Source organism: Azotobacter tropicalis (assembly GCF_059739045.1).
The window spans coordinates 3,352,886-3,407,440 of the sequence record NZ_AP046059.1; the positions used below are offsets into that span (position 1 = coordinate 3,352,886).

Here is a 54,555-nt window from a genome sequence, read left to right on the forward strand (position 1 = left end):
AGCCGCCATGTCCCAGACTCCCCGTCTCGCCCAACTCCAGCAGCCCGACGCCTTCCTGCAGCGCCACCTCGGTCCCGACGAGGCCGAACAGCGCACCATGCTCGCCAGCCTCGGCCTGGCCAGCCGCGACCAGCTGATCGAGCAGACGGTACCGCCGGCGATCCGCCTGAACCGCGCCCTGGAGTTGCCGGCGGCGCTGGACGAGCAGGGCGCCCTGGCCAGGCTCAAAGGCTATGCCGAACGCAACGAGCTGTGGACCAGCCTGATCGGCATGGGCTACCACGGCACCGTCACCCCGCCGGTGATCCTGCGCAACGTGCTGGAGAATCCCGGCTGGTACACCGCCTACACCCCCTACCAGCCGGAGATCGCCCAGGGCCGGCTGGAGGCGCTGCTGAACTTCCAGCAGCTGACCATCGACCTCACCGGCCTCGACCTGGCCAGCGCCTCGCTGCTCGACGAGGCCACCGCTGCCGCCGAAGCCATGGCCATGGCCCGCCGCGTGGCCAAGAGCAAGAGCAACCGCTTCTTCGTCGACGAGAACTGCCACCCGCAGACCATCTCGGTGGTGCGCACCCGCGCCGAGGGCTTCGGCTTCGAGGTGGTGGTGGCTGCCGTGGAAAACCTCTCCGAGCATGCGGTGTTCGGCGCGCTGCTGCAGTATCCGGACACCCACGGCGAGATCCGCGATCTCGAGCCGCTGATCGAGCAACTGCACGTGCAGCAGGCGCTGGCCTGCGTCGCCGCCGACCTGCTCGCCCTGCTGGTGCTGACCCCGCCCGGCGAACTGGGTGCCGACGTGGTGCTCGGTTCGGCGCAGCGCTTCGGCGTGCCGATGGGCTACGGCGGCCCGCACGCGGCCTACTTCGCCAGCCGCGACGAGTTCAAGCGCGCCATGCCCGGACGGATCATCGGCGTGTCCAGGGATGCCCGCGGCAACACCGCCCTGCGCATGGCCCTGCAGACCCGCGAGCAGCACATCCGCCGCGAGAAGGCCAACTCGAACATCTGCACCTCCCAGGTGCTGCTGGCCAACATGGCCGGCTTCTACGCCGTCTACCACGGCCCCGAGGGGCTCAAACGCATCGCCGAGCGCGTCCACCGGCTGACCGCGATCCTCGCCGAGGGCCTGGCGCAGCGCGGGATCGAGCGCCTCAACCGGCACTTCTTCGACACCCTGACCCTGGAGGTCGGCGGCGCCCAGACGGCGATCATCGAGAGCGCCCAGGAGGCGCGCATCAACCTGCGCATCCTCGGCCGCGGCCGGCTCGGCGTCAGCCTGGACGAGACCTGTACTAGCGAGACCGTCGAGCGGCTGCTGGCGATCTTCCTCGGCGCCGACCACGGCCTCGACCTCGCCGTGCTGGACGATGCCGCCGCCGCGGGCATCCCCGATGCGCTGCAGCGCACCTCGCCCTACCTGCAGCATCCGGTGTTCAACAGCCACCACAGCGAGACCGAGATGCTGCGCTATCTCAAGCAGTTGGAAAACAAGGACTTGGCACTCAACCAGGCGATGATCCCGCTCGGCTCCTGCACCATGAAGCTCAACGCCACCAGTCAGATGATGCCCGTCACTTGGCCGGAGTTCGCCAACCTGCATCCTTTCGTCCCGCGCGAGCAGGCCGAGGGCTACCGGCTGATGATCGAGGAGCTGGAAGCCTGGCTGTGCACCATCACGGGCTTCGACGCCATCTGCATGCAGCCCAACTCCGGCGCCCAAGGCGAGTACGCCGGCCTCCTGGCGATCCGCAGCTACCACCTGAGCCGCGGCGAGGGACAGCGCAACGTCTGCCTGATCCCGTCCTCGGCCCACGGCACCAACCCGGCCTCGGCGCAGATGGTCGGCATGCAGGTGCGCATCGTCGACTGCGACCGGTCCGGTAACGTCGACCTCGCCGACCTCCGGCGCAAGGCCGAGGAGGCCGGCGACACGCTGTCCTGCCTGATGCTCACCTATCCCTCGACCCACGGCGTCTACGAGGAGGGCGTGCGGGAGATCTGCGAGGTGATCCACGGCCACGGCGGCCAGGTCTACATGGACGGCGCCAACCTCAACGCCCAGGTCGGTCTGGCGCGGCCGGCGGACATCGGTGCCGACGTCTCGCACATGAACCTGCACAAGACCTTCTGCATCCCCCACGGCGGCGGCGGCCCGGGCATGGGGCCGATCGGCGTCAGGGCGCACCTGGCGCCCTTCGTCGCCAACCACCCGGTGGTGCCGCTGGACGGTCCCAATCCGGACAACGGCGCGGTCAGCGCGGCGCCCTGGGGCAGCGCGAGCATCCTGCCGATCAGTTGGATGTACATCGCCATGATGGGTCCGCAGCTGAAGGATGCTACCGAGGTGGCCATCCTCAACGCCAACTACCTGGCGCACCGTCTGGGCGGCGCCTTCCCGGTGCTGTACAGCGGCCGCAACGGGAGGGTCGCCCACGAGTGCATCCTCGACCTGCGCCCGCTCAAGGCGGAAACCGGCATCAGCGAGGAGGACGTCGCCAAGCGCCTGATGGACTACGGCTTCCACGCGCCGACCATGTCCTTCCCGGTGCCCGGCACGCTGATGATCGAGCCCACCGAGAGCGAGTCCCTGCACGAGCTGGACCGCTTCGTCGAGGCCATGCTGAGCATCCGCGCGGAGATCGCCAAGGTCCAGGCCGGCGACTGGCCGGCCGAGGACAACCCGCTCAAGCACGCCCCGCACACCCTGGCCGACGTGCTCGGCGAGTGGCAGCGCCCCTACGGCCGCGAGGAGGCGGTGACGCCGACCGCCCACACCCGCGCCCACAAGTACTGGCCGACGGTGAACCGGGTGGACAACGTCTATGGCGACCGCAACCTGTTCTGTGCCTGCGTGCCGCTGGACGACTACCGCGAGTGAGAGCGATGGGACCGGCGGTGCTCAGCCGCCGGCCGGCTCCTCGAAGCCATGGAAGGTGGTGAATTCCGTCACCGACACCCGTTCGGTGACCAGGCCGTTTTCCGGCGCGTCCGGGTCCTCGTAGCCGAGGGCCACGGCGCAGAGCAGGATCTCTTCCTCGCCGAGCAGCCCCAGCTCGCGCACCACCTGGTGATAGTCGGCGAAGGCCCCCTGGGGACAGCTGTGCAGCCCTTCGCCGCGGGCCGCCAGCATCAGGTTCTGGATGAACATGCCCATATCGAGGAAGCTGCCGGTGTTCATCCGCCGGTCCATGGAGATCAGCAGGCCGACCGGCGCGTCGAAGAACTGGAAGTTGCGCAGCGCCTGGCGCTCCCGCGCCGCCCGGTCGCCGCGGGCGATGCCGAGCGCGTCGTAGAGGCTGAAGCCCATGGTCCGCCGGCGCTCCAGATAGGGCTCGAACCAGGGGTCGGGGTAGTAGCCGTACTCGGCGTGATGCCGCTGCGGCTCCTGCTCGGCTGCCGCGCTCACCGCCCGGCACAGCGCGTCGCGGGCTGCGCCGGCCAGCGCGCGGACCTTCCACGGCTGGGTGTTGGCGCCGCTCGGCGCCTGCGAGGCCAGTTCCAGGATGCGCTCGACCTGGGCGCGGGGAACGGGATCGGGACGGAAGCGGCGAACCGATTTGCGCGAATGGATGGCGTCTGCGACCTGCATGGACAAGCTCCTTGAATTGGGCAGGAACGCGCAGGTATACCCCAGGCGCCGGGGCTTTTCATCCATGGAGATCCTGTGGGTTCAGCGGCACTTCCCGCTCCGCTGCCGGCCAGCGCTCCGTGGAAGCGCGGACGGGCGCCGGGCCGGACCGGGGCATCCTGCCCCCGGCTCGCGCGGCTATCCGCTCAGTCGTCCTGATGATCCTTCAGCACCTGACCGTTGGCGGCGTCCAGGTGCACGTCCCACTTCACGCCCTGGGTGTCGCGCAGTTCGACCTGGTAGATGTAGCGGCCGTATTCCTCCTCCAGCTCGGTTTCGCGGATGGTCGAACCCGGATGCTTGGCCTGCGCCGCGGCGTTGAGCGTCTCGAACGGCTGGATGGTACCGGCCTTGAGCAGCTTCACGGCTTCGTCCGGGCCGAGGTCGTTGGCTTGGGCCAGGCCGGCGCTGGCGGCGAGCAGGGTGGTGGCGAACAGGGTGGTGAGGGTTTTCATCGTGGCTCTCCTCGGAGTCGTCGGCTTTCGATGGCTTCACCCTAGTCCGCTTGGCTTAAACCAGCCTGAATCGGCCGGCGCGGCGGGGAACGGTTGCAGGCGGGGAGGCGATGGCCGACCATAGAGGGCGCCAGCGATCCCCTATCCCATTGCGGGGATCGTGTCCGCGCGAGACGTCACAGAAATGCTGCTGCACGGCTCGCGCGCCCACGGACCGTCCTCCTGCCCGCCGTCCGTTCGGCCCTCGCGCCGCCAGGCGGGCAGCGTCCGCATCCCGAGTCGAGAGGTTTCCCCCGATGAAAGCGTCCCCCTCCATTGCCCTGATCGCCCTGCTGGGGCTGGCGAGCGTCCCGGCCTTCGCCTTCGACCTGAACGCCGCCGCCCAGGCGGTCTCCGCCCTCAAGGGCGGGCAGGCCGACGAGGCCGCCGACGACAAGGCGGCGCCGGTGCTCGGGCTGGTCCAGGCCATGAGCGCGCTGCCGGTCACCCCGCTGCAGATGCTGGGCGGCACCGGTGCCCTGCTGGGACTGGCGCAGAACCAGCTCAAGAGCAGCGACTATGCCCAACTGACCGAGTCGGTTCCCGGCATCGAGCACCTCACCGGCGACAATGCCCTCGACCAGCTCGGTGCCCTCGGCGGCCTGGGGGCGCTGGGCGGTAGCCTCGGCGGACTCGGCGGCCTGCTCGGCAAGTCCGCCGTGCCCTCTGCCGAACAGTCCGAGCAACTGGAGGAAACCGGCGAACTGCTGGGCAACGTGCAGAGCATGCAGGACGTCAACCAGGCCTTCTCCTCCCTGGGCATGGACGCTGGCCTGGCCGGCCAGTTCGCGCCGATCCTGCTGCAGTTCCTCGGCAACCAGGGCGTGGCTGGTCCGCTGATGCAGAACCTGGCCGGCGTCTGGGGGGTGAGCGGTTCCGGCTTCGCGCCCGGCAGCGGTGCCGCCACTGGCACTGGCGTCGGCAGCGTCCCGGCCGGCAGCGCTGCCGGCTCCTGATCCGCCGGGTCAAGGGGGGCCGGGAGCGCGCGAAGGACGCCGGCGCATCCGTTCCCGAGGCGCCGGTGGGCCTGCCGGCAACCCCCGGCAGAGGCGGGCCGGCGGCCGCCCGACGCCGGCTTCGAGCGGCCGGGCACCAGGCCGTCTCGCGCCCGTCGCCTGCCGGCCGTCAGGTCGTGGTGAGGGCCCCTGGCTGGCCTGTTGTGGTGCAGGCAGGCAGCTTCTAGAATCGGCTTCGTCTGGCTGTCTCCTCCCATACCTATAACAATTCCTCTCGCTGCGCAGCGATGCTGCTGCGCCCCGGCTTCGCGCCGTGGGCGGCGGGCTTCGGTGTGTCCGCTTCCGGGTGTGGGTGCGTGTCCCTATTTTGCGAACAGGCGCTTGGCGTGCGTTTTCCCATGCCCGGCGGATGGCCCCTGTCGCCTCCCTCTTGAAGGTGCACGTCTTAAATGAACACCCCCCCGAATGCTCCTGTCGGCAGCTGGCTGAGCGTGCTTGCGCTGGCCCTGGCCGGCTTCATTTTCAACACGACCGAGTTCGTTCCCGTCGCCCTGCTGAGCGCCATCGGCGGCAGCTTCGGGCTGTCTACCGACAAGGTCGGCCTGATGCTGACGATCTACGCCTGGGTGGTCACCCTCGCGTCGCTGCCGATGATGCTGCTGACGCGCAACATCGACCGGCGCAAGCTGCTGATGTTCGTGTTCGCCCTGTTCGTCGCCAGCCACGTCCTGTCGGCGCTGGCTTCCAGCTTCGCCGTCCTGTTGCTGAGCCGGATCGGCGTTGCCCTGGCGCACGCCGTGTTCTGGGCGATCACCGCCTCCCTGGTGGTGCGGGTGGCGCCGCCGGGCAAGCAGACGCAGGCCCTCGGCCTGCTGGCGACCGGTACCTCCCTGGCCATGGTGCTGGGCATCCCGCTGGGCCGCGTGGTGGGCGAGATGCTCGGCTGGCGCACGACCTTCGCGGCGATCGGGGTGATCGCCACGCTGGTCCTGGTCTGTCTGGCCCGGACGCTGCCGTCGCTGCCCAGCCAGAACTCGGGTTCGCTGCGCAGCCTCCCAGTGCTGTTCAGGCGCCCGGCGCTGGTGGCCTGCTATGCGCTGACCGCCCTGGCGATCACCGCGCATTTCACCGCCTACAGCTATATCGAGCCGTTCGCCGAGGCCGTCGGGCAACTGACCGGCAAGGCGACGACCATCCTCCTGCTGCTCTTCGGCGGCGCCGGCATCATCGGCTCCCTGGTGTTCGGCTGTTGCTACAACCGGACCCCGAACGGCCTGCTGGTCGCGGCACTCGCGGCCATGGCGCTGTGCATGCTGCTGCTGGCGCCGTTGGCCCGGGATGCCTGGATGCTCGGCACGCTGAGCCTGGCCTGGGGCGTCGCCATCATGTGCTTCGGGATGGCCCAGCAGTCCAGGGTCATGGCCCTGGCCCCGGACGCCACCGACGTGGCGATGGCGCTGCATTCGGGCATCTACAACATCGGCATCGGCGGCGGCGCCCTGCTGGGCGGCGCGGTGAGCAGCCAACTGGGGCTGGCGAGCGTCGGCACCGTGGGCGGCGTGCTGGCGGTGGCTGGATTGCTGGTGTGCGGCGCAACGATCCAGCGCTTCGGCAAACCGCTGCCCACCATGCCCGTGCCGCTGGACGGCAGGGCGTGCGAGGTTTGAGGGCCGGCCGGGGCCGGTGCCCGTCATCCCGCAGGTCGTGACCCGGCCTGCGGGATGGCATGACGCCGCCCGCGGATACCCCTTCAGAACCCCATCGACGTCTGCAGATACAGCGTGCGCGGCTGGCCGAGGTTCTTGCCCTTGTTGTTGTCGTCGTAGGAGCGGGTGAAGTACTCGGTGTCGAACAGGTTCTTCACCCCCAGCGCCACCTGGAGGTCGGCAGCCCGGGGGCCGAAGTCGTAGGCCGCGCGGGCGTTCCAGATGACGTGGCCGGGAATCCGCCCGGTGCTGCCGTCGAGGCTTTCCTCGACGGTGTTGGCGTTGTCGGCGTACTGGCTGGACTGGAAGGTGCTGTCCAGGTCCAGGCGCAGCCCGTTGCGCGAATAGCCCAGGCCGAAGGTGCCCTTGTGCTTGGACGAGAAGGGCACGCGGTTGCCCTGGTTGGGCCCGGACTCGCGGATGGTCGCATCGACGTAGGCATAGGTGGCGTAGACGTCGAAGCCGGCGAGCGCCGGATGCAGGCCTGCCATCTCGTAGGCCAGGCTGCCCTCGAAGCCGGTGTGGCGGGTTTTCCCGCGGGCGATGATGTTGTCGTTGGTCTGGTTGCTGTCGTACTGGTTGTCGAAGTCGATCAGGAAGGCGCCCAGCTCGGCCTTCAGCGCGCCGTCGTCGTAGCGGGCGCCGGCCTCCCAGGTGCGGGCCTTTTCCGGTTCGATCTCGTTGACCTGGGCGCGGTTGGGCATCTGGCTGTACTGGATCGAGCCGAAGGACTCCTCGGTGTTGAAGTACAGGTTGAGGCTGTCGGTCAGGCGATACAGCACGTTCAGCGCCGGCAGCGAGGTGTTGTAGTCCGCATCGTATTTCTCCCCGGTGAGCTTGTTGGTCTGCTCCGAGCGGATGCGCTCCAGGCGCAGGCCGGGGGTGATGGTCCAGCGGCCGATGTCGATGCGGTCGTCGATGAAGAAGGCGTTGGCGTGGGTGTAGCCGCGGGTGTCGCGGTCGTTGCGGCTGCCGGTGTCGGGCAGGCCGTTGCCCTGTGCCTCCCGGTAGCGCAGCTCGTGGGAGGCTTCGCTGATGAAGCGGTGGCCGATGCCGACCTCATGCCAGCTCTCGCCCAGGGCGAAGCCCTGGGTGAAGCGGGTTTCCAGGCCGCGCACCCAGTAGTTGCGCGGCGACAGGGACACGAAGCTGCCCTGGTCCAGGTAGCCGCTGCGCAGGGTCCGGGTGAAGAAGCCGTTCACCGAGAACTTGCGGGCGTCTCCCGTGTAGTCGTAGCCCAGCCCCACCAGGGTGCGCCGGCCCCAGAACTCGTCGAGCGGACGGGTGGACTGGTAGGGATCGTCGTCGAAGTCGGCCTTGCTCAGGCCGCCGGGCATCTGCGCCTCGCCGTCGTAGTACTGGACGATGCCGTGCAGGCTGTGAGCGCCGTTCGGCTGGTAGCGCGCCTTGAGGATCATGTCGTCGATGCGGGTATCGCTGTGTTCCCGGTAGTCGCTGCCGCGCACCCCGGAGTAGAGCAGCACGCCGCCCAGCCCGTTGTCGCCGGTGCCGCCGAGCAGCAGGTTGCCGGTGCGCTTCCAGGCGTCCTGGCTGGAGTCGGGGCTGACCTCGGTCTGGATGCCGCCCTTGAGACTGAAGTCCTCGGGGATCGCCCGGGTCACGAAGTTGACGATGCCGCCCACGTTCTGCGGCCCGTAGCGGACCGCGCCGCCGCCGCGCACCACGTCCACCGCATCCATGTTGCCCATGGACACGGCCGCCATCGACAGCTGCGGCTGACCGTAGGGCGCGAAGGGCACCGGGATGCCGTCCATCAGCACCGTGGAGCGGGTCGCCAGACGCGGGTTGAGGCCGCGGATGCCGAAGTTCAGCGCCATGTCGTGGCTGCCGGTGCCGTTGTTCTCCGGCGCGTTGACCCCCGGAATGCGGTTCAGCACCTCCCGCGTGCTGCTGGCGCCGAAGCGTTCGAACTGTTCGCGGCGGATCACGTCGCGCGCGCCGGGATGGTTGAAGACGTCCTCTTCGTCGCCCTCGCCGAGCCAGTCGCCGACCACCGTGTCGGTGTTCAGTTCGAGGGAGCCCGTGCCGGTGGCGGCCGAGGGTTCCGCCAACTGCAGGCTGAAGCCCTCGCCTTGGGCGAGGGCCTGCAGGCCGCTGCCGGCGAGCAGCTGTTCGAGGCCCTTGCGCGGCGCATATTCGCCCTGCAGGCCCGGGCTCCGGCGGCCTTCGGTCTGCTCCGGGGTGAAGACGATCAGCAGCCCGGCCTGCTCGCCGAACCGGTTCAGCGCCTCGGCCAGCGGGCCGGCCGGAATGGCGAAGGACTGGCGGGCCGCGACGGTCGGCGTCTCGGTTGCAGGCTGGGCCAGGGCGGGCAGGGCGGCGCAGGCGATGGCGCCGCCCAGCAGCAGGGCGGGGGTGAGGATCGGCGAGCGGAGGCGCGAAACGACGGACATCGGGCATTCCTGAAAAGGTGGTCTCTACCTCCCTTGTCACGCGAGACGGCGAAACGGCTCAGCCCGGACGAAAAATTTTTCCGGGCTCAGCCGTGGCGGGGCTGCACGCTGATCCACCAGCGGGTGCGCTGGCTGATCCGCACCGGCAGGGCGACTTCGAGCATGGCGAGGATCGCCAGGCTGTCGCGCAGCGGATAGGTGCCGGACAGGCGCAGGTCGGCGACGCGCGGATCGCAGCCCAGCCAGCCCCGCTGGTAGCGGCCGAGTTCGTCGAGAAAGTCCGCCAGGCGCATGTCGCGGGCCACCAGCATGCCGCTGCGCCAGGCGGCGACGGCGGCATCCAGGGGCTGCGGCGTACCGAGGTGCTGGCTGTCGAAGCGCAGCTGCTGGCCGGCCGTGACTACCGCCAGCCGCTCCGGGTGCTCGGCGCAGCGCACCTGCACCGCGCCTTCCAGTACGCCGAGCCGGCAGTGGTCGGCGTACTGGCGCAGGTTGAAGCGGGCCTGCTCGGTCAGTAGCGAGCCCTGGGCGGTGGCGACGCGGAACGGCGATGCGCCGGAAGCGACCTCGAGCTGGATCTCGCCGCGCAGCAATTCGAGTCCGCGCGAGGCGGCGTTCACCGCAGTGTCGGTGTTCAGGCTCAGCCGGCTGCCGTCGGCCAGGTCGATATCGCGGCGCTCGCCCACCGCCGTGCGGTAGTCGGCCAGCCAGGCCGGCGTCTGGCGACCGGCCAGCCAGACGGCCGGCACGGCGACCGCGGCCAGGCCGAGCATTCCCAGCACCTGGCGGCGGCCGTGCAGCGGCGCGCCCTCCACGGCGGCCCGCGCCGCCGCGGGCGGCAGGCCGCGCAGGCGCCGGTTGACGCTCTCGATGCGCTGCCAGGCGCGCTCGTGCTCGGGGTCGGCCTCACGCCAACGCTGCCAGTCGCGGTGCAACTGCTCGTCGGCGCCCTCCTGCAGCTCGACCAGCCAGCGCACCGCCTCCTCGGCGACCCGTTCGGAAACCGGCGCCTTCATTCGTACAGCTCGGCGAAGTAGCAGCGCTGCGCCGCCTTGGCGATGTAGCGCTTGACCGTGGCGAGGGAGATGCCGAGGCGCTCGGCGATCTCGGCATAGGGCAGGCCGTCGAGCTGGGCGTAGAGGAACGCCTGGCGGACCGGCAGCGGCAGGTCCTCCAGCAGCCGCGCCAGCTCCAGCAGAGTCTCCATGGCGATGGCGCGGACTTCCTCGCTCGGCTGCTCCGCGGCGGGCAGCGCCGCCAGGGCCTCGAGGTAGGCACGCTCGATGTCCTGGCGGCGGTAGTGGTTGAACAGCAGCCGCTTGGCGACGGTGGTCAGGAAGGCCCGCGGCTGTTCGAGGCGCAGCAGGTCGCGGGAGCCCATGGCCTGCACGAAGGCGTCCTGGGTCAGGTCCTCGGCGCTGTGCGGACAGCTCAGCCGGCGCCTGAGCCAGCCGTTGAGCCAGGAGTGGTGATCCAGATAGAGGCTGTGCAGCACGCTGTGACGGTCGAGGTTGCCTGTGTCCACGGCGGGGGGATCCGGCTTTGATGTTAGTGATAATAATTATTATTATGTTGGAAGCGTGCCGGCGCGTCATTTCCCTGCCGATCAAATGCACGCAGTAGCGGACCTATGGGCTGATTTTCTGTCCCGAACGGGGCGGATTTCTGCAGTTCATTTGACGCCGAGGCGTCTTGTCCCGAGACAGATTTCTGTACGCTTTTCTCGAAGCCAGACCTTCCGACGCCGGGAGGCGTGAAGACTCATCCCTGCAGGCCGTTCCGAATGAGTGAAAGTCCTCAAGCATTGCTGCATGTACCCGTGCCCGACCGCGCCGCCCTGAGTTTCTGCGCGGCGAGTCCCTGGGCGCTGCAGCGCTGGATTGCCGAGTTGCCCAAGGCCAACCTGGGAGGCTGCGCGCAACGTCTCTATCTCGGCCTGCTCGAGATCGTGCGCTTGCAGACGCCTGCGGAGAATCGCCTGCAACTGCTCGAGCTGCTGCGGCCGGAGATCCATTTCGTCTGCACGCACCTGGAACCGCACTTTCTCCTGGCTAACCGCGCCTCCGAGGAGCGGGCGCACAAGGTGGCCAATCTCTGCCAGGCGCTGCAGCGCCTGCTGGCCAGCGGCTACGAACAGCTCGTCGCCCTGGAGACGCCGGCCGTGCCGGAGCAGGAAGCGTGCCGCCAGCGCGCCGCCACGGCCGTGCAGCGCGCGCTCTATGCCCTGAATGCCACCCTGGTACGCTCCAAGCAGCTCTACAGCCCTGTGCACGAGGGCCTGTGGCGGGAGATGCACAGCCTGTACCGGATCGCCCGGGATCGCGACCTGCTGCGTTTGCCGGTCCCCGATGGATTGCTCCCGGGCCATGCGGCGTCGACCGTGCAGCGCACCTATACGGCGAGCCTGATGCTCGGCAGCGCGCGCTGCAACCAGCTGGGAGCGAAGGATATCGCCCGCCTGGCCCGGGCCCTGGAGTCCTGGAGCGCCCTGGTGCGGTTGCAGGAACAAGCCGACAGCTGCCCGCTGCAGGTCGACCTGACCCGGGACGGTCCGCCGCGCTATCGACGCCTGTGCGAGCCCGTCACGGACGGCGACCTGCTCGGCATCGATCCCGCCGCGCTGCTGGGCGTTCTGGACGCCTGGCGGCATCCGGATGCGGCATCCCCGGATAGCCTGCCGCCGCTTCCGGGCGGCCTCGGTTTCGAGCTTCTCGATCACCTGCAGCAGGCCTGGGGCGATCTGGCCCAGCGCGCCTGTCCGCGCGAACCGGGGCAGGGCCGGCTCGGCGTGGTCCTCGGCATGCAGTCCCTGCACTATCACCTGGCGGGCCGGCAGACGTTCGGCGAGCTGCTGCGACGTCAGGACGATGCGTGCCGTGCCCGTTTCCAGCCGAACCGGGGCGACTTGGAGGACGTCTGGAACCAGGCGTTCGATGTCGGCTCGCTGGACCGGCGGAAAGGGCCGGCCGCCGAGGCGATCCCGTTTCGCCGGGAGGCGGACGGGCAGGCGCTGTTGGCCGGCGACTTCGGAGTGGAGCGGCATCCGGTCTTCGCGCTGCCCGTCGTCGACCGGAGTCAGGGCGGCTACGGGCTGTTCTGGCCGGGCCTGCCGGCCAGCCGGCTGCGGGTCGGCGAGTTGCTGGGCATCCAGCCGGCGTCCCGGCAGGACTGGGCCGTCGGCGTGATCCGCTGGATCCGCCAGGTCGCCGACGGCGCGCGCCTGGGGGTCGAGCTGATCGCCGAGCGCGCCGAGCCCTGCGGGCTGCGTTTGGTCGATGCGGCGCAGCCGCAAGACCATTACCTGCGCGCCCTGCAGCTGCCGGAAGGGGGCGACGATGACGCTCCGGCCAGCCTGGTCACCGCCAGCCTGCCGTTCCGGGAGGACTGCACGGTGCAGATCAACCGGCATGGCGAGGAACAGCTCGCCGTGCTCAGGCGTCGGCTCGCCAGCCTGGGCCGCTTCAGCCGCTTCGAATACCGGCTGTTCGGCTATGGGGGCGTCGAGGACTTCTCTTCGCTGTGGACGCTCCTCTGATGCCGGGCCAGGCGGGCGCCCGGGGAGGGCGTCAGCCCTCGCTCTGCTGTGGCGCCGTTGGCTGCGCGAAGCGCCAGTTCTCGAAGGTCTTGGGAAACAGCATGCCGGCGTCGCCGCGCGGGCCGCTGAACACCTGGCGCAGGCGCGGCGCGCCCAGCTTGCCGCTGGGGTCCAGCTCCTCCACCTTGTCCAGCGCCTCCAGGGATTCGGCCTCGCGGCCCAGGCGCGCGAGGTTGTAGGCGTAGGCGGTGAGCGACTGCAGCCAGAGGCGGGTGAAGGCATGCCAGTGGACGAAGTCGGCCATCTCCGCACGGACCGCGCGCCAGTCGGCCGGCAGGCCGAGGCGCCGGGACAGCCACTCGATGCAGGCCAGCGCCCAGTGCGCGGCCTCCAGCGAGCGCCGCCGGTAGAAGTAGAAGCGGTAGGCGACGATGCGCACGCCCAGGGTGTCCGGGGCCTGGTCGATGATTTCCCGGACCAGCGTCTCGGCTTTCTCCGCCTCGTTCCAGTGGGCGAAGATCTCCTTCAGCCGGTCGCGGGTCTCCGGCGGCAGCTGGTGGCTGAAGTGATAGGGCTCGAAACGGTAGATGCGGGCGCTGGCGGGTTGCGACTGGCTGGATTCGGACATGGCGGGGCTCCTGGGGCAGGTGACGGAGCGCCCCTCGCAAGATCGGCGCCAGTGCCGGCGGAGCCTTCCGGTCAGCCGCCGCCGTGCGGCGCCCGGCGGGCGTTCGGCGTCGTGGCCGGGCCTGCCCGGCGCTGCCGTTGCCGGCGTGCGGCCGGGGCCGGGATGTACCGGTGCGTGCGCGACTGGCCGATCTTTCGTTCGTATTCGTACGTTTATGCCGGCGATTGGCGGAATTGGCGGGGCTGGACGCGTGGAACGGAGCTTGCTGTATCTCCTGCGGATGCCGCCTTGGCGGCGCGACCCATGCCCGGAGACACTCTTCTGCCAGCCATGAATGCCCCTAGATACGAACTGCTGCCCGGCGAATCCCGGGCAGTGCTGGAGCGACTCGCGCAACCCCTGCGGTTCCGCCGCGGATCGTCGTCCTCCTGGAACCGGTATCCCCGGACCGGGAGGCGCCCATGAGCCGGCCGGTATCGTCCGGACGGGAGCTGCCGGTGCAGGACAAGCCCTGCGAATGGGACATGGGCGAGTGCCGCACCGAGCTGCTGCCGCTGCTCGGCGAACTGGGGCGCATCGCCAGCGAGGGCGGCGACCTGGCCGGCATCCTGCGCGTTTTGCTGGAACTGATGCAGCGCCATCTGAAGGTGACGCGCGGCATGGTCAACCTGCGCGAGCCGGAGTCGGGGCGGATCTTCATCCAGCAGGGCTGCGGCCTGACCGAGGAGGAAGAGGCGTCGGGCTGCCTGGCCCGCGGCGAAGGTATCGTCGCCCAGGTAGTGGAGAGCGGCCGGGCAGAGGTGCTGCCCGGCGAGGCGGGCCGCCAGTCCTTCCTCTGCGTGCCGATCCGCCGCGACCGCAAGGTGCTGGGCGCCATCGTCGCCGAGCGCCACTACGCCAACCGGCAGATGCTCGAACTGGACGCGGAGATCCTCGCCATCCTCGCCGCCACCACCGCCCAGGCGGTGGAGCTGCACCTGCAGGAGCATGTGCGCAAGGCGGCCCTGGAGGACGAGAACCGCCGCCTGCGCTCGGCCCTGCAGAGCCGTTTCAAGCCCAGCAACATCATCGGCAGTTCGCGGCCGCTGCAGGAGGTCTACGCGCTGATCGAGAAGGTCACCCGCTCGCGGACCACGGTGCTGATCCTCGGCGAGAACGGCGTGGGCAAGGAGCTGGTGGCCAGCGCCATCCACTACAACAGCAGCAACGCCGACGGCCCCTTCATCAAGTTCAACTGCGCCGCCCTGCCGGAGAGCGTGATCGAGAGCGAGCTGTTCGGCCACGAGCGCGGCGCCTTCACCGGGGCGGCGAACCAGCGGCGCGGGCGCTTCGAAGCGGCCGACGGCGGCACCATCTTCCTCGACGAGGTCGGCGAGCTGTCCCTGGCCATGCAGGCCAAGCTGCTGCGGGTGCTGCAGGAGAAGAGCTTCGAGCGGGTCGGCGGCAACCTCACCCACCAGGTCGACCTGCGCATCCTCGCCGCCACCAACCGCGACCTTAGGGCCATGGTGGAGCAGGGGCGCTTTCGCGAGGACCTCTACTACCGGCTCAACGTCTTCCCCATCACCGTGCCGCCGCTGCGCGAGCGCGGTGCCGACATCGCCACCCTGGCCGAGCACTTCATGGCGCGCTTCTCCGGCGAAATGGGCATCGCCGTGGAGCGCATCGCCGCGCCGGCCCTGAGCATGCTGATGTGCTACCACTGGCCGGGCAACGTGCGCGAACTGGAGAACGTCCTCGAGCGGGCGGTGATCCTTTCCGAGGGCGGCGTCATCGAGGCGCACCACCTGCCGCCCTCCCTGCAGATCCCGGCGGTCTGCGAGACCCCGGCCGCCGGCGGCATCCTCGACGTGCGCCTGGGGCAGGCCGAGCACGAGCTGATCGTCGAGGCGCTCAAGCGCCACAAGGGCAACATGACCGAGGCCGCCGCCCATCTGGGCCTGACCCGGCGGATCCTCGGCCTGCGCATGGCCCGGCACAACCTGAACTACAAGGACTTTCGCTGAGGTCCGGCTGCCCGGAGGCGATACGCGCTAATCCGCCAGCCAGGCGGTGAGCGCGATGACCAGCAGGGCCACGAGCGCCACGGCGACGGCGAGCAGCAGGCCGACGGTCCCGGAGGCGAGGCCCAGGGCCTCGTCCCGGGCCTGGTCGGCAAAGCGGCCGGCGGTGCGGTGCAGCCCCTCGACCGGTGCGAACAGGTTGTCCGCACGCTCCGGTGTCTCGTGCTCCGCGGTCTGTTGTCCTGCGTAGGCCCTCTTCGCCAGCAGGCGGTCGAGCAGGCCGGGCATGAGCATGGTGCCGACGATGGCCTGCAGGGTGGCGCGCCCGAGCCAGAGTTCGCGCGGCGCCTCGCCGGCTGCCCGCAGGATGGCGCGCGCGGCCACCTCCGGGCGGTAGATCGGCGGCACCGGCTGCGGACGCTTGTCCATCCTGTTGCGCGCCCAGTCGAACTGGGGGGTGTTGTGGGCCGGCAGCTGGACCATGGTCAGGCGTATCCGGCTGCCGTCGTGGATCAGCTCGCAGCGCAGGGCGTCGGTGAAGCCGCGGATGGCGAACTTCGCCGCGCAGTAGGCCGACTGCAGCGGGATGGCCCGGTAGGCCAGGGCCGAGCCGACCTGGACGATGGTGCCGCGGTCGCGCGGGGTCATGTGGCGCAGGGCCGCCAGGGTGCCGTGCACGAAGCCGAGGTAGGTCACCTCGGTGACGCGGCGGATCTCCGCCGCGCTCAGGCGGCTGACCGGGCTGAAGACGGTGGCCATCGCCGAGTTGACCCACACCTCGATCGGCCCCAGCTCGGCTTCCACCCGGACGGCCGCCCGGTCGATGGCCGCGGCGTCGGCGACGTCGGCGGCGATCGCCAGGACCCGGGCGCCGCTCGCCTGCAGTTCGGCCCGGGTGTCGGACAGGCCCTGCTCGCTGCGGGCGATCAGCGCGACCTGGTAGCCCGCCCGGGCGAAGGCCTGGGCGGTGGCGCGGCCGACCCCGGCGCTGGCGCCGCAGATCACCACGGTGGGAGGGGTATCGGCCATGGCGGTCTCCTTGTGCGGGGGCGGCGGGGCGCCTGCATCGCCCGGAGCGGCAAGTCCCCGGCGGCCTCGAAGTACCGACCGGCTTTCGGCCCGGCGAGTTCCGGGACCGCGGCCATTGGCGGCGGCGCCCCAGGCGCGTCCTTTCCGGCGGGACCGAGACCGGCGCGTTCCTACCACTGGGCATTTTTCCTGAACTATTCGCGGCGGGCGTCGCTCTACCCCCCTGAACGGTGGCGTTCGTGCCACTCGCTTCGACGAAACCCCAAGATACCGGGAGCAATGGAACAGGAGATTGCGACCAACCGTGTGAGGAGGATTTATGTTTGTCCACAACAAGCGTCTTCAATACACCGTCCGGGTTGCGGCACCGAATCCTGGTCTGGCGAATCTGCTGCTGGAGCAGTTTGGCGGGCCACAAGGCGAACTCGCGGCAGCGATGCGCTACTTCACCCAGGGCCTGGCCGAAGACGATGCCGGCCGCAAGGACCTGCTGATGGACATCGCGACCGAGGAGCTCAGCCACCTGGAGATCATCGGCTCGATCGTCGGCATGCTGAACAAGGGCGCGAAAGGGCAGCTGGCCGAGGGCGTCGAGCAGGAGGCCGAGCTGTACCGCTCGCTGACCGGTGGCGGCAACGACTCCCACATCACCTCCCTGCTGTACGGCGGCGGACCGGCCCTGACCAACTCGGGCGGGGTGCCCTGGAATGCGGCCTACATCGACACCATCGGCGAGCCCACGGCCGATCTGCGCTCGAACATCGCGGCCGAGGCCCGCGCCAAGATCATCTACGAGCGGCTGATCAACGTCACCGACGATCCCGGCATCCAGGAGGCGCTCAAGTTCCTGATGACCCGCGAGCTGGCCCACCAGAAGTCGTTCGAGAAGGCGCTGCACTCGATGCAGCCCAACTTTCCGCAAGGGAAGCTGGCGGGCATGCCCGAGTACACCAACACCTACTTCAACATGTCCCAGGGCGCGGACGACGTGCGCGGGCCGTGGAACCAGGGCGCCGAATGGCAGTTCGTCGAGACGCCGCAACCGGCGGTCGACGGCGGCGACGGCATGGCCACCGTGACCCTTCCCGACAAGGACGTGCAGGTCTGGAAGCAGATGGCGTCGCGCACCATGTCCAACCCCTCCGCCGACCCGCTCACCGGTGCCGACCTCGGCTCCGGCAAGACCCATCACTGAGGGGACCGACCGAGGCCGTGCCCTCGGTCCGGCGCATGCCGGGCCCGGGGCCGGCCCCGGACCGGATGACTTCCCGCCGCCTCCCGGCACCCACGACCGCTTCGGCGTCGGTGCCGGAGCGGCGTTCTTCGGCGTTTCCTGCGGAGGGCGAGCATGGAAGACATCGGCAAGCTGGTGACCTTTCTCGAGGAGCGCCAGCTGAAGCTGAGCACCGCCGAGTCCTGCACCTGCGGACTCATGGCCTCGCTTCTGGCGAACGAGCCCGGTTGCGGCCAGGTGCTGGACTGCGGCTTCATCGTCTATTCGCCGCAGTCCAAGCACGGGCTGCTCGGCGTCGATTTCGCCACCATCGAACGCTTCGGCCTGACCAGCGAGGAAGTCGCCACGGAAATGGCGATCGGTGCACTCAAGGCCAGCCGTGCCGATCTGGCGGTGGCCAATACCGGGGTGGCCGACGATTCCGAGGAGGACCCGGGCGGCACCCAGTGCTATGCCTATGCCCTGATGCGGGGCGAGCAGCTGGCCGTGGTCAGCGAGACGGTGCGCTTCGACGGCGACCGGGTCGAGATCCGCAAGCAGGCGGCCCGCCATGGCCTGAGCCGGATTCCGGAAAAGCTCGAAGAGCTGCTGAAAAAGCTCGCTTGACCAGACTGCTCCGCCCGGCGCCGGGCTAATCCGCTCAGCGGGCCGGGGTAACCCGCCACACGACATTTCCCACATCGTCGGCCACCAGCAGCGCGCCCGCCTTGTCGACCGTCACGCCGACCGGCCGCCCATGGGCTTCGTCCTTCTCCTCGTCGACGAAGCCGGTGAGGATGTCCTGCGGCGGCCCGGCGGGGCGTCCCTGCTCGTCGAAGGGCACGAAGATCACCTTGTAGCCGCTGCGCGGCTTGCGGTTCCAGGAGCCGTGCTGGCCGACGAAGGCGCCGTTGCGGTAGCGCGGCGGCAGCAGCTCGCCCTGGTAGAAGGTCAGCCCCAGGGAGGCGGTGTGCGCGCCGAGGGCGTAGTCCGGCACCAGGGCCTTGGCCACCAGATCCGGGCGCGGCGGCTTGACGCGCTCGTCGATGTGTTGGCCGTAGTAGCTGTAGGGCCAGCCGTAGAAGCCGCCGTCGCGGACCGAGGTCATGTAGTCCGGCACCAGGTCGCCGCCGATCTCGTCGCGCTCGTTGACCGCCACCCAGAGCGCGCCGCTGTGCGGCTGCCAGGCCAGGCCGTTGGGGTTGCGCAGGCCGGAGGCGAACAACCGGGTGGCGCCGCTGGCCGGATCGACCTCGAGGATGGCGGCGCGGTTTTCTTCCGCCTCGATACCGTTTTCGGCGACGTTGCTGTTGGAGCCCACGGTGACGTAGAGCTTGCTACCGTCGCGGCTGGCGATCAGGTCCTTGGTCCAGTGGTGATTGCGCGGCCCGGCCGGCAGGTCGGCCACCTTCGTGCCGGGCGCGTCGATCCGGGTTTCGCCTGCCCGGTAGGGAAAACGGACGACGGCGTCGGTGTTGGCGACGTAGAGCTGGTCGCCGACCAGCGCCATGCCGAACGGCGAGTTGAGGTTCTCCAGCAGCGTCGTGCGGATTTCCGCGACCCCGTCGCCGTCCCCGTCGCGCAGCAGGCTGATGCGGTTGGCGCTGGGCACGCCGGCGCCGGCGCGGGCCATCGCCTTCTTCATCACCCAGCCGCGGATGCCCTTGTTGTCGTCGGGCTTGGGCGGCGCGTTGGTTTCGGCGACCAGCACGTCGCCGTTGGGCAGGGTCAGCAGCGTGCGCGGATGATTCAGGCCGCTGGCGAAAGCCTTCACCTGCAGGCCCGCAGCGGCTGTAGGCTGCTTGCCTGGCGGCCAGCCGACCGCCTTGGCGATGTTCACCGTGGGGATCAGGCTCGACGTGGGGGCGGGCAGTTTCGGCTGCGGGCCGTAGCCCTCGCTGACCGGCAGCCTGGCGGTATCGCCACAGCTGCCGAGCAGAAGCAGGAGAGGGGTACCGATGAGCAAGGGAGCGAGGCGCAGCATGGTCGGTCTCCGCGTGGGGCATTGCTGGTTTGACTCGCGCCGTGCGGAAAGTGCGCCTGTTCCGTTCACTTCGCCTTCCTGCCCGGGGGACAGGCCGGCAGACCGCTGCGTGCCGGCCTACGACAGGATCACCAGCCGATTGGGCAGCTCGTTGCGTTCCTGGGTGGCGGGCAAGTGTTCCTTGAGCAGCGCACCGCAGGCCTCAATGCAAGAGAGGAAGCCCTGCAGCGTCTCGCCACGCCCCACCCGGGCGGTGAAGGCTTCGACGATCGCCTGCCAAGTGGCGTCGTCCAGGTGCCTGGAGATGCCCCGGTCGACCAGGATCTCGACATAGCGCTCGGCCTCGGCGACGAAGATCAGCATGCCGCTTTCCGCCGCGGTGTGGTGCAGGCCGAGCTCGATGAACTGCCGCCGCGCCAGGTTGCTGGCACGCCAGTGGCGCACCGGGCGCGGCACCAGCCGGGTGGTGAGGGCGGGAAGGCGGAACACCAGGCTAGCCAGGATGAAGGTCGCCCATTGCGCTAGCAGCAACTGCCCCGCGCTCAGCCAGCCGCCGATCAGGTTCAGCGTGCCGGGCAGCAGCAGGGCGAGCAGCCCGGCCCAGAGCAGGGAGATATAGGTGTAGTCGTCGGCCCGGGTCGCCAGCACGGTGACCAGTTCGGCGTCCGTCTCCCGCTCGATCCGCTCGATCGCCGCAGCGACCTGCCGCTGTTCGCTTTCGGTCAGCAATTTCATCGGTTGTCCATATCCCTACCAGCCACCGGAAGCGCCGCCGCCGCCGAAGCCGCCGCCGCGCCCGCCAAAGCCGCCACCCCCGCCGCCTCCGCCATGCCGCAGGCTGCCGAGCAGGGCGCCGGCGATCAGCGCGCCACGGCCGTGTCCGCCGCGGAACAGCATCAGCATGATCACCAGCAGCACGACCAGCAGGATCGGCGACGGCTCGTCCGCCTTCCGGCTGTCGGAGATCGCTCCCTGTTCGTCTTGCAGGGGTTTGCCGCCCAGCACCCCGAGCATCGCCGTCACACCCTCGCTGACGCCGCGGGCAAAGTCGCCCTGGCGGAAGGCCGGGACGATGAGGTTGTGGATGATCAGCGCGGACTGGGCGTCGGTCAGGCGATCCTCCAGGCCGTAGCCGACCTCGATGCGGACCTGGCGCTCGTCGCGCGCGACGATCAGCAGCGCGCCGTTGTCCCTGCCCTTCTGGCCGATGCCCCAGCGGCGGCCCAGTTCGACGCCGAACTCCTCGATGCTGCGCCCCTGCAGGTCCGGCACGGTGACCACCACCAGCTGATCGCCGGTGGCCTGCTCGTGGGCGGCGAGCATCTGCGTCAGGCGCGTCTCGGTTGCCGCATCGAGCAGTTCGGCGCGATCCACCACCCGTCCGCTCAGGACCGGGAAGCCGGCCTCCTGCGCCAGGACGGCGAGGGCGAAGGCGCAGAGCAGCAGGCCCGGAAGGAGCCTGGTCGCCCGTTTCATCGGAACTTCACTTGCGGTGCCTGTTCTGCGCCCTGGGTCGTGGCCTGGAAGCTCTCGCGGACCGGCAGGTCGCGGTAGAGCACGCTGTGCCAGAGGCGTCCGGGGAAGGTGCGGATCTCGGTGTTGTAACGCTCCACCGCGGCGATGAAGTCGCGGCGCGCCACCGCGATGCGGTTTTCCGTGCCCTCCAGCTGGGACTGCAGGGCGAGGAAATTCTGGTTAGCCTTCAGCTCGGGGTAGCGCTCGGAGACCACCATCAGCCGGCTCAGCGCGCCGCTCAACTGGTCCTGGGCCTGCTGGTACTGCTGCAGCTTCTGCGGATCGTCCAGCGTGCCGGCATCCACCTGGATGGAGGTGGCCTTGGCCCGCGCCTCGATTACCGCCGTCAGGGTCTCCCGCTCGTGCTGGGCGTAAGCCCTGACCGTTTCCACCAGATTGGGGATCAGGTCGGCGCGCCGCTGGTACTGGTTCTCCACCTGCCCCCAGGTCGCCTTCACCTGCTCGTCGTAGGTGGGAATGTCGTTGATGCCGCAGCCCGCCAGAAGCCAGGTCGCGAGCAGGAGCGTGGCCAGTCGCCACTGAAGCCAAAAGCCTTGTCTGGAAAGGGTCATCCGCGTGTCCCGCCTTGCCGAGTGACTGGGTGCCTGCCGGTTGTGCCGGCCGGTCATTGGTAGTCTAGAGGCTGGTGGGCGGTGTGTTTGGAAAGGCGGGTATCGGAGGGCCGCAGTTATCCATGTATCCGGCCTTGGCGAGGAGCGGGATAGGCTCGACGAGCGATCGGGATCGGCGCTGGGGAAAGCTGGTCTGGGAAGGCAGGGGTTTGATCTTGCCCAGCCTCAGTGGACACCCCGTTAAGCGATACACTGCAACGAGGTGATCCATGGCAAGGCAAGCAAGCCCGATGAAACCAACCCGTATCCGCCACTCCCAAGCCTACAAGGACGAAGCGCTGGCCTTGGCCGAACGGATTGGCGTCAGCAAAGCGGCCGAACAGCTTGGGCTGCACCCCTCCCAGCTCTATGGCTGGCGGAGCAGGAAACAGCAGGCCCAGACCAGCAGCGAGCGCGAGCAATTGTTGGCCGACGAAAACGCCCGCCTCAAACGGCTGTTGGCCGAACAGTCCGAGGAGTTGGCCATCGTAAAAAAAGCCGCCGCGTACTTTGCCGGGAGCCTCAAGTGAAGTACGCCTTCATGCAAGCCCATACTCGGCAGTTTCCACTGAAGGTCATGTGCCGTGTGCTGGGCATTGCCCGCAGCGGCTACTACGCCTGGTGTTCGCGCAAGCTCTCGAAGCGCCGCCAGCAACAGACCCAACTGGACCGCCTGGTAGCTCAGGCCGACCACAAGCGGAAGGGGCGCAGCGGGGCTCCGCGGTTATGCCTCGACCTGAAGGCGTCGGGCCTGCCCTGCAATCGCAAGACCGTGGCTGCTTCGATGCGGCGCCAGGGACTGCGGGCCAGGGCTGCCAGGAAGTTCAAGGCCACCACGAATTCCAGGCACTCACTACCGGTGGCGGACAACCTGCTCCGGCAGGACTTCACGACAGCGGCGCCAAACCGGAAGTGGGTGGGCGACATGACTTACCGGCACACGGAAGAAGGCTGGTTGTATCTGGCGGTGATTATCGACCTGTACTCGCGCAGGGTGATCGGCTGGGCTATGGGCGAGCGCATGACGGCCGAGCTGGTCTGCGATGCCCTGCGCATGGCCCTGTGGCGGCGCAAGCAGCCTCAAGGCGTGATCGTGCATACGGATCGAGGCAGCCAGTACTGTTCGGCGGCCTATCGGGAGCTACTCCATGCCCATCGGCTGCGCGGCAGCATGAGCGCGAAGGGCAATGGCTACGACAACGCCTGTGCCGAAAGCTTCTTTCACAGTCTGAAGGTCGAGTGCATCCATGGGGAACGCTTCGGTACGCATGCCCAGATGCGTCAAACCGTGTTCGAGTACATCGAAACCGACTACAACCGCCAGCGTCGTCATAGCACACTGGGATACATCAGTCCGGAAGCCTTCGAGGCCTGGATGAGTGCTTAAACCTGTGTCCACTAGGGCTGGGCAAGATCATCCCAAAGGTTATGTGGCGCGTTGTCGGCTGCTCACCGTGCTAGTTGATGGCGACCCGCTGTGCTCCCAACCGCGCTGTAGGTTGTGGGGCTCATGGCGTGGCTGGCAGAGCTGGCGTTTGCCTAATCGGCGTCTGGATCAGGTGTGCGGGCCTCTAGTTGCGGGCAGGCCCAGTCGACAAAGGTTCTGACGCGTGGTGCGAGTTGCAGACTGTGTGGATAAACCAACTGGATGGGTAGATTCTCCGGTTCGTAGGGGCGCAGGACTCTCAGCAGACGCCCGTCAGCCAGCTCTGCAGCAACCTGATAATGCATCACTCGCGCAATGCCTACACCTTCAACACAGGCCAGGATGGCTGCGCGGATTTGACTGCACATCAGGCGCGGAGTGATTTCTTCTGCCCATTCTTTTTCCCCGGCGCGGAAGTACCAGTGCCGGCCCTGTGACGGAGTGCTGATACAAAAGTGATCACGTAAGGCGCTGGGATGCGCGAGAGCGGGATGGCGTTCGAGGTAGAGCGGGCTGGCACAGGTGACAAGGCGAGTGCTGCTGACTTTGCGAGCGACCAGCCCGGAGTTCGGCAAATGGCCGATGCGTACGGCAAGGTCGATGCGTTCATCTAGTAGCGGGATGATCTGGTCATTGAGGTTCAGCTCAATGCGCAGCGCCTCATGGGCATGAAGAAAGTCATTGACCAGCGGCGCCACGTAGCGATAGCCAAATTCCACCGGTGCTGTGATCCGCAGTTGACCGCGCACGTTCCCGTCCCGCGCTTCTAGGCGCTGCTCCATATCGTCAAATTCAGCCAGGATGCGCCGACTCCAGGTCAGATAGGCTTCGCCCTCATCAGTCAGGGCCATGCGACGGGTACTACGGTTGAGCAGGCGCACACCCAGGTGTTTTTCCAGGGCGGCGAGGGAGCGCACCAGTGACGCCACCGACTGGCCGGAAACGTCGGCAGCAGCACTCAGGCTGCCGCTGTCGACGATGCGCACGAAATTGGCCATGGCCTTCAGCCTGTCCATATCCCTCTCTCATTAGTGCGTTTGTTGCACAGGTGTTATCAGCTCCGCGGCATAGGTCGAACGCGGCTCGCGGGAGACACTCTCCGGGCGTTACCGCAACAGAGAGCTATGCCATGGATACCCCGCAAAATCCCGCCAGAATTTATGCCTATGACCACATTGGCATTCGTGTCAGTGACAAGCGTCGGGCGCTGTCTTTTTACCAGAGCCTGGGCTTTGTGCAGAGCGCGGAATTTTCGCTGTATGAGGCCAACGAAATGCTCACCCCGGACGGGGTACGCATCAACCTGATCTTTAACGGCGCACGCCAGCCCGACGCGCACAACGCGCTGCTGGATGAGCCGATCAAGCTGCCCGGCATCACCCACCCGGCATTCATCGTGGACGACTTGCAAGCCTTGCAACGCTGGTTGGAGGCACGCGGGATCGTCATCACCGAAGGGCCGCATCCGATCGGGCCCAGAAGAATTGCCCTGTTCATCCGCGATCCGGACGGCAACGTCTTGGAGTTCAACCAACTCACCAACGGTGGTCACCTATGAAACTGTACGACCTGCACCCATCAGGGAACTGCTACAAAGTTCGCCTGTTTGCGGCCCTGGCCAATATCAACCTGGAAATAGTGGCGGTGGACTTTCTCAATGGCGAACACAAACGCCCGCCCTTGCTGGAACTGAACCCGCTCGGAGAGCTGCCGGTTCTGGTGGATGGCAAACAGGTCATACGCGACTCCCAGGCCATTCTGGTTTACCTCGCCGGTGCCTATGGCGGACTGGCCTGGTGGCCGGCGCATCCGCAGGGACAGGCAGAAATCGTTCAGTGGCTGTCATTTGCGGCCAACGAAATCCAACACAGCGTCTGTGCCGCACGGCTGGTCGAGAAGTTTGGTTATGCGCTGGATCACGCAGCGGCGGTAGAAAAGTCAGCCAGAGTGTTGGCGCTGCTCGACCAGCACTTGCAGCAGCATGAATGGCTTGCCATTGGCCGCCCCTCAATCGCCGATTGCGCGGTATATCCCTATGTCGCACTGGCCCATGAAGGCGGTGTGGATATTTCGCCATACCGCCACATCGCCCAGTGGATCGAACGCATCGAAGCGCTGCCGGGTTATTTGCCGAAACCATGATCCGCAAGACTCTGAGCGCAATACCAACGAATGCCGCTGCATTCGTTTAATCAATGGCCGAAAACAGCGCGATCGTTCTAGTTGCAGACTGCTGTACGGGGCTCCTGCCAATCATGGTGGCGAGAACCAAGTGTCAGTTCGACTGCTTTGCGCTCCGCTGTTTTCCGGCCCTGCGCATCGAGATGGTATCCAGCTCCTTCACCAGATCCTCGGCGCGCAGGTGCGTGTAGCGACGCAACATTTGCATCGACTTATGGCCGCTGATGGCTGCCACATGCTGGTCGCTCAGGCCGCTTTCTACCAGTCGAATGACTGCCTCATGGCGCAGATCGTGGAAGCGCAGATCGGGCATGCCGAGTTTCTTCTTCAGCAGTCCCCAGGTCTTGGTGAAGGCATAGGGGCGGCGTTTTCCATCCTTTCCTGGTTCGCCAAAGAACACCAGATTGCAATCCTCAGGGCGCAGAGGATTCTCCAGGGCGGCCTTGAAGGCCTCGGTGGCCGACTTGGTGAGGGGAACGGTGCGGGCGCTGTCGTTCTTGGTGTCTGCGAGGCGTACCACGCGCTTTTTCAGGTCGACCTGATGGCAGCGCAGGCCGGTGATTTCCGATGAGCGCATGCCCGTTTCCAATGCGATGCGGACGATCCAGCCCAGCATGGGGTTGCTGTGATTGTTCACGGCGGCCAGCAGGCGCCTTTCCTCGTCAGGGGAAAGGCGGCGGTCACGACCGTCCCCCGGGCTGGGCTTGCGGATGTTCAACACCGGGTTGAAGATCAGGCCCAGTCCCCACTCCTGAATGGCGACGGTGAAGAGGTGGCTGAGCAGGGCCAGTTCGAGTCGCACGGTGTTGTTGCTGGTGGGCCTGCCGTGTTTGTTCAGGGTGTTGAGGCGGGTATCGCGGTAATTGGCGATGACTTCGGCGGAAAGGGCCGCCAGGGAGTATTTCCCTAGGTGCTGGATCAACTGCTTGGCCTTGGTGGCTTCCGCCTTGCGGGTGGTGGGCTTCTTGCTGGGCGACACCTCGGCCAGGTAGCGCTCAAGGGCTTTTTCCAGCGTCAGGCGCTCGGAGCCGCTGCGCTGGATGTACACGCCACGCACCAACTCGTCTTCGGTGCGGCGTGCCCAGTCTTCGGCGTCGCGTTTGGTGCGGAAGGTCTTTGCGTTGGTCGGCCAGCCGGTTTCGCGGACTACGGCTTTCTAGGTGCCGGCAGGTGTTTTGACGATTGTGGCCATCTGAGAAGGACTCCAAAGGCAGGCTGGCGTGCCAGCACTGTACCGATTTTGTACCTTTGGATCATAGGACTGATCCAGATGCCACAACCTTGGGAAGCTTAAAGCCGCGCAGTGCGCGGCTTTGAAGGTGGTGGGCCCGCAGGCCTTAAAACAGACGGGCGAAACACTGGCCGTAGAGCGGTCATTAGTATATGCATACCACTGAATGCCCCCGAATATGCCCCCTGCCTGTTATGCCGCCTCGACAACCGTCGCAGATTCTGTACATTCGTACAGGCGGCACGGCTGCATGGAGTAGGGGCGGCAACCGGCGCCCTCAAGGATGAATACCAGGGGCACGGATCGCCCCTACCTCTTCCAAGCAAGGCAATAGTGATCACCACGGATAGTCGTGGCGGGCATAGAATGGGCAGGCACACCTGCTCTTGGTTTCCCCTCCTGCGGGGGATGAGCCGTAGTGGGTCTTCCCGTCATGACCGAGGATGGTGTGTTCCCCGCGTGTGCGGGGATGAACCGCAATGACCCACGAAACGACGCCCCCGGTTACCGTGTTCCCCGCGTGTGCGGGGATGAACCGGCCCAGCGCGGCCCAGTCGACGAGCTAGAGCTGTGTTCCCCGCGTGTGCGGGGATGAACCGAAGGGCGTCGACATCGAGGATCTGCGGAGGGCGTGTTCCCCGCGTGTGCGGGGATGAACCTTGGTCTTCAGTACGCCGTTCTGGTGTTCCCCACGTAGGCGGGGATGACTGGCAGGCCGAGACAGGGTGTGCCGCTGGCTCGACCGCATGCGCTCGCTGGGCCGCCTGCAGGGGCCATACGCAAGGCGCTGAGCGCCGGGTAATGCGATGGTAGCGGGTAAGGCTCAGCGCCTCGCCACGGGGCAGCCAGGGCGCCTGGCGGGCGCTGAGTCGACCAGGGCGAAGGGCTTTGATCTTCGTCGGCGCCCGACCACCCCCACCCCGTCCCCTTTCGCTCCGATGGGACCCGCTTCGCTACCTCCCCTACTCAGACCCGAGCCCTAACCCCTGAACCTTTACCTGCTCTAACCCTTCCCGAAAAATTTTCCGCAACTTCGCCGAAAACCTAAGACCTCACGACTAGTGTGCCTATAGCAGAGGTCCCGGCGCTCCGTTTGTCGCCCGCCCGTGGGACAACTGTGCCGCTCCGTTGCTTGACACTTTATAAAATTATAAAGTGTCAACATAACAAATCGTCGCAGGTGACGAGATGAACCAGGACAGCATCGATACCGCTCAGCTCGCAGCGCTGCTGGACCGGCAGCCGAACTTTTTGTGCTACGCCGGCGAATTGCCGCCACATCGGGTTGTGCAGGTGGCGAAGACGCGTAAACGAGTGTTCGACGTGGCCGAGCTGGCCGACTGGGCGCTGAGCAAGACGTCCCACCTCACCGAGGCCGAATTGCGGCTCGACGCCGCGCTACGCATGCAAGGAGGCAAACGTGATTGATCGCCGCGACGGTGTGACCCACCGCAAGACGCATGAAGACAGCCCGAACGCCGTAAAAGGCGGCCCGCCCGGCAAGATCCCGTCGACCGGCAACCCGGACAAGGCCAAGAAGCACATCCCCAGCCAGGGGCCGGCGCCGGGGGCGAGTTACTGACGGAACGAAAAAGCCGGCGACTGTGCGACCAGTGCCGGCTCCATGAACCTCAACTTGGACGAGGTACTTGATGTGCAGACTCCAGCTTACCCTTCAGATCGCCCAACGGCCAGCCGGCACCCTGTCGGCGACTGTACTGCCCGCTGACATCGTCATGGCGAACCGCACCCCGCCCCCAGGCGAGTACGACGGCGACCAGCGCTGCCGCTGGACCCGAGACGAGCCTGTCTATGACGGCGGCAAATGCGTTGGCCGGTTCGTCATGGACCGCTATCACTGGATTTCCCAGGCCGACGTCGCCGCCCTGGAGCAGTTCGACCGGGAGCATGTCACCTACTGCCGACAGCGTGCCGCTCAGCTCGCAGGGGGCCGGCCATGAAGAAGATTATCCGCTTTCCGATCGAACGCACCCGGCTGAAATCCGCAGAGCCTGCGGATTTGGGGCCGATGGCCTGCCACATGCCGACCCCTGTGCCGTTCGGCCCGATGACCAGTGGCCTGCTCGGCCTCGGTTACCTGGCCGTGCCGCTGCCGGAGCCGACGTTCACCTTCACCCAAGGCCAGCTCGACGAGCTGTACCGGGCCGTTCGCATTGCGACGATGGAAAACATCATCGCTCAGGCGCTGGTCGACCAGGCCACCGTCGAGCTGGCCCTTGCCAACCCAACTGTCCATTAACCAGGAAGGTCAGCCATGGCAGGCATTTACGACTACCTCCGCAGAATGACGCACCAGGCCGAGGGCACTGGCGGCAACGACATGCTGGGCCAGCTGCAGGGCATGGGCCACGCCCAAGGCGGAAACCAGGGTTTCCAGCCCGGCATGGCGCCGCCGGCGATGGCCCCGCAGCCGACCGGCGTGGCCAAGTACCTGGCCCGCATCGGTCAGACCTTCGGTTTCGGCCCGAACCCCGAGCAGGTACAGCAAACCGCGTGGGCCGGGGCACAGCCTGGCCATGTGCAGATGGGCGGAGAGCAGATCGGTATTCCGCGGCAGCCGTGGGGGTTCGGCGCTGAACCACAGGCGGTGGCCGAATCGCCCGGCGTGCAGCAGGCGCTCGGCCAGATGGACAAGGAGGGTAAACCGCCAATCGACTGGGCCGGCATCGCAGCTGTCATTGGCCAGCAACGTCAGCAGGCGCAGAGCGGCGGTGTTTCGCCCATGCCGATCGCCGGCGGCCGCGGTCAGCGGCACCCCGGCTCCGAGGCCCTGGAAGGTCCGGCGCTGCTCCAGCAGTTCGGTCAGCCCGCCCCCCGCCGAATCGTTTAAGGAGAAACCGACATGGCCGCATTACTCGACTACCTGAACGGACTGAAAACCGACGCACAAGAAGGGCTCGGCCGTGTGCCTGGCCCCGTGATGGTCAGTGCCGGCCTGGCCCTGGCCAATGGCGGCAATGGCATCGATGCCATTGGTGGATATGCTCGCGGCATGGCCGCACACCAACAAGGCCAGCTTGCTGCCCAGGAGCAGCAGATGGCCCTCGAGGAGCACGGGCTCAAGCTGCAGAAACTCGACCAGGAAATTGCCGGCCTGGAGCTGGACAACGCCGGCCAGAAGGCGCTGAACGAAGGACGCCGCCGGATCAGCGCTGTGCTGAAGCAAAACCCAGGACTGACTCCCGAAGAGGCTGTGCGTGCGGCCGTTATCGAGTCTGGGCATGAGGATTGGGTCGACCGCTGGGTCGATGCCGAGGACCGGACAGCGAAACGGGAAGACCTCCAAAAGTATCGCGAGCAGATGGTCGGTGTTGCAGAGCAGAACGCGCAGACCGGTTTCATCAATGCCGGGGCCAACGCTGTCCGCGTCGATTCCGAAGCCCAGGCCAAGGCTGCCGAGCGTGAGCGTGAGCGTGCTCTCACCGAGCAGAAGCTCGACCAGCAGAGCGCTACGGCCGGCGCCGCCTTCGAGGAGGGCACCCGGCGCATCGACGAGTTGCTGGCACACCCAGGGTTCGACCAGATTTACGGCCCGAAGGGCTCCGCCGCCGAAGCCGTCGGCGAGCGGGTCGCCAACACGGTCGGGTCTATCGCCGCCCCCGAGCGCAACGACGCAAACGCTTTGCGCGATGCGATCCAGTCGGACGCTGTGCTGCAGGAGTTCCAGCAGCAAAAAGCGGCCGGCGTTACGTTTGCTGCTGCGACCGAAGGCGAATGGCGGTTGCTCGCCAAGGCGGCAAACGACGCGGCCAACCCAAACCAATCGCCCGCTCAGGCTCGGCAGAAGTGGGGCGAGTACAAGGAGCACCGCGCCAAGCTCTACACCCTGATGCAGGAGGATTACCGCCGGCAGAAGGAAATCATCGGCGGCGGCGGTGCTGGCGGCCAAGGCGCCCAGGGCGGCAAGGTCGTGACTCGCGGCTGGCTTGAGCAGCAGGCGCGCTCGCGGGGCATCAGCACCGAGGAAGCTGTGCAGAAGGCCCGCGCTGCCGGTTATGAGGTGCAGTGATGGACCTTGCACGGCTCGACTTCGAGGCCCTGGACCGCGAGCATGGCCTCCCCGAGGGCACTGTGCGGTCGGTCGCCTGGACGGAAAGCCGGATGGACCCGAAGGCGGTCAGTCCGGCCGGCGCCCAGGGCTTGATGCAACTCATGCCCGCCACGGGCAGGTCGCTCGGCCTGCAGGACCCGTTCGATGCGGTGGAGAACGCCAAGGCGGGTGCCAAGTACCTTGGCCAGTTGTACCGCCATTTCGGCAACGACCTGGCCCTGACCCTGGCGGCGTACAACGCAGGCCCCGGCCGCGTGGCCAAGGGCGGTGTGCTGCCGGCTGAAACCCGCGCCTATGTGCCGAAGGTTCAAGGCTCCATGGCCGCCCAGGAAGCCATCTTCGGTGGCGGTGGCGCGCCGGCGGGCAGAGGCAGCGATCAGGCCGCCACGGCGATCTTCGACAGCGACGGCGCCGCGGCGGCGATCTTCGGGTCTCAACAACAGCAGCAGCCGTCTGCACAGCCTCAGACCGGCCGCGATCCCGACGTACCGCTCGGCATTGGCGAGCCCGGATCGCCGGTCACCCGCCGCGACCCTGACGTGCCCGACGCGCCGCCAGCCCGCCATGCCGGCATGGACGAGGATGTGCCGATGCCCGGCGCCCCCAGCGAATACGTCGTGCCCTTCGCCGGCTCCCAGGAGGATGTCCCAATCGGCATGCGCGTAATTCCACCGTCCGCCCGCCCCATCATCGGGCCATTCGTTCGTGGCCTCACCGACCCTGTCGGCAGCCAGTATCAAGACCTGAGCTGGGCAATACCCGACGAGGCCGAGCGGTACTTATTCGGTGGCCGCACCCTGGCCGAGATAGAGCAGGCCGGCGAGGAGCGCTACCGGGAAGGGCGCGACCCTTCGAGCTTCGATCTAGGCCGTCTCGGCGGTCAACTGGCGGCCAGCACGCTCGCGCTGGGCACGTTGCCGATCGGCCGCGGGGCGCTGAAGGCTGCCGCTACCAACTTCGGCCGTGGAGGCGTTGGGGCAACCATTGTGCCGACCCAAGGCGACCCTGCAGGGCATGTGCAGAACCGTAATGCACAGATGGCCGCGGGCGGTGCTGCGGGACTCGCCGGCGGCCTGGCTACATCGGTGGCCCGGCGCGTGCCCATCGTCGGACCATTGATCGGCAGGACCATCGGACACGCCAATAGCCGACTCGCCCAAGGGCGCGGGGTGGTCGCCGGCAACGTGTTCGCCGGCAGTACCGGCGCAGACCAAGGGCAACCTGTGCCCACCACCCCGCCAGATCCGGCAGCCGACATCTTCGGCGACCAGGACCCGGCCAAGGCCATCTTCGGAGACTGACATGGACGAACGCGAAAAAGCAGCTGTGCAGAAGCGCCAGGAAGCACAGGCCGCCTTCAAGCTGGCCAAACAGCTGGAGCGCGACCTGGAGCGGATGACCGCCGAGATGCACGAGGCGTGGCAGCGATTCCACGCGCTGTCCGACGAGGCAATTCGCCTCGGTGGGCCGTCGGCGCGCAAAAACGCCCAGGACGCTGAGCTGGCCAGCCTGGAGAGCCTCATTAAGGAGCTGACGACATGAGAGTCCTGCCCGAGAAGATCAAGCAGCTGCGCCGTGAATGCGAGCTGTTCAACATCGACACCTCCAAGGCTGTGCCAACCCGTGTGAAGCGTGCCAGACCCGATGGCGCGCCGGACACCGTTGTGCGTGTCGTGCATGAGGCCCCGGCCGTGGTGGGCATCGAGAAGCACCTGCCCGACGGCATGGACCTGGCCCGCGACTGCTGGTCGATGGACGCTGCGATGCAGTACGCACTATGGGTCTGCCTTCACGCGCAAAAGGCTGAGCGTGTGCTCGTTCGCCAGGCCCTCGGGAGCACCCTGGATCTGCACACGATGCAATGCACTCCGCTGACTGCCGAGGAGCTGGACCGGTACAGGGACGAAATGGAATACCGGCGGCGCAGCAAAGAGCTGCGTTCTCAGCTCACCGAGCTGCAGCGCCGAAAAGAGGACAAGGCCAAGGCGGATGCCGCCGAAAAGGCGTTCCGCGACGAGCTGGGCCTCGCCGAGGAAAACGCTGTGCCGTCGCCGGCTGTGCAGCAGGAACAGGCCGCCCAAGCTGCCAGAACGGCAACCAGGCGGCAGCAGGACAACCGTCGCCTGTCCGACCGCATCGCCAACATGACCAGTGCAGGCGCTGCGCCTGCTACTGCTGTGCAGGAGGCACAACATCATGAGTAGCCTGACCGAGTTGTTTGGCCCGGAGCCGACCGACGCCGAGCTTGGCGGCGACGCACACGTCTCCCGCGGTTCGTTCGACGATATCCTCGACGACGTCGTGGGCGAGCTGACCGTGCCGCTGGCCGAGCGCGTCGTCTACAACGAAGACGGCACGCATGGCCGGGAGAAAGATCCTGACTGGTACAAAACCCCGAGGGAGCTGGAGCGAGAAGCGGAAGCCGCCCGCGAGGCCGCCGAGCGCGAAGCCCAGGCCGACGAGTTCGTGACCCCAAACGGTCGCCGGCTGAATCTGCCGTTCGACCTCGAGAATAGCCTGTCAGAGGCCCAGCGCATCGACCTCGAGAACGAGCGTGCCTACCAGGCCGAGCTGCTGGAGGAGGCTGTGGAGCGGGGCGAAGTCGAGCACCCTGGATTGCCAGCATTGCGCGCTCAGATCGAAGCCGGCAACGCCGAGGCCCTGGTCCAGGTCAATGAGTCCAATCTGCAACTGAATCAGGCGCTCGCACAGCATGAGCAGCAGCTCGCGGCATGCCAGCAGCGGATGGCCTACATGGAGCAGGTCTACCACCAGGCGAAGGCGGCGCACGATCAGGCGCTCGCCGACGGCGACGAGCAGACTGTGCAGCAGGCCCGCCAGCTGATCGAGCAGGTCACCGCTGACCATGCCCAGGTTCGCCAGGCCGCGCAACACGCTGTGCAGCAGGCTAAATTCCAGCAGGAACTCACGCAGGGCATCCATATCGCCGCCCGCGCCGAGGCCGAGTTTCGCGCCGCCCAGCCTGACTACGACCACGCCTATCAGCACATCGAGGCGCAGTTCGAGCAGATGCAGCAGGCCCGGTATCCACACTGCACGCCCGAGCAGCACCAACAGGCCAAGGCGATGACCATCGCCGCCTTCGCCCGCCAATGCCAGGCCAACGGCGTGAACGTCGCCCAAGCCCTCTACGAGAAGGCGGTCGAGTTGGGCTATCAACCCCCAGGGTGGGCCAGGAAAGCGCCTCCAGCGGCCTCCCAGGGGCCACAGCAGGCACCTGTGCCGGCACCCGCACAGCCGCACCCTGCCAAGGTTACGCTCGCCCAGGTGGCCGACATGAGCGCCGCCGAGTTCGAGCGGTTTTACAAATCCCTGGAAGCTGCCGGCACCACCCTGCCGGCCGGATGGTAGGAGGGAGTCATGTCCAAAATCATTTATCCATCGCCCCAGGTGGCCGCCGTGCTGATCGCTCGGCGCGACGCTGTTCGCGCCTTGGTCGCCGTCGGGTACACATGGACCGCCGCCGTGGACACCGTCAACCGAGCAACCGAAAGGCAAGGAGGCTGAGCATGCCAACTACACTTACAGCCAGCAGCTACCACACCCCAGGCAGTCAGCCTCACATCGGCATCTGTGCGCTGCACTTCCGGTTCCAGCGCAGTCCTAATTTCCCGGCGTTTCACCCGGACACCTTTGGAAGCCACGGGGACACCATCCTGCTCGCGCAGATCCCAAACCGGGCTCTTGTGCTCGGTGTCTGGGCGCGAGTCGGCGTCAAAAACGACACCGGCGGTGAACTGCGGTTTATCCTGACCCCGGCAAACGCTCGGCCGACGCTGACACTAGCCGTGATCGGCAGCCTGTCCGTTTCCGTGCTGTCATCGCCGTTCAAGTTCGAGCCGAGCCCCAACTTTGCAGCGTTCCGGCTCAGCTACTCGTCCGCAGACGGACTGACTGACAACATCGCGCTCAAGGCGGTGGTCCTGAACAGCACAGCGACGGTGAGCATCTCCTTGGAGGGACACATAATGTACCAGCCTGCGGCCAACGCCTGGCGTAAGAACGATGAGTAGCTTGCATTACCGCCTTGGCGTGCCGGGGTACAAGCACATGAGCGACCGGCAGTGCCTCAACGCCTTGCGCGATCACCTGAACTGGGCCGACCGCACGCTGCCGAGCGACTTCCCCGCACATGCCCTGCACCTGGGGTTCGCTGGCCGGGACGGCGACCTGCGCCGTTACTGCGGCTGCTGTGGCAACCCCGACGAGGTGCGCGAGAGCAGAGCCGGCAGAGCGTGGAAGATCGTCGACGTGGCGGACTACATCGTGGGGAAGCTAAAGGCCCAGCGCGAAGCGCGGATCGCTGAACTTGAAGCCCAAGAGGCCCGGATTGGCCTCAAGCACATGCTTTAGACCAGGAGGTCACCATGCACGGCGATGCCATGCACTTCAGCACCACAGGGCTCGGCGGAGCCTGCGACGAGCCGGTGAAAGGCAAGCGCGGAGCACCGCGCAAGAAGGCCGGCGACGGCGACCCCGTTTTAGCTGCCGTCGACTACCTCGAGGAGGCCGATTTTTGCGGCCGGCGCATGTCTATGGCAGCCAGGAAGGCGGCGCTGGCATGGCTTCGCGGTGTGCGGTTGGGCGCGATCCTGGCTGCACAGGCCCGGCAGAGGGACTGCGGCAGCCGGCCTGACCTGGACCATGAACTGCGCTTCGAGCTGGACCGGCTCGTCGCTCGGCTTGAGAGGAGGGGGTAACCATGGACATGGACGATCTTTCCGCTGGCAGGCTGATCCGCAGCGAGGCCGACAACTGGCAAACGAAACAGCTCGAAGCCGAGAACCGGCGCGCCAGGGCGCAGGCCGCGCAGCGCCGGCTTGAAGCACAGATCGAACTGATCAACACCACCCCGAACATGGTCGCCTACGTGGCCGGCGTGTTCGACGGATCGGTGGCACCTGACCCCGAAAAGACCAAGCTGGCCATCGCGCTGATGAGGAAGATCCTGCCGGATCTCGGCGCGGTGCGCGTAGACGCAGCCGACACGGCTGGCGTGACTGGGGTGAAGCAGGACAAGGGCGACCTTGTGCGATTCCTAGAGGCCACCAGCCAGCAGCTCAACGCTGCGGATGCAGAACGCCTCCACAGCATCGAGGCCGCCATGCAGGAAGGCGGCGACGATGGTGATGAGATCGAGGGGTAGCTCTACCCCTCGTCCCCTTACTTGCCCTCCAGTTCAGCCCGAACCAGCTCGAACTCCGCCCCGTGTTTCATGGCGAACTTCCGGCACAGGCGCTGCACACCTTCCGGGTCTTTGCTTGCAGCAATGTCTAAAGCGGCACGGATGATGTGCCAGCGGAAATCTGCCGGCACATTCGGTTCCTTTGCCAGTCGAATGGCAAACTCCAGCAGTTCGTCTTCGGTCAGTGTCGCCAGATACTCCAGCGGGGCGTGTGCGTGTTCGGCAGGCACATGCTTCGCCAAGATTTCATTGGAGTTGGTGGGCGTGGTCATTTCCGGGCACCTCGCAGCAGGTCATCAGCAAGCCGGCGCAGGGATGAACCATCCCATCCACCGTCATCGAAGATCCGGGCGAGTTGGTGGCAATGATGCAGCGTTGCGATAAGGGTGTGAGTGTTCATATCGATGCCTCCTCAACCCACGGAGTTTCCCTCGAAGCACCATTTTCCCTTCCGCCGGTCACCAGCCAGCGCCACGCAGCAGCCGGGCTTTCCCATTTGAACTGGCCGCGCCTGGCTTGGGCATCAAGCACGACCGCCAAGACTCGCTTGGCCTCTTCCTCTGTGAACGCCCCACCGAGCCCCATAAGCGCCGTGACGTAATGCCCGCGCTTTCGCGTTTCACCTGGGTGCCCTGCGTTCGCTCGCCCACTGGGGCTTAATTGATAAAGCTTCATGGTGGTTGCCTCTCGGCTTTAGAAGCCCCGGCCGTAGCCGGGGATAGATCCCTTGCGGGAAATCGTCAGGCTTTGCCTTCCAGCGCTTCCGCTAGGGCAGGCCGGGGCTTCCAATCGTCACCGTCGTGCATCACCCACTGGTCACGATTGCGCCAGATCCAGCGCCTGACAGTTTTGGTCTTGCCGGCGCCTTTGTCGTAGTAGTTGAGGCGGCACAGGACGGCCCCGACCAATGTCAGCGCTGCTGGGATCGTCTTGGAATTAAGCTTGTAGGCCCGCGCCTGCGCCGGGTAGATCGCGTCCAGCTTTTCGATCAGCGAATCGACGTTGTCGAAGTCGACATCGAACGGCGTTTTGCCCTCCTCGATCAGCTCGGCGAACCAGCCGGCCAGCGGGTTGCGCGACTCGGCCTGCGTCCGCACAGTGGCGGCCGTCTGCGGGACCGGAGCGTACGGGTCCCAGTCGGCCGGGAAATCCCACTGTGCCAGCACACCAGCCAGCAGCGAAGGGCCGGGGCCGGTCATCCATGCGGCCAACTTTTGGTAGTAGATGTCCGGCTTGCGCTCTGCCTCGCAGCGCATCACCAGGATGCGCCCATCCCCCTGCATCAACGGCAGGCAGTCCGCGTTGTTGGTGGTGATGATCGAGTGGACATGGTTGCCAATGCCGGTGTGGCGGATGTTTTTCCCCTCGGCCGTCAGCTTGTCCTCAGAGATGAACGATTTCAGCGACTCGTACCCATCCGCCCGGTCGTGCTTCGACAGCTCGTTCCAGACGATCAGGCGTTTGCGCTGCACGATGTCCAACAGCCACTTCGAGTGCAGTTCCTCGCCTTTGAGACTGTCGACCATCGCCGGCCCGAATACCGGAGCCAGGATCTTGTACAGCATCGATTTGCCGATCCGGCCAATCCGGCTGTAGAACATGATCGCCGATGGGATTTTGATCCCTGGTCGCTGGTAGAGCGTGGCCAGCCAGTTCATGAAATAGTCCACGCCTTCGCTGTCGCCGTCGGAGATGTACAGCAGGTGGTCGACGAGCGGCTGGATGTCCTCCCGAGTGGCGGACATATCCGGCTTGCACATCGTCGCCTTGAGTGAATGCCACCAGTTAAAGCTGTGCCCCGACACGTTGTATGGTTCGAGGGTTGGCTCGAAAACCATCCTCTGCACAGTGATTCGACGCAGCCCCTTCATATTCCAGAAATAGTGGCCGGCGGCGATCGGCTTGGTCAGTTCCCCGTTCTTCAGGAACTGCAGATCCCCGTAATTGGTATCCGCGTGCAGGATGAACGAGTCCTTGCCCATCTCCACGACCTCGCCGCCGGTTTCCTTCGTCGCCTTGAGGTCGACCACGCAGGGCGTGCGACCCGTCACCATCACGTACCGGTGCAGCATGGTTTCCAGGATGTAATTCGAGCGCGCATGCACGCCTTGCGGCCCGTCTCCAAAACCGAGCCCGGAAAAGTCGATCATCGGCCCGGCTTCGGGGCACGTCTCGCCGGGCTTGGCCGCCTTGCCGAACTCGATCACCTCTGCCGGCACAGGTCCTGGTTGTGTGTCTTTTGGAAAATCCGTCATTTCGACCTCCTATGGATTACCGGAGGTCGGCGTGGGGCGTGCTCTACAATGAAACGGCTGGACCGCTTGTCGGCGTGCTCTCCCGGTGGTGGTGGGAGCTGTGTGCATGTCCAGTATCTTGCAATAGAATAGGTGCTACGGTCCTGTCCGACCTGTCTCGAAGCCCTGCACTGGTGCCGCCCGGTGCGGGGCTTTTCATTTTCAGGGCCAGGGGCTAGGCGCCCGCGGCTGCCTGACCTTTGCCTTCGTTCTCACCGAATTGCAACGGCGACCAGTAAGGACGCCTATGCACTTTCAGCAGCGGCGCCGGAATCTGACGCCGCGCCAGCCGCACGCTTGCGTGCTTCTCCGTGATTTGCAGATGAGCTGCCACGTCCGCGAGGCACCAAGCGTCCGTCAGGCTGCCGTCGGCTGGGTTCTCGATTTTCAATTTCGGCTTCATGGCGCCACCCTCTCTGTAGTAACTGACAACATGCGCCCTTTCCGGGGGGGACCGCAATCATTGTCCTTCGGCGGGGCGACGAACGGATTTCACTGAATCAAAATGATGGCTCCCAGATCCGAGCCCCTGACACTTCTGACACACCAATCTGTCAGGGCATGTGTCAGAGAATTCACATAATTTTTGTGTGGTTTTTGGGGTAGGTGTTAGGTCTTGGATCTTTGTGCTCTGACACTTCGCATGACGCTTCCCTGACAGATGAAGTGTCAGGGCCGCGACCCCTCTAGCACACGGGTTGCGGAGCATCCCGACACTCTTGACACTTCTTTCTCTTATTCAGAGAGAGAAGAGAGAGAGGAAAAGAGGGGAAGAGCGTAAAGGAGCCAAGTGAAGGAGAGGACCCGTCAAAGTGTCAGGAAGTGTCAGGGCCTCCGGCACGTGTGCATTAGGGGGTGCTCAAACCCGCGAGCTAGGCGCTTCGCGCTGAGAGCTGATCCCCGTGACACTTGGATTTTTGAACTGTCAGGGCTGCGACAGTAAGTGTCAGAGCCTCCGGCGGCGGTGTGCATGTCCGCCGCCAAGACCTCAGATCCCTCGGGCGCGCTGTACCTGCTGCATGATCCACTCGTCGATCTCAGATTCCAGCCAGGCCACGCGAGACTGTCGCCCCGACTTGTAAGGCTTGCCGATCCCAATCGGTGCCGGGAACGTGCGCCCCTTGATTCGCTCCCAAATGACGGCAGCCGAGAGCGTAGTGCGGGCGACGACCTCCTTGAGGTCGATCAGGCGCAGCGCTCGGTGCTCGGTGGCTTCGTTCATGCTGTCCCCCCTGTCTTTTGGCGTTGGCTAGCGCCTTTTCGAGCCGGTTGGGGGATTTTAAAGCTCCTTGCCGTTTGGTCCTAACACCCGTGTCCCTTGCCCTTCAGCTCGTCGAGGTAGTCGGCCCAGCGCTGCATCATCGCTCTGCGCTCGTCGAGGAATTTCGTTCGGTTATAGGCCCGCCCCAGCGCGTCCGGAACCCGGTGCGCGAGCTGGTGTTCGATCACTGTCGGCTCGAATCTCAGAACTTCGTGCAGCAGCGTCCGGGCGGTTGCCCGGAACCCGTGTGCCGTCACCTCGCGCTTCGTGTCATAGCCCATTCGCTGCAGCGCTGCGTTCAAGGTCACTTCGCTGATAGGTTTGTCGTGCTTTCGCGTACCAGGAAAAACCAGCTCATTGTGTCCTGTGACCGGCTGCAGGGCGCGGAGCATGGCCACTGCCTGGCGTGCCAGCGGGACGATGTGTTCCGCGTGCGTCTTGCTTGCCACGAAGCGCCACTCGCCGGCCGCCAGGTCCAGCTGTGCCCAGCGCATGGCTCGCAGCTCGCCAGGGCGCACGAACAGCAGCGGCAAAAGCCGCAGGGCGGTCCCGACGACGACAGTGCCCGTGAAGCCCTCCAGCGTCCGCAGCAGGGCGCCCAGCGCGGCCGGGTCGGTGATTGCTGGCATGTGCTCGACGCGGACAGGGGGAAGGGCGCCCTTGAGGTCGCCGGTAGGGTCGCGCAGGCATCGGCCTGTCGCCACGCCATACCTGAATACCTGGCCGACGATCTGGCCGACCCGGTGCGCCGACTCGATGTGCCCGCGAGCTTCGATCCGGCGCAGGCAGGTCAGCACGTCGGGGGCATTGATGTCGGCGATGGGGGCATTGCCCAGCCAGGGGAAGATTTCCCGCTCCAGCCGGCTGATGATCCTGCAGCTGTGCGTCGGCGCCCATGTTGGCGACATCTTCGCAAACCACTCCCGCGCGACAACCTCGAAGCTGTTCGCCGCTGCGGCCCCTCTGGCGGCCCTGGCGGCCTTCCTGTTCGCAGACGGGTCTACCCCATTGGCCAGCAGCTTCCGCGCCTCCTCGCGGCGCTCGCGGGCCTCCTTGAGGCTTATGTCGGGGTACTTGCCAAGAGCCAGGCGCTTTTCCTTGCCTTCGAACCTGTACTTGAGTCGCCACAGCTTGGAGCCTTTGGGGGATAGCTCGATATACAGCCCGCCGCCGTCGAAGTGGCGGACTATCTTGTCAGCTGGTTTCAGTGCGCGGATCTGAGCGTCTGAGAGAGGCATGGGGGCATCCTCACTGTGCATCTGGGGATCTTTCCCCAACGATGCCCCCAGTTTGGGTGGACAGCAAAAGATTCGGACGGACAGCATCAGACAAGGGAAGCGGCGCAACCCTTGATTTTGTTGGGCTTCGGGGGCGCTGTTGCGCTTCCCCTATCCCTAAGTTGGTGGGCCCGCAGGGACTCGAACCCTGGACCAAAGGATTATGAGTCCTCTGCTCTAACCGACTGAGCTACAGGCCCCCAGAAGGCCGGCGGATTATAGCGGCGGCTTTCCGCCCGCGCCAAGCGACGGAGCGGAAAACCCCGCATTCGTTGCGAACCGAGTGCACGACGCGATCAGCAGCAGTCGTCCTCGACCCGCTCCAGCAGGGCCAGGGCCTCCTGGTCGCCGTGGCGGGCGAAGAGTTCGTAGACGACGTTCACCTGGGCGTGCAGCAGCAGGCGGGCGTCGTTCTCGCTGCCGTCGCGCGAGCCGATCTTCTCGTGGAAGTAGTTGCAGATCGGGCAGTTGCTCTGATCCTGCTGCAGGTAGTGATGGATCCGCGCATAGAGGGTGCGGATGCAGCGGTCGCAGTCGGTGTAGGGCAGGGATTTTTCACCACAGATGCTGCGATAGGTCGGCGTGGTCATGGGCGCTCCTCCGGCAAGCCGAAGCTGGACAGGTGTCTGGAGCGACCATGCTAGAAACCGCGCCCGGCGTTGTCTGTCAGCCAGCGGACACCTTGCCTGGCGACTGGCTGCGAATGCGCAGGCGTTCGGCGTCGTGGATGTCGAAGATGCCGTTGCCGGCGCGGCTGAGGATGCCTTCGCGGGCCATCCGGTTGAGCAGGGAGGAGACGGTCTGGCGGGTGGTGCCGAGCAGTTGGGCGATGTCTTCGGTGTTGAGGTCCAGTTCGAGGCGCAGGCTGCCCTGGTGGGGACGGCCCTTGCGCGCCAGCATGCCGTCAAGGAAGCGTGCCAGGCGGCCCTCGACGTCGCGGAAGGCCAGGTCCTCGATGATGCGCATGCAGTTGTCGAGCGTGGCGCCGAGTACGCGGATGATCGCCGGCATTGCACTCGGCAGCGAGCGGAGGGTGGCCATCATTTGCCCGGTATCGCCCATCAGCACCTCGCTCGGGCGCACGGTCTGGACATAGGCCTGACTGTGGGTGCTGTAGATACCGCCGGCTTCGAGGAAGGCGAGGGTGTATTCCTTGTCCTCGAAGGCGAGGAACACGCGGATGCGTCCGCTGCGCACGATGAACACGCTGTCACGTTCGCCGTTCGGGCTGCCGAGCAGTTCGCCCTCGAGCAGCTGACGCTGGTGGAAACCCTGCAGCAATGCCGCCTGGGTCAGGGCATCCAGGCATTCGAGCGGGTTGCTGGCGTCGGGTCCGTGCATGGTGGCGTGTCGTCGGAGTGATAAGGTTCCCGCAGTATAAGAGCGTGCGCTACCCGATCGGCAACCTGGAAAGCAAGACCCCCGGCGGGCCGGGGGTCTTGCTGTCACTCGTCGAGGAAGGAGCGCAGGTGCTCACTTCGCGAGGGGTGGCGCAGCTTGCGCAGGGCCTTGGCCTCGATCTGGCGGATACGCTCGCGGGTGACGTCGAACTGCTTGCCGACCTCCTCGAGGGTGTGGTCGGTGTTCATGTCGATGCCGAAGCGCATGCGCAGCACCTTGGCTTCCCGGGCGGTGAGGCCGGCGAGGACTTCGCGGGTGGCTTCCTTGAGGCTTTCCACGGTCGCCACGTCGATCGGCGACTGCATGGTGGAGTCCTCGATGAAGTCGCCCAGATGCGAGTCTTCGTCGTCGCCGATCGGGGTTTCCATGGAGATCGGTTCCTTGGCGATCTTCAGCACCTTGCGGATCTTGTCCTCGGGCATCTCCATGCGCTCGCCCAGCTCTTCCGGCGTCGGTTCGCGGCCCATCTCCTGGAGCATCTGCCGGGAGATGCGGTTGAGCTTGTTGATGGTCTCGATCATGTGCACCGGGATGCGGATGGTGCGCGCCTGGTCGGCGATCGAGCGGGTGATCGCCTGGCGAATCCACCAGGTGGCGTAGGTCGAGAACTTGTAGCCGCGGCGGTATTCGAACTTGTCCACCGCCTTCATCAGGCCGATGTTGCCTTCCTGGATCAGGTCGAGGAACTGCAAGCCGCGGTTGGTGTACTTCTTGGCGATGGAGATCACCAGGCGCAGGTTGGCCTCGACCATTTCCTTCTTGGCGCGGCGGGCCTTGGCTTCGCCGATGGACATCTGGCGGTTGATGTCCTTGATCTCGCCGATGGTCAGGCCGACTTCCTGCTCGAGGTCGATCAGCTTCTGCTGGCACTGCTTGATGTCGTCGGCCAGCTTGCCGAGGGCCTCGGCGTACTTGGCCTTGCCCTTGGTGAGGAAGTCGACCCAGTCCTGGTCGACCTCGTTACCGGGAAACTGGCGGAGGAAGTCGGCGCGCGGCATGCGTGCATCGCGCACGCACAGTTGCATGATCGCGCGTTCCTGGGTGCGCACGCGGGTCAGGGAGTCTCGCACCTGCTCGACCAGGGCGTCGTACTGCTTGGGCACCAGTTTGATCGGCATGAACAGGCTGGCCAGTTCCTGCAGGGCCTCCAGGCCCTCGGCGCTGCCGCGGCCGTGCCGCTGGAGGATTTCGCGGGTCCTGTCCAGCTGTTCGGCGACGGCGCCGAAGCGCAGGCGGGCGATTTCCGGATCGGGGCCACCGTCGCCTTCCTCTTCCTCGCTTTCTTCCCCGCCTTCTTCCTCGTCTTCGTCGTCGGATGCCGGCGCTGCGGCGCTCTTGCTCTTGAGGTCGACGGGAACTTCGGCCTCGGCAGGCACCGCCGAATCGTCGTCGGGATCGATGTAGCCGCTGAGGATGTCGGACAGGCGGCCGCCTTCGGTGGCGACGCGCTGATACTCCGCAATGATGCTGTCCACGGTGCCGGGGAAGTGGGCGACGGCGCTCATCACCTCGCGGATGCCTTCCTCGATGCGCTTGGCGATTTCGATCTCGCCTTCGCGGGTAAGCAGTTCCACGGTACCCATTTCACGCATGTACATGCGCACCGGGTCGGTGGTGCGGCCGATGTCGGTCTCCACCGCGGCCAGGGCGGCGGCGGCTTCCTCGGCGGCGGCTTCGTCGGTGTCGGCTTCGGCCAACAACAGGGCATCCGTATCCGGGGCGCTTTCGAATACGTTGATCCCCATGTCGTTGATCATGCGGATAATGTCTTCCACCTGTTCCGGATCGGAAATATCCTCCGGCAGGTGGTCGTTGACCTCGGCGTAGGTCAGGTAACCCTGTTCGCGGCCACGAGCGATCAACTCTTTGATGCGAGACTGCTGTTGAGCTTTTACGGACATGACACCCTATCCACTGAATGTTCTGGCGGGCTGAAAAGCTAAATATTATAGCGGATGCTTGACCTTACGCGCCAGTTGAGGTCGGGGGGGCGGGGGAGGCATTGCGGCTGAGCAGATCACGCAGGCGAACCTTCTCTTCTGGACTCAGTTCGCCCTGCCGGGCTTTGCAAAGCAGTTGTTCGATACCTCGCTCGCGCTGCCGAGCCGCTAATGTATTTATAGTGTCGAAAAACTGTTGTTCAAGGTTGTCCGTCGAAATCAGCCATTCCTTTTCCGCCAGGGCACGCAGCAGGCGGCCCTGTTCCGTGCCATGCCAGCGGGCGATCAGTTGCAGGCTGCTGCTGTGCGGGTTCTTTTGCAGGGCCTCGAGCAGGGCGACCAGCAACTGGGCGTAGGGGTCTTCCTCGCTGGCGAAATGGCTGGCATCGGCGACTTTCTGCGCCAGCTGTGGATGATGCAGCAGGGTGCGCAGCGCGCTCAGGTTGGGCGGCTCGACGCTGACCGCCGTGCGTGGTCGGGGCGGGAGGCCACGGCGATCCTTGCGGTAGTCGTTGCGTGCCTTCCACTGGCCGCGGCCTGTTCGTTCGGGGGGGGCGAATGGTTGGCTGGGGGCGAAGTCAGGGTAGTCGGCGTGGCTGGGGTCGGCCTGATAGTAAGCATCCTCCGCGTAGGCCGGATGATCACCGGGGATCTTGCCGGACGCTGGCGGGCCCGGGATGGTGCCGTGCAGCCCGGTGATCTCGCCGAGGCGCTGACGCATCAGGGTGCGGAGGTTGGCGCCGGGAATCTTTTCGATCAGTGGGGAGGCGAGGGTCGCCAGGTGGGCCTTGCCTTCCAGGGTGCGCGGATCGGCTTCCTCGGCCAGTTGCTGGAAGAAGTAATCGGCCAGCGGCCTGGCCTGCTGTTCCAGGCGGGCGAGGAAGGCCTCGCGGCCCTCGGCGCGCACCAGGCTGTCGGGGTCCTCGCCTTCGGGCAGGAACAGGAAGCGCGCGCGCCGGCCGTCCTGCAGGCTCGGCAGGGTGGCCTCGAGGGCGCGCCAGGTGGCCTTGCGTCCGGCCTGGTCGCCGTCGAAGCAGAACAGCACGCTGGGCACCAGGCGGAACAGGCGCTTGAGGTGCTCCTCGCTGGTGGCGGTGCCGAGGGTCGCCACCGCGTTGCGCAGGCCTTGCTGAGCCAGGGCGATGACGTCCATGTAACCCTCGACCACGATGACCTCGTCGAGGTCGCGGTTGTGCCGGCGCGCCTCGAAGAGGCCGTAGAGCTCCTGGCCCTTGTGGAACACCGGAGTTTCCGGGGAGTTCAGGTATTTCGGCTTGTCGTCGCCGAGCACCCGGCCGCCGAAGGCGATGACCCGGCCGCGGCTGTCGCGGATCGGGAAGATCACCCGGTCGCGGAAGCGGTCGTAGCGCTTGCCGGTGTCGGCATTCTCGATCAAGAGACCGGCGTCGATCATCGCCTTCTGCTGCAGGGCATCGCCGCCCAGGTGCTTGAGCAGGTTATCCCAGCCCGGCGGGGCGAAGCCGAGGGCGAAGTCGCGGGCGATAACGCCGGACAGGCCGCGTCCTTTCAGGTAGTCGACGGCGGCCTGGCGTGCCGGATGGCTCTTCAGGGCCTGGCGGTAGTAGTCGGCAGCGGCGGCCAGCAGCGGATAGAGCGGCGAGTCGACGCTCTGGCGCGGCTGGCGGTCGCCACCGCGTTCCTCGCGGGGCACCTCGAGGCCGGCGCGTTTGGCCAGTTCCTCGACCGCCTGGGGGAACTCCAGGTGGTCGTGGTCCATGAGAAAGCCCAGCGCGTTGCCGCCGGCGCCGCAGCCGAAACAGTAGTAGAACTGCTTGTCCGGGCTGACGGTGAAGGAGGGGGTCTTTTCCTGATGGAAGGGGCAGCAGGCGCTGTAGTTCTTGCCCGCTTTCTTCAACTGGACGCGCGAACCGACCACCTCGACGATGTCGGTGCGGTTCAGCAGGTCGTCGATGAATCCTTGGGGAATCAGTCCGGCCATGGGGGGTTCCGGTTCGGGCGGATGCCGGTGGCTCCGGAAATGCAAAAAGCCCGGTTCATGACCGGGCTTTGGGAAGCGGCGAAGCCTCGCTGTAGCTTAGTACAGGCGCTCGCGGCGGCGCTGCTCGCGCTGCACTTTCTTGGCGTGGCGCTTGACGGCGGCGGCGGCCTTGCGCTTGCGCTCGGCGGTGGGCTTCTCGTAGAACTCGCGGCTGCGAACTTCGGCCAGAACGCCGGCTTTTTCGCAGGAGCGCTTGAAGCGACGCAAGGCTACGTCGAAGGGTTCGTTCTCTTTAACTTTGACGGCGGGCATCCAGGGCTACCTTAACTATTGACCGGTGGTGAACGCCCTCTCCGGACTCGGCTCGGGAGAACGTCGATTCTCAAGGGCTGCGGATGTTACCTCATTTGTCGCAGCCAATGCAAAGCCCGCGGCGCGAAAAGCGCTGGTCTGCGGGGTAGTCGCCGATTATGATGCGCCCCTCGATTTTCCTGGCTAATAAAGGTCGAACCCATGCTCGTTCTGGGGCTGGAAACCTCCTGCGACGAAACCGGCGTCGCGCTTTACGACAGCGAGCGCGGCCTCCTGGCCGACGCGCTGTTCAGCCAGATCGATCTGCACCGCATCTATGGTGGGGTGGTGCCCGAGCTGGCCTCGCGGGATCACGTCAAGCGCATGCTGCCGTTGCTGCGTCAGGTGCTCGACGAGTCCGGCTGCGCTGCAGAGGGCATCGACGGCATCGCCTATACCGCAGGACCCGGCCTGGTCGGCGCGCTCCTGGTCGGCGCCTCCTGCGCCCAGGCACTGGCGCTGGCCTGGGGCATTCCGGCGCTCGGCGTGCACCACATGGAGGGGCACCTGCTGGCGCCGATGCTGGAGCAGCAGCCGCCACAGTTTCCCTTCGTCGCCCTGCTGGTTTCCGGCGGGCATACCCAGCTGGTGCGGGTCGACGGCATCGGTCGCTACCAGGTGCTCGGCGAGTCGCTGGACGATGCCGCCGGCGAGGCCTTCGACAAGACCGCCAAGCTGCTCGGCCTCAACTATCCGGGCGGGCCGGAAATCGCCCGCTTGGCGCAGGATGGTCGACCGGGGCGCTTCGTCTTCCCGCGGCCGATGACCGACCGGCCCGGGCTGGAGTTCAGCTTCAGCGGTCTCAAGACCTTCGCCTTGAATACCTGGCAGCATTGTCAGACGAGCGGCGAGGACAACGAGCAGGCGCGCCGTGATATCGCCCTGGCCTTCCAGCAGGCCGTGGTGGAGACGCTGACCATCAAGTGCCGGCGGGCCCTGAAGCAGACCGGTCTGAAGCGTCTGGTGATCGCCGGCGGGGTAAGCGCCAACCAGGCGCTGCGCGCGGCGCTGGAACGGATGCTCGGCGAACTGGATGGCCAGGTGTTCTACGCACGGCCGCGCTTCTGTACCGACAACGGTGCGATGATTGCCTATGCGGGTTGCCAGCGGCTGCTGGCCGGCCAGCAGGACGGGCCGGCGATCCAGGTCCATGCGCGCTGGCCGATGGAGACCCTGCCGGCGGTCTGAGCCTGCCGTGCAGGGTTAGAAATGCCTTTCCCGGCCGGCGAAGAGGTCATGCAGGTTGCTGCGATGGCGCCAGACGATCACCCCGTAAAGCAGCAGCATCGGCAACAGGGCCCGGGTTGCCGCCAGGCCAGCAGCGGCAGGCAGAACGGGATGGCGGTCAGGGCGGCGAGGGAGCTGGTGCGGGTGAGGGCGAAGACCAGCAGCCAGGCGGCGACTGCCGGCAGCACCGCCGGCGGATAGAGACCCAGCAGCATGCCGGCGGCAGTGGCGACGCCCTTGCCGCCGCGAAAGTTGAAATACAGGGGATACAGGTGGCCGAGCACCGCGGCCAGGCCGATCCAGGCCTGCTGCTGGATGCCCAGGTCGGCGCGCTCGGCGATCAGCACCGGCAGCAGGCCCTTGCACAGATCGCCGAGCAGGGTGAGCGCCGCCAGGCGCTTGCCGGCGATGCGCAGCATGTTGGTGGTGCCGGGATTGCCCGAGCCGCAGGCACGCGGGTCCGGCCTGCCGCTCAGGCGGCTGAGCAGGATGGCGAAGGACAGCGAGCCGAGCAGGTAGGCGAGGATCGCCAGCAGCCAGAACATGGGATCCATCCGGGGTGGGGGCGCCCCGATTCTAGCGGGGCATGGTGCCCTGCGTGGAGATGAATTTGGACAAAGTGTTTATCGAGGGGCTGGAGGTCGACACTGTCATCGGCGTATACGACTGGGAGCGCGGGATTCGTCAGTGTCTGCGGCTGGATCTGGAGTGCGGTTGGGATGTCCGTGTGCCCGCTGCCGGCGACGAGCTGGCCAGAGCGCTCGACTATGCGGCGCTGGCGGCGCGTATCCAGGTTTTCGCCGATGAAGCGCACTTTTTGCTGGTGGAAACCTTCGCCGAACGTCTGGCCGGCGTGCTGATGGCCGAGTTCGGGATTCCCTGGCTGCGCCTGCGGCTGACCAAGCCGGGCGCCGTTCCCGCGGCCGCCGGCGTTGGCGTGGAGATCGAGCGCGGATGCCGCTGACGCCTGTGCTGCTGGGCCTCGGCAGCAATATCGAGCGTATCGCCCACCTCACGGCCGGCCTCGAGGCATTGTCCGGCCTGCTGCAGGATATGCGCTGCTCGCCGGTGTTCGAGAGCCTGCCGGTGGGGATCAAGAGCGGCCCCTTCTTCAATCTGGTGGTGACCGGGCAGACCGACCTGCCGCTGACCGAGCTGGATCGCCGGCTCAAGTTCATCGAGGCGGACAATGGCCGCTATGCGCCGGAGCGCAAGGGACTGCCGCTGGATATCGACGTGCTGATGTACGGCGACAAGGTCGGCAATTTCGACGGGCTGCTGCTGCCGCGCCCGGAAATCCTGAAGAACGCCTTCGTGCTCTGGCCGCTGGCGCTGCTGGTGCCGGAGCGGCGTCATCCGGGCGCAGGGCAGACCTTCGCCGAACTGTGGCAGGAGGCGCGGATCGAGCAGGTGCTGTGGCCGGTTTCCTTCCAGTGGCGCGGCGCGCAACTGACCCCTCCGACGCTGATCCGGGCCTTTCCCGCCCCGCCGCCCAGTTCCTAGTCCTACTGCGCCAATAAGAGAGCCAACTTATTGAATTACCAAGTAAACGAATAGGTGCTGGGGCATTGGAAGGCGAGTCGTCAACGCTGTTGGATAGGGCGGTCTACCGCTTTGGCCCGGCTCGGCGAGGAACCCAGCGGTCGGTCTCGGCCGCCATGGCCGCGAAGTCGGCATGCTCGCTCTGCAACGCCAGTGGATCGTCTAGGTTGTCGAGTTTCGCTTCACGCTCCTGGTCGGCAAACAGACTGAGCATGGACGGGGCTCCAGCCGATCGAGGGCAGATTTTATACGGAGGCCTGGGTTTTCAGGGGTGCCCGAACGGGATGCCTGGGCAAGGGGCTGATCGGGCAGGGCCGCGACGATCGAAGGGCCGAAACAGGGATGACAGGCAGGACCAAGCGGCAGGCGATGGCGATAAGGAGCACGGACAGGGACGGCAGGGCATGGACTGCCGCCCCTGAAAGACGGATCACTCTTCGTTGAGGCGAACGCCGATCTGACGCCGCACTTCGTCCATGGTGGACAGGGTATCCAGAATCGACTGCCACGGACGGACAGGCGACTCGCTCAGCCCCTCGCTGACGCACCAGGCAAAGTGGATGGCCTCATGGTACAGCTGTTTGTAGCCGTTCTTGGCATCTTCGAAGGTCAGGATCTGTCCGCCGCCGCTGGCCGTCACCGTGAAAGAGCCCGGATTGTAGAAGGGGCCGGGCATTACTAGAGTGGCATCACGGCCGGCAATCACGGCGATGCAGGGCGTGCTGCTGAACAGCGTCGTATTGAGCACGGCTTGCATGCCGTTGCCATGCTCGAACAGCATCGAGGCCTGGCCGTTGACCCCGGTATGGGCCATCTGGCCGATGGCTGTGACCTTTTCAGGCTTGCCGGCCACCTTCACGCTCAGGCCGACCAGATAACTGCCCAGATCCAGCATGGGGCCGCCGGCCAGAGCCGGATTGAAGATCCGGTGTTCCGGCAGGAAGAACTCGCCATGATCGGCGATCAGCGTGTGCAGGTCGCCTAGCATGCCATCGGCCAGCAGTTGGCTCAGGACATCGTACTTGGGCAGAAAGTCACACCACATCGCCTCCATGCACAGCACCTTGCGGGCTTCGGCACGTGCCTTGAGTTCGGCTACCTGCTGGGCATTGAGCGCCATGGGCTTTTCGATCAGGACGTGCTTGCCGGCTTCGATGGCCTTCAATGCGTCGGGGAAATGGTGGTTGTGCGGTGTGGCAATGTAGAGGGCGTCCAGCTGATTCATGGCCAGCCTGTCATGAACATCCCCGAAGGCATGGGGGATCGACCAGTCGCGCGCGAAGGCATCGGCACGCTCCTGAGCGCGCGAGGCGACTGCCACGACCTGCTGGACCGTATTCTCGCGCAGGGACTTCACGAAGCGCTCGGCGATCCAGCCGGGGCCGATGATCCCCCAGCGCAGGGTAGGAACGGATGCGGGGTCCCGCAGGCGCGGGGTTGGCAGGGAAGAAGGCAACATTGCTCTTGTCCTTGTTTTCGACCGGGTTGTGCCTGGATATATAGAAAATTAATTCAAAATAACTTAAATTAGGAATTTTATTTCCACGGCGCTTCGGCAGATGCTTCTGCCGCCCCGAATCGCTCAGCGAATCCGTGGCCACCCATGATCAGGACGGAGTCGGCGCGTCCGCATTGGTCCGCTTCCGGGCTTTGAGAGCGGCCCAGAACTCGGCAGGAACCTTCTCCCGCATGGCAGCACTGTTGGCCTTCGCCTGCTCCAGCGCTCGTGAGGCGTCACTACCACCTCCGGAGCCTTGGCGAACTACAGCGAAACGCTCCACTGTACAGATAACGGTTTCGTCCGCCGCCGTGCAGGTACGGCGGCAGGCCTGCAGATCCTATTCGAAGTCCGTCGGACTCGCCGTCGCCTTGCCGGCTGCGCTTCAGGCATCGAAGCCGCCGGTGATCGACTGCACCTTCAGGGGGCCCATATCCTGCGGGCTGCTGACAGCCAGAGCGGTGCAACTGCTGATCTTGCAGTAGCGGAAGATGCCGAGGTCGTGGACAGACAGTTCCGGCGTGTTGCCGAGCTTGAGTTCCAGCAGGCTACGGTGTTCGGCGTGCCGGGAATGTGGCGGGCATGGAGTCCGTCGGCTTCGGCCACCCGTTCATGGGCGCTTTTCACTGGCGTTTTCCTGCCGCGTGGGCTGCAGGGGTGTGGCGGCGAAGTCCTGGCGGCGCATGTCGAGGGCGCGGCGGGTGGTCTGCGGGTCAAGTTCGGCCAGCGCCTCGAACTGGCTGAGGAACACCCGACCGCCGAAGTGTGCGAGGAAATCGGCATGCTTGAGGCGATCCATCACCGGCCCTTTCACTTCCGAGAGGTGCAGCTGGATGCCGGCGGCGTGCAGGCGCACGCCGATCGCCTCGAGGCTTTCCAGGGCGCTGGCGTCGATCAGGTTGACACCCGGACACATCAGCACCAGATACGCGACCTGCGGATGCTCGCTGACCAGCTCGGCGATGCGGTCTTCGAGGTAACGGGCGTTGGGGAAGTACAGGCTCTCGTCGACGCGGATCGACAGTACCTTCGGGCTTTCCACCACGGCGAAGCGTTTGATGTTGCGAAAATGCTCGCTGCCCGGCAACTGGCCTACCACGGCGATATGCGGCTGACTGGTACGCCAGAGGAACAGCAGCAGCGACAGGCCGATGCCGATGGCGATGCCGGCCTCGACGCCGACCAGTAGCACGCCGAGCATGGTCGCCGCCATGGCCGCGGCGTCCTGCCTGGAGTAGCGCCAGGTGCGCCTGAGCGCGCCGAGGTCGACCAAGGTCAGCACGGCGACGATGATGGTGGCCGCCAGCACCGCATGGGGCAGATTGTGGAACAACGGGGTGAAGAACAGCACGGTAACGGTGATGCCCAGCGCGGTGAGGGCGCCGGCCATGGGCGTTTGTGCGCCGGCATCGAAATTCACGACCGAGCGCGACAGGCCGCCGGTGACCGGGAAGCCGCCGCTCAGCGCCGCGACCAGATTTGCGCTGCCGAGGCCGACCAGCTCCTGGTTCGGCTCGATGCGCTGGCGGCGCCTGGCGGCCAGGGTCTGTGCCACCGATACCGACTCGACGAAGCCGATCAGGCTGAGCAGGAACGCCGCCGGCAGCAGTTTCACCGCCAGCTCCAGGTCCAGTGGCGGCAGGCTGAACGACGGCAGGCCTTCGGGGATCTGACCGACCACGCGCACGCCGGCGATGCCCAAGTCGAACAGCCAGACCACCAGCACTGAGACCAGCAGGGCTACCACCGGACCGGTCCGGGTCAGCGCGCCGGCGACCCTGGCGGTGCAACCAAGGGTGCACAGCCAGCCGTTCAGCCGTGTGCGCGCCAGATGGAGAAAGATCAGGCTGGCGACGCCGATGGTCAAGGTCGGCAGGTGGGTCTGCGGCAGGCCACGGGCCAGGGCGTCGAGCAGTTGGATGGCGTTTTCGCCGTCGGCCTTGATGCCGAGGATGTGCTTGAGCTGACCGAGGGTGATGAGGAGGCCCGAAGCGCTCATGAAGCCGGAGATCACCGGATGGCTGAGAAAGTTGGCGAGAAAGCCCAGGCGCAGCACCGCCATCGCCAGCAGAACCAGGCCCGAAGAGCAGTGCCAGCAGCAGGGCCGCGGCGTTGTATGCGGCGCTGCCGGCGGCGAACAGCGGGCCGAGCACGCTGGCGGTGACCAGCGAGAGTACCGCCGCCGGGCCGACCGCCAGGGTACGACTGGTGCCGAACAGGGTATAGGCCACCAGCGGCAGGATACTGGCATACAGCCCGGTGACCGGCGGCAAGCCGGCGAGCATGGCGTAGGCCAGACTTTGCGGAATCAGCATCAGGGTGACGATCAGCGCGGCCAAGCCGTCCTTGCTGGCTGCCGTGCGGTCGTACTGGCGTGCCCACTCCAGGCACGGCAGGTAGCGGGCCAGCCGCTCGTTCATCACTTTTTCTCCTAGGTGAGGTCACAGGTCGCCGGTACCGCCACTGGGCGCGGCTCGAAGTGCAGGTGCATTGGGCCAGCTACTCGTGGCTCTAGGGCATCAAGCGAGCAGCATCGCCTTCTTCATGGGATTTCCGAAGGCTCGGCCTGCTCGCCCAGTACCTCGGTCTTGTAGGCCTGCAGCGCCTGTAGTCGCTCGCGCTTGAGCGCCTCGCCCAAGGCAGCGCCTTCGAGACCCTTTTCCAGCAGCGGCTGGACCGTCATCGCCCGGGCCGCGGCGGCGGCGCCGCGCAGGTAGTCGGCTTGCGGGTAATCGCGCCGCTCTAGGCCGAGACAGCCACGGGCGTCCATCTCGCAGGCGGCGATGAACTCCTCGAAGCGCTGCGGGCGGCGATAGACATCGAAGCGCTGGAGCAGCTCGAGCAGGGTGGAAGGGCGCAACTCCAGTGCACGATGGCCGTGGGTATGGTATTCGCCGACCAGCAGCGCCAGTTCCTGGCAGTCGCGCGGGGCCTTGCAGCGTGCATTCACCGTGCGGATCAGTTTCAGGCCTTTGTGTTCGTGGGCGACGTGCCGCGGCCATTGGTCGGCTGGCGTCACGCCCTTGCCTAGGTCGTGGAGGAGGCAGGCCCAACGCACGGGCAACGGCTGCCCGTGCTCGGCGCACTGGCGCAGCACGGCGAGCACGTGTTCGCCCGTATCGATTTCCGGGTGATGGGCCGCCGGCTGCGGCACGCCGAACAGGGTATCGACTTCCGGCAACAGCTCGCGCAGGGCTCCGCAGTCGCGCAGCGTCCGGATGAAGACGTCCGGGCACGGCTCCATCAATGCTCGGGAAATCTCCTTCCAGCTGCGTTCGGGGGTGAGAGCCTGCAACTCACCGGACTCGGCGAGCTGGCGCATCAGGACTTGGGTTTCCGGCGCGACGCGAAAGCCCAGCGGGGCGTAGCGGGCGGCGAAGCGCGCCACGCGCAGAACGCGCAGCGGATCTTCGGCGAAGGCCGGCGAGACATGACGCAGCCACTTTTCCGCCAGATCGCGCTGACCGTTATAGGGATCGATCAGCCGGCCTGCGGCGTCCTCGGCCATGGCGTTGATGGTCAGGTCGCGGCGCAGCAGGTCCTCCTCCAGAGTCACCTCCGGGCTGGCGTAGAAGGTGAAGCCGCCGTAGCCACGGCCGCTTTTGCGCTCGGTACGGGCGAGGGCGTACTCCTCGCCGGTTTTCGGGTGCAGGAATACCGGAAAGTCCGCGCCGACCGGGCGAAAGCCCCGGGCCGTCAGTTCCTCGGCGCTGGCGCCGACCACGACCCAGTCGGTCTCGCTGACCGGTTGTCCGAGCAGACGATCGCGTACTGCCCCACCCACTTTGTAGATTTGCATGTCCACCTCCTGGGCAGAGCATAGCGGGTGGACGAGGCGGGGGGAACGATGCGGGCCGGACGCGGGCGGAGGGGGCCGCCGACAGGTCCGTTGCTGGGAGAGAAGGGCCGCCATCCGGATGATGATGGCGGCCGGCGTGATCAGATTGGCGGAATGGCCAGATCCAGGCG

Annotated in this window: 55 protein-coding genes, 1 tRNA gene and 3 pseudogenes (1 of these 59 running past the window's edge); 28 read left to right on the plus strand and 31 right to left on the minus strand. The window is 66.4% G+C overall.

Features of this window, described 5'->3' with window-relative positions; all coding sequences use genetic code 11:
- The first annotated feature begins 7 nt into the window (after positions 1-7).
- Complete coding sequence (gene gcvP, locus Atro_RS15880) at positions 8-2,881, plus strand: aminomethyl-transferring glycine dehydrogenase (protein WP_497923771.1); 2,874 nt, start codon at positions 8-10, stop codon at positions 2,879-2,881.
- A gap of 21 nt (positions 2,882-2,902) precedes the next feature.
- On the opposite strand, the gene Atro_RS15885 is transcribed toward gcvP, so the two are convergent.
- Positions 2,903-3,592 carry a nitroreductase gene (locus tag Atro_RS15885; protein ID WP_497923773.1) on the minus strand — a complete coding sequence of 230 codons (690 nt, stop codon included), beginning with the start codon at positions 3,590-3,592 and terminating at the stop codon, positions 2,903-2,905.
- Positions 3,593-3,777: 185 nt separating this feature from the next.
- The gene (locus Atro_RS15890) at positions 3,778-4,086 is read right to left on the minus strand and encodes a PepSY domain-containing protein (protein ID WP_497923775.1); all 309 of its coding nucleotides are present in this window, start codon (positions 4,084-4,086) and stop codon (positions 3,778-3,780) included.
- 296 nt (positions 4,087-4,382) lie between these two features.
- On the opposite strand from Atro_RS15890, the gene Atro_RS15895 reads away from it, so the two are divergent.
- The gene (locus Atro_RS15895; protein ID WP_497923776.1) at positions 4,383-5,081 is read left to right on the plus strand and encodes a DUF2780 domain-containing protein; all 699 of its coding nucleotides are present in this window, start codon (positions 4,383-4,385) and stop codon (positions 5,079-5,081) included.
- 449 nt (positions 5,082-5,530) lie between these two features.
- Complete coding sequence (locus Atro_RS15900) at positions 5,531-6,748, plus strand: sugar transporter (protein ID WP_497923778.1); 1,218 nt, start codon at positions 5,531-5,533, stop codon at positions 6,746-6,748.
- Between the two features lie 83 nt (positions 6,749-6,831).
- Here Atro_RS15900 and fecA read toward each other — a convergent pair whose 3' ends face one another.
- The 3 genes from fecA to Atro_RS15915 form a co-directional block, all read right to left on the minus strand.
- The gene (fecA, locus tag Atro_RS15905) at positions 6,832-9,201 is read right to left on the minus strand and encodes a TonB-dependent Fe(3+) dicitrate receptor FecA (RefSeq protein WP_497923780.1); all 2,370 of its coding nucleotides are present in this window, start codon (positions 9,199-9,201) and stop codon (positions 6,832-6,834) included.
- A gap of 86 nt (positions 9,202-9,287) precedes the next feature.
- The gene (locus Atro_RS15910) at positions 9,288-10,217 is read right to left on the minus strand and encodes a FecR domain-containing protein (protein ID WP_497923781.1); all 930 of its coding nucleotides are present in this window, start codon (positions 10,215-10,217) and stop codon (positions 9,288-9,290) included.
- Entirely contained in the window at positions 10,214-10,726 is a 513-nt protein-coding gene (locus Atro_RS15915) for a sigma-70 family RNA polymerase sigma factor (protein WP_497923783.1), read from the minus strand. The genes Atro_RS15910 and Atro_RS15915 overlap by 4 nt, the downstream gene beginning before the upstream one ends.
- Positions 10,727-10,984: 258 nt before the next feature.
- Between Atro_RS15915 and Atro_RS15920 the strand changes: the two genes are divergently transcribed.
- Positions 10,985-12,736, plus strand: coding sequence for a cyclic-di-GMP receptor FimW-related protein (locus Atro_RS15920; RefSeq protein WP_497923786.1), 1,752 nt, complete (start codon positions 10,985-10,987; stop codon positions 12,734-12,736).
- Positions 12,737-12,767: 31 nt separating this feature from the next.
- Here the strand turns inward: Atro_RS15920 and Atro_RS15925 are convergent, their stop codons facing one another.
- A complete protein-coding gene (locus tag Atro_RS15925; RefSeq protein ID WP_497923788.1) occupies positions 12,768-13,364 on the minus strand; it encodes a hypothetical protein in 597 nt (198 codons plus the stop codon).
- Between the two features lie 461 nt (positions 13,365-13,825).
- Here Atro_RS15925 and Atro_RS15930 point away from each other — a divergent pair, with 461 nt between their 5' ends.
- The gene (locus tag Atro_RS15930; protein WP_497923790.1) at positions 13,826-15,370 is read left to right on the plus strand and encodes a sigma-54 interaction domain-containing protein; all 1,545 of its coding nucleotides are present in this window, start codon (positions 13,826-13,828) and stop codon (positions 15,368-15,370) included.
- A gap of 27 nt (positions 15,371-15,397) precedes the next feature.
- Here the strand turns inward: Atro_RS15930 and Atro_RS15935 are convergent, their stop codons facing one another.
- Complete coding sequence (locus Atro_RS15935) at positions 15,398-16,396, minus strand: SDR family oxidoreductase (protein ID WP_497923792.1); 999 nt, start codon at positions 16,394-16,396, stop codon at positions 15,398-15,400.
- A 319-nt stretch (positions 16,397-16,715) separates the two neighbouring features.
- Here Atro_RS15935 and Atro_RS15940 point away from each other — a divergent pair, with 319 nt between their 5' ends.
- Both Atro_RS15940 and Atro_RS15945 read left to right on the plus strand, forming a co-directional pair.
- Entirely contained in the window at positions 16,716-17,591 is an 876-nt protein-coding gene (locus tag Atro_RS15940; RefSeq protein ID WP_497923794.1) for a manganese catalase family protein, read from the plus strand.
- Between the two features lie 153 nt (positions 17,592-17,744).
- On the plus strand, positions 17,745-18,236 hold the full coding sequence (locus Atro_RS15945) for a CinA family protein (RefSeq protein ID WP_497923796.1): 492 nt from the start codon (positions 17,745-17,747) through the stop codon (positions 18,234-18,236).
- Positions 18,237-18,270: 34 nt separating this feature from the next.
- Here Atro_RS15945 and Atro_RS15950 read toward each other — a convergent pair whose 3' ends face one another.
- The 4 genes from Atro_RS15950 to Atro_RS15965 form a co-directional block, all read right to left on the minus strand.
- Entirely contained in the window at positions 18,271-19,593 is a 1,323-nt protein-coding gene (locus tag Atro_RS15950) for a PQQ-dependent sugar dehydrogenase (protein ID WP_497923798.1), read from the minus strand.
- A gap of 117 nt (positions 19,594-19,710) precedes the next feature.
- Positions 19,711-20,328, minus strand: a complete 618-nt coding sequence (locus tag Atro_RS15955) for a TPM domain-containing protein (protein WP_497923800.1) — start codon at positions 20,326-20,328, stop codon at positions 19,711-19,713.
- 15 nt (positions 20,329-20,343) lie between these two features.
- Positions 20,344-21,069 (minus strand): TPM domain-containing protein, encoded by a 726-nt coding sequence (locus tag Atro_RS15960; protein ID WP_497923802.1) that lies wholly within the window; start codon positions 21,067-21,069, stop codon positions 20,344-20,346.
- Complete coding sequence (locus Atro_RS15965) at positions 21,066-21,680, minus strand: LemA family protein (protein WP_497923804.1); 615 nt, start codon at positions 21,678-21,680, stop codon at positions 21,066-21,068. The genes Atro_RS15960 and Atro_RS15965 overlap by 4 nt, the downstream gene beginning before the upstream one ends.
- Positions 21,681-21,949: 269 nt before the next feature.
- Here Atro_RS15965 and Atro_RS15970 point away from each other — a divergent pair.
- A protein-coding gene (locus tag Atro_RS15970) for an IS3 family transposase (protein ID WP_497923805.1) occupies positions 21,950-23,106 on the plus strand; the annotation gives its coding sequence in 2 pieces (ribosomal slippage) (positions 21,950-22,208 and positions 22,208-23,106; 1,158 coding nt in all).
- A gap of 152 nt (positions 23,107-23,258) precedes the next feature.
- On the opposite strand, the gene Atro_RS15975 is transcribed toward Atro_RS15970, so the two are convergent.
- Complete coding sequence (locus Atro_RS15975) at positions 23,259-24,161, minus strand: LysR family transcriptional regulator (RefSeq protein WP_089166988.1); 903 nt, start codon at positions 24,159-24,161, stop codon at positions 23,259-23,261.
- Between the two features lie 113 nt (positions 24,162-24,274).
- On the opposite strand from Atro_RS15975, the gene Atro_RS15980 reads away from it, so the two are divergent.
- Both Atro_RS15980 and Atro_RS15985 read left to right on the plus strand, forming a co-directional pair.
- A complete protein-coding gene (locus Atro_RS15980) occupies positions 24,275-24,703 on the plus strand; it encodes a VOC family protein (RefSeq protein WP_349617775.1) in 429 nt (142 codons plus the stop codon).
- Positions 24,700-25,287, plus strand: a complete 588-nt coding sequence (locus tag Atro_RS15985; protein WP_089166990.1) for a glutathione S-transferase family protein — start codon at positions 24,700-24,702, stop codon at positions 25,285-25,287. The genes Atro_RS15980 and Atro_RS15985 overlap by 4 nt, the downstream gene beginning before the upstream one ends.
- Positions 25,288-25,420: 133 nt before the next feature.
- Here the strand turns inward: Atro_RS15985 and Atro_RS15990 are convergent.
- Positions 25,421-26,518, minus strand: a pseudogene (locus Atro_RS15990) (site-specific integrase).
- Between the two features lie 1,227 nt (positions 26,519-27,745).
- Between Atro_RS15990 and Atro_RS15995 the strand changes: the two are divergent.
- The 15 genes from Atro_RS15995 to Atro_RS16065 all read left to right on the plus strand — a co-directional run bounded on the left by Atro_RS15995 (position 27,746) and on the right by Atro_RS16065 (position 35,796).
- Complete coding sequence (locus Atro_RS15995) at positions 27,746-27,985, plus strand: hypothetical protein (protein ID WP_497923809.1); 240 nt, start codon at positions 27,746-27,748, stop codon at positions 27,983-27,985.
- The gene (locus tag Atro_RS16000) at positions 27,978-28,139 is read left to right on the plus strand and encodes a hypothetical protein (RefSeq protein ID WP_497923811.1); all 162 of its coding nucleotides are present in this window, start codon (positions 27,978-27,980) and stop codon (positions 28,137-28,139) included. The genes Atro_RS15995 and Atro_RS16000 overlap by 8 nt, the downstream gene beginning before the upstream one ends.
- A gap of 70 nt (positions 28,140-28,209) precedes the next feature.
- The gene (locus Atro_RS16005) at positions 28,210-28,518 is read left to right on the plus strand and encodes a hypothetical protein (protein ID WP_497923812.1); all 309 of its coding nucleotides are present in this window, start codon (positions 28,210-28,212) and stop codon (positions 28,516-28,518) included.
- Complete coding sequence (locus Atro_RS16010; protein WP_497923814.1) at positions 28,515-28,817, plus strand: hypothetical protein; 303 nt, start codon at positions 28,515-28,517, stop codon at positions 28,815-28,817. The genes Atro_RS16005 and Atro_RS16010 overlap by 4 nt, the downstream gene beginning before the upstream one ends.
- 15 nt (positions 28,818-28,832) lie before the next feature.
- Positions 28,833-29,408 (plus strand): hypothetical protein, encoded by a 576-nt coding sequence (locus tag Atro_RS16015; RefSeq protein ID WP_497923816.1) that lies wholly within the window; start codon positions 28,833-28,835, stop codon positions 29,406-29,408.
- Positions 29,409-29,420: 12 nt separating this feature from the next.
- Positions 29,421-30,587, plus strand: coding sequence for a hypothetical protein (locus Atro_RS16020; protein ID WP_497923818.1), 1,167 nt, complete (start codon positions 29,421-29,423; stop codon positions 30,585-30,587).
- Positions 30,587-31,930, plus strand: coding sequence for a lytic transglycosylase domain-containing protein (locus Atro_RS16025; protein WP_497923819.1), 1,344 nt, complete (start codon positions 30,587-30,589; stop codon positions 31,928-31,930). Before Atro_RS16020 ends, Atro_RS16025 begins: the two co-directional genes overlap by 1 nt.
- 1 nt (position 31,931) lies before the next feature.
- Positions 31,932-32,171 carry a hypothetical protein gene (locus Atro_RS16030; RefSeq protein ID WP_497923821.1) on the plus strand — a complete coding sequence of 80 codons (240 nt, stop codon included), beginning with the start codon at positions 31,932-31,934 and terminating at the stop codon, positions 32,169-32,171.
- Positions 32,168-32,833 (plus strand): hypothetical protein, encoded by a 666-nt coding sequence (locus Atro_RS16035; protein ID WP_497923822.1) that lies wholly within the window; start codon positions 32,168-32,170, stop codon positions 32,831-32,833. The genes Atro_RS16030 and Atro_RS16035 overlap by 4 nt, the downstream gene beginning before the upstream one ends.
- Positions 32,826-34,001, plus strand: a complete 1,176-nt coding sequence (locus tag Atro_RS16040; protein ID WP_497923823.1) for a hypothetical protein — start codon at positions 32,826-32,828, stop codon at positions 33,999-34,001. Before Atro_RS16035 ends, Atro_RS16040 begins: the two co-directional genes overlap by 8 nt.
- A gap of 9 nt (positions 34,002-34,010) precedes the next feature.
- Positions 34,011-34,157, plus strand: coding sequence for a hypothetical protein (locus Atro_RS16045; protein ID WP_497923825.1), 147 nt, complete (start codon positions 34,011-34,013; stop codon positions 34,155-34,157).
- 2 nt (positions 34,158-34,159) lie between these two features.
- The gene (locus Atro_RS16050) at positions 34,160-34,663 is read left to right on the plus strand and encodes a hypothetical protein (protein ID WP_497923827.1); all 504 of its coding nucleotides are present in this window, start codon (positions 34,160-34,162) and stop codon (positions 34,661-34,663) included.
- A complete protein-coding gene (locus Atro_RS16055; RefSeq protein WP_497923829.1) occupies positions 34,656-35,003 on the plus strand; it encodes a hypothetical protein in 348 nt (115 codons plus the stop codon). The genes Atro_RS16050 and Atro_RS16055 overlap by 8 nt, the downstream gene beginning before the upstream one ends.
- Before the next feature lie 14 nt (positions 35,004-35,017).
- Complete coding sequence (locus Atro_RS16060) at positions 35,018-35,350, plus strand: hypothetical protein (protein ID WP_497923831.1); 333 nt, start codon at positions 35,018-35,020, stop codon at positions 35,348-35,350.
- A gap of 2 nt (positions 35,351-35,352) precedes the next feature.
- Positions 35,353-35,796: a hypothetical protein gene (locus Atro_RS16065; RefSeq protein WP_497923833.1), complete on the plus strand. Its 444-nt coding sequence runs from the start codon at positions 35,353-35,355 to the stop codon at positions 35,794-35,796.
- 17 nt (positions 35,797-35,813) lie between these two features.
- On the opposite strand, the gene Atro_RS16070 is transcribed toward Atro_RS16065, so the two are convergent.
- From Atro_RS16070 to rpsU, 12 genes are all read right to left on the minus strand, one after another.
- Positions 35,814-36,107 (minus strand): hypothetical protein, encoded by a 294-nt coding sequence (locus tag Atro_RS16070; protein ID WP_497923835.1) that lies wholly within the window; start codon positions 36,105-36,107, stop codon positions 35,814-35,816.
- Positions 36,104-36,235 carry a hypothetical protein gene (locus tag Atro_RS16075; protein ID WP_497923837.1) on the minus strand — a complete coding sequence of 44 codons (132 nt, stop codon included), beginning with the start codon at positions 36,233-36,235 and terminating at the stop codon, positions 36,104-36,106. Before Atro_RS16075 ends, Atro_RS16070 begins: the two co-directional genes overlap by 4 nt.
- A gap of 340 nt (positions 36,236-36,575) precedes the next feature.
- Positions 36,576-38,090 (minus strand): DUF5906 domain-containing protein, encoded by a 1,515-nt coding sequence (locus Atro_RS16080; RefSeq protein WP_497923838.1) that lies wholly within the window; start codon positions 38,088-38,090, stop codon positions 36,576-36,578.
- Between the two features lie 214 nt (positions 38,091-38,304).
- A complete protein-coding gene (locus Atro_RS16085; protein WP_497923840.1) occupies positions 38,305-38,532 on the minus strand; it encodes a hypothetical protein in 228 nt (75 codons plus the stop codon).
- A gap of 585 nt (positions 38,533-39,117) precedes the next feature.
- Positions 39,118-39,351, minus strand: a complete 234-nt coding sequence (locus Atro_RS16090; protein ID WP_497923842.1) for a helix-turn-helix transcriptional regulator — start codon at positions 39,349-39,351, stop codon at positions 39,118-39,120.
- Positions 39,352-39,431: 80 nt separating this feature from the next.
- Positions 39,432-40,628 carry a tyrosine-type recombinase/integrase gene (locus Atro_RS16095; protein WP_497923844.1) on the minus strand — a complete coding sequence of 399 codons (1,197 nt, stop codon included), beginning with the start codon at positions 40,626-40,628 and terminating at the stop codon, positions 39,432-39,434.
- Positions 40,629-40,790: 162 nt separating this feature from the next.
- Positions 40,791-40,867: transfer RNA gene (locus Atro_RS16100), tRNA-Ile, on the minus strand.
- Between the two features lie 96 nt (positions 40,868-40,963).
- Complete coding sequence (gene cowN / locus Atro_RS16105; RefSeq protein WP_497923846.1) at positions 40,964-41,257, minus strand: N(2)-fixation sustaining protein CowN; 294 nt, start codon at positions 41,255-41,257, stop codon at positions 40,964-40,966.
- Positions 41,258-41,333: 76 nt separating this feature from the next.
- Positions 41,334-42,008 (minus strand): Crp/Fnr family transcriptional regulator, encoded by a 675-nt coding sequence (locus tag Atro_RS16110; RefSeq protein ID WP_497923848.1) that lies wholly within the window; start codon positions 42,006-42,008, stop codon positions 41,334-41,336.
- Between the two features lie 104 nt (positions 42,009-42,112).
- Complete coding sequence (gene rpoD / locus Atro_RS16115; RefSeq protein WP_497923849.1) at positions 42,113-43,969, minus strand: RNA polymerase sigma factor RpoD; 1,857 nt, start codon at positions 43,967-43,969, stop codon at positions 42,113-42,115.
- A 64-nt stretch (positions 43,970-44,033) separates the two neighbouring features.
- Positions 44,034-45,968 carry a DNA primase gene (gene dnaG / locus Atro_RS16120; RefSeq protein WP_497923851.1) on the minus strand — a complete coding sequence of 645 codons (1,935 nt, stop codon included), beginning with the start codon at positions 45,966-45,968 and terminating at the stop codon, positions 44,034-44,036.
- A 96-nt stretch (positions 45,969-46,064) separates the two neighbouring features.
- Positions 46,065-46,280, minus strand: coding sequence for a 30S ribosomal protein S21 (gene rpsU / locus Atro_RS16125; RefSeq protein ID WP_003085057.1), 216 nt, complete (start codon positions 46,278-46,280; stop codon positions 46,065-46,067).
- Between the two features lie 201 nt (positions 46,281-46,481).
- Here rpsU and tsaD point away from each other — a divergent pair, with 201 nt between their 5' ends.
- Positions 46,482-47,507 carry a tRNA (adenosine(37)-N6)-threonylcarbamoyltransferase complex transferase subunit TsaD gene (gene tsaD / locus Atro_RS16130; RefSeq protein ID WP_497923855.1) on the plus strand — a complete coding sequence of 342 codons (1,026 nt, stop codon included), beginning with the start codon at positions 46,482-46,484 and terminating at the stop codon, positions 47,505-47,507.
- 15 nt (positions 47,508-47,522) lie between these two features.
- On the opposite strand, the pseudogene plsY reads toward tsaD, so the two are convergent.
- Positions 47,523-48,091: pseudogene (gene plsY / locus Atro_RS16135) on the minus strand (glycerol-3-phosphate 1-O-acyltransferase PlsY).
- 65 nt (positions 48,092-48,156) lie between these two features.
- Between plsY and folB the strand changes: the two are divergent.
- Both folB and folK read left to right on the plus strand, forming a co-directional pair.
- Positions 48,157-48,510, plus strand: coding sequence for a dihydroneopterin aldolase (gene folB, locus Atro_RS16140; RefSeq protein ID WP_497923857.1), 354 nt, complete (start codon positions 48,157-48,159; stop codon positions 48,508-48,510).
- On the plus strand, positions 48,501-49,049 hold the full coding sequence (folK, locus tag Atro_RS16145; protein ID WP_497923859.1) for a 2-amino-4-hydroxy-6-hydroxymethyldihydropteridine diphosphokinase: 549 nt from the start codon (positions 48,501-48,503) through the stop codon (positions 49,047-49,049). Before folB ends, folK begins: the two co-directional genes overlap by 10 nt.
- A 103-nt stretch (positions 49,050-49,152) precedes the next feature.
- Here folK and Atro_RS16150 read toward each other — a convergent pair whose 3' ends face one another.
- The 5 genes and pseudogenes from Atro_RS16150 to Atro_RS16170 all read right to left on the minus strand — a co-directional run.
- Positions 49,153-49,302, minus strand: a complete 150-nt coding sequence (locus Atro_RS16150; RefSeq protein ID WP_497923861.1) for a hypothetical protein — start codon at positions 49,300-49,302, stop codon at positions 49,153-49,155.
- Positions 49,303-49,518: 216 nt separating this feature from the next.
- Positions 49,519-50,547: a Gfo/Idh/MocA family protein gene (locus Atro_RS16155; protein ID WP_497923862.1), complete on the minus strand. Its 1,029-nt coding sequence runs from the start codon at positions 50,545-50,547 to the stop codon at positions 49,519-49,521.
- A 649-nt stretch (positions 50,548-51,196) separates the two neighbouring features.
- Positions 51,197-53,006 (minus strand): annotated as a pseudogene (locus Atro_RS16160) (SulP family inorganic anion transporter).
- Between the two features lie 122 nt (positions 53,007-53,128).
- Positions 53,129-54,385, minus strand: a complete 1,257-nt coding sequence (locus Atro_RS16165) for a multifunctional CCA addition/repair protein (RefSeq protein ID WP_497923863.1) — start codon at positions 54,383-54,385, stop codon at positions 53,129-53,131.
- Between the two features lie 140 nt (positions 54,386-54,525).
- Positions 54,526-54,555, minus strand: the end of a protein-coding gene (locus Atro_RS16170) for a SpoVR family protein (RefSeq protein ID WP_497923866.1). The gene runs 1,533 nt beyond the window's last position; only the last 30 of its 1,563 coding nucleotides appear in the window; its start codon lies off the right edge, out of view; its stop codon occupies positions 54,526-54,528.

What these genes read in the sequence shown, in the direction of transcription:
- gcvP (WP_497923771.1), top strand. Translation starts at nt 8, where the DNA reads ATGTCCCAGACTCCCCGTCTCGCCCAACTCCAGCAGCCCGACGCCTTC.
- Atro_RS15885 (WP_497923773.1), bottom strand. Translation starts at nt 3,592, where the DNA reads ATGCAGGTCGCAGACGCCATCCATTCGCGCAAATCGGTTCGCCGCTTC.
- Atro_RS15890 (WP_497923775.1), bottom strand. Translation starts at nt 4,086, where the DNA reads ATGAAAACCCTCACCACCCTGTTCGCCACCACCCTGCTCGCCGCCAGC.
- Atro_RS15895 (WP_497923776.1), top strand. Translation starts at nt 4,383, where the DNA reads ATGAAAGCGTCCCCCTCCATTGCCCTGATCGCCCTGCTGGGGCTGGCG.
- Atro_RS15900 (WP_497923778.1), top strand. Translation starts at nt 5,531, where the DNA reads ATGAACACCCCCCCGAATGCTCCTGTCGGCAGCTGGCTGAGCGTGCTT.
- fecA (WP_497923780.1), bottom strand. Translation starts at nt 9,201, where the DNA reads ATGTCCGTCGTTTCGCGCCTCCGCTCGCCGATCCTCACCCCCGCCCTG.
- Atro_RS15910 (WP_497923781.1), bottom strand. Translation starts at nt 10,217, where the DNA reads ATGAAGGCGCCGGTTTCCGAACGGGTCGCCGAGGAGGCGGTGCGCTGG.
- Atro_RS15920 (WP_497923786.1), top strand. Translation starts at nt 10,985, where the DNA reads ATGAGTGAAAGTCCTCAAGCATTGCTGCATGTACCCGTGCCCGACCGC.
- Atro_RS15925 (WP_497923788.1), bottom strand. Translation starts at nt 13,364, where the DNA reads ATGTCCGAATCCAGCCAGTCGCAACCCGCCAGCGCCCGCATCTACCGT.
- Atro_RS15930 (WP_497923790.1), top strand. Translation starts at nt 13,826, where the DNA reads ATGAGCCGGCCGGTATCGTCCGGACGGGAGCTGCCGGTGCAGGACAAG.
- Atro_RS15935 (WP_497923792.1), bottom strand. Translation starts at nt 16,396, where the DNA reads ATGGCCGATACCCCTCCCACCGTGGTGATCTGCGGCGCCAGCGCCGGG.
- Atro_RS15940 (WP_497923794.1), top strand. Translation starts at nt 16,716, where the DNA reads ATGTTTGTCCACAACAAGCGTCTTCAATACACCGTCCGGGTTGCGGCA.
- Atro_RS15945 (WP_497923796.1), top strand. Translation starts at nt 17,745, where the DNA reads ATGGAAGACATCGGCAAGCTGGTGACCTTTCTCGAGGAGCGCCAGCTG.
- Atro_RS15950 (WP_497923798.1), bottom strand. Translation starts at nt 19,593, where the DNA reads ATGCTGCGCCTCGCTCCCTTGCTCATCGGTACCCCTCTCCTGCTTCTG.
- Atro_RS15955 (WP_497923800.1), bottom strand. Translation starts at nt 20,328, where the DNA reads ATGAAATTGCTGACCGAAAGCGAACAGCGGCAGGTCGCTGCGGCGATC.
- Atro_RS15960 (WP_497923802.1), bottom strand. Translation starts at nt 21,069, where the DNA reads ATGAAACGGGCGACCAGGCTCCTTCCGGGCCTGCTGCTCTGCGCCTTC.
- Atro_RS15965 (WP_497923804.1), bottom strand. Translation starts at nt 21,680, where the DNA reads ATGACCCTTTCCAGACAAGGCTTTTGGCTTCAGTGGCGACTGGCCACG.
- Atro_RS15975 (WP_089166988.1), bottom strand. Translation starts at nt 24,161, where the DNA reads ATGGACAGGCTGAAGGCCATGGCCAATTTCGTGCGCATCGTCGACAGC.
- Atro_RS15980 (WP_349617775.1), top strand. Translation starts at nt 24,275, where the DNA reads ATGGATACCCCGCAAAATCCCGCCAGAATTTATGCCTATGACCACATT.
- Atro_RS15985 (WP_089166990.1), top strand. Translation starts at nt 24,700, where the DNA reads ATGAAACTGTACGACCTGCACCCATCAGGGAACTGCTACAAAGTTCGC.
- Atro_RS15995 (WP_497923809.1), top strand. Translation starts at nt 27,746, where the DNA reads ATGAACCAGGACAGCATCGATACCGCTCAGCTCGCAGCGCTGCTGGAC.
- Atro_RS16005 (WP_497923812.1), top strand. Translation starts at nt 28,210, where the DNA reads ATGTGCAGACTCCAGCTTACCCTTCAGATCGCCCAACGGCCAGCCGGC.
- Atro_RS16010 (WP_497923814.1), top strand. Translation starts at nt 28,515, where the DNA reads ATGAAGAAGATTATCCGCTTTCCGATCGAACGCACCCGGCTGAAATCC.
- Atro_RS16015 (WP_497923816.1), top strand. Translation starts at nt 28,833, where the DNA reads ATGGCAGGCATTTACGACTACCTCCGCAGAATGACGCACCAGGCCGAG.
- Atro_RS16020 (WP_497923818.1), top strand. Translation starts at nt 29,421, where the DNA reads ATGGCCGCATTACTCGACTACCTGAACGGACTGAAAACCGACGCACAA.
- Atro_RS16025 (WP_497923819.1), top strand. Translation starts at nt 30,587, where the DNA reads ATGGACCTTGCACGGCTCGACTTCGAGGCCCTGGACCGCGAGCATGGC.
- Atro_RS16030 (WP_497923821.1), top strand. Translation starts at nt 31,932, where the DNA reads ATGGACGAACGCGAAAAAGCAGCTGTGCAGAAGCGCCAGGAAGCACAG.
- Atro_RS16035 (WP_497923822.1), top strand. Translation starts at nt 32,168, where the DNA reads ATGAGAGTCCTGCCCGAGAAGATCAAGCAGCTGCGCCGTGAATGCGAG.
- Atro_RS16040 (WP_497923823.1), top strand. Translation starts at nt 32,826, where the DNA reads ATGAGTAGCCTGACCGAGTTGTTTGGCCCGGAGCCGACCGACGCCGAG.
- Atro_RS16045 (WP_497923825.1), top strand. Translation starts at nt 34,011, where the DNA reads ATGTCCAAAATCATTTATCCATCGCCCCAGGTGGCCGCCGTGCTGATC.
- Atro_RS16050 (WP_497923827.1), top strand. Translation starts at nt 34,160, where the DNA reads ATGCCAACTACACTTACAGCCAGCAGCTACCACACCCCAGGCAGTCAG.
- Atro_RS16055 (WP_497923829.1), top strand. Translation starts at nt 34,656, where the DNA reads ATGAGTAGCTTGCATTACCGCCTTGGCGTGCCGGGGTACAAGCACATG.
- Atro_RS16060 (WP_497923831.1), top strand. Translation starts at nt 35,018, where the DNA reads ATGCACGGCGATGCCATGCACTTCAGCACCACAGGGCTCGGCGGAGCC.
- Atro_RS16065 (WP_497923833.1), top strand. Translation starts at nt 35,353, where the DNA reads ATGGACATGGACGATCTTTCCGCTGGCAGGCTGATCCGCAGCGAGGCC.
- Atro_RS16070 (WP_497923835.1), bottom strand. Translation starts at nt 36,107, where the DNA reads ATGACCACGCCCACCAACTCCAATGAAATCTTGGCGAAGCATGTGCCT.
- Atro_RS16075 (WP_497923837.1), bottom strand. Translation starts at nt 36,235, where the DNA reads ATGAACACTCACACCCTTATCGCAACGCTGCATCATTGCCACCAACTC.
- Atro_RS16080 (WP_497923838.1), bottom strand. Translation starts at nt 38,090, where the DNA reads ATGACGGATTTTCCAAAAGACACACAACCAGGACCTGTGCCGGCAGAG.
- Atro_RS16085 (WP_497923840.1), bottom strand. Translation starts at nt 38,532, where the DNA reads ATGAAGCCGAAATTGAAAATCGAGAACCCAGCCGACGGCAGCCTGACG.
- Atro_RS16090 (WP_497923842.1), bottom strand. Translation starts at nt 39,351, where the DNA reads ATGAACGAAGCCACCGAGCACCGAGCGCTGCGCCTGATCGACCTCAAG.
- Atro_RS16095 (WP_497923844.1), bottom strand. Translation starts at nt 40,628, where the DNA reads ATGCCTCTCTCAGACGCTCAGATCCGCGCACTGAAACCAGCTGACAAG.
- cowN (WP_497923846.1), bottom strand. Translation starts at nt 41,257, where the DNA reads ATGACCACGCCGACCTATCGCAGCATCTGTGGTGAAAAATCCCTGCCC.
- Atro_RS16110 (WP_497923848.1), bottom strand. Translation starts at nt 42,008, where the DNA reads ATGCACGGACCCGACGCCAGCAACCCGCTCGAATGCCTGGATGCCCTG.
- rpoD (WP_497923849.1), bottom strand. Translation starts at nt 43,969, where the DNA reads ATGTCCGTAAAAGCTCAACAGCAGTCTCGCATCAAAGAGTTGATCGCT.
- dnaG (WP_497923851.1), bottom strand. Translation starts at nt 45,968, where the DNA reads ATGGCCGGACTGATTCCCCAAGGATTCATCGACGACCTGCTGAACCGC.
- rpsU (WP_003085057.1), bottom strand. Translation starts at nt 46,280, where the DNA reads ATGCCCGCCGTCAAAGTTAAAGAGAACGAACCCTTCGACGTAGCCTTG.
- tsaD (WP_497923855.1), top strand. Translation starts at nt 46,482, where the DNA reads ATGCTCGTTCTGGGGCTGGAAACCTCCTGCGACGAAACCGGCGTCGCG.
- folK (WP_497923859.1), top strand. Translation starts at nt 48,501, where the DNA reads ATGCCGCTGACGCCTGTGCTGCTGGGCCTCGGCAGCAATATCGAGCGT.
- Atro_RS16150 (WP_497923861.1), bottom strand. Translation starts at nt 49,302, where the DNA reads ATGCTCAGTCTGTTTGCCGACCAGGAGCGTGAAGCGAAACTCGACAAC.
- Atro_RS16155 (WP_497923862.1), bottom strand. Translation starts at nt 50,547, where the DNA reads ATGTTGCCTTCTTCCCTGCCAACCCCGCGCCTGCGGGACCCCGCATCC.
- Atro_RS16165 (WP_497923863.1), bottom strand. Translation starts at nt 54,385, where the DNA reads ATGCAAATCTACAAAGTGGGTGGGGCAGTACGCGATCGTCTGCTCGGA.